The following is a 57,056-nucleotide window of genomic DNA, read 5'->3' on the forward strand; positions in this document are numbered from 1 at the left end:
TAGTGGCTGTGCTTCTTGCGCAGCCCCTGTTCACCATGCTCGCGATAGCTCGCCACCCAACGTCGCACCATCGTCCTGCCCACTCCGTAACGGTGAGCAAGTGTCTTGGTGCCGGCCTCTCCAGCCAGGTACGCCTGAACCACTCGACGCCGAAAACGTTCGTCGTACTTCGTCATGAAAAACACCCCAAAGGTTGGATCTAGTCCAACTTTTGGGGTGCAGTTCAGAACGCGGCCTTTCTCGTTTTACGGCACCTGCCGCATGCGGCGTCACGCCGGCCGCCGCTGCCGCACCTGCTCGAACAGACACACCGCTGCTGCCGCGGCAACGTTCAGCGACTCCATTCCGCCCGGCTGCGGAATCGTCACGCGATGCGTGGCCGCGTCGCGCCAAAAGGCCGACACGCCGGCGCCTTCGTTGCCGAACACCCATGCGACGGGCGCCGACAGGTCGCAGTCGTAGACGGCCTGCGCGCCGTGCGAGTCGGTCAGCGCGACCGGTACGGCGAGGCGTCCGGAGAGCTCGCCGGCGTCGACGTCCTCATGGATCGACAGCAGGAAATGCGCGCCCATGCCCGAGCGCAGCACCTTCGACGACCACGCGTAGGCCGTCCCCGGCGCGCAGAACACGTGACGCACGCCGGCCGCCGCCGCGCTGCGCAGGATCGAGCCGACATTGCCGGCGTCCTGCACGCCGTCGAGCACGACCGACGTCTCCGTCACGCGCGCGGGCAGCGGGTGCGCCGGCCGATCGACCAGCAGCAGGAAGCCGACGCCGTTGACGACGTTCGACAACTGTCCGAACAACGCGTCCGGCAGCGTGACGATCCGCTGCGCGTCGATACGCGCGACGATCGCCTGCGCCTCGGCATGGCCAAGCGCACCTTCGGTCGTGACGCACAGCTCGGGCGTCGCACCCGTGTCGAGATACGCGCTCGCGAGATGGAAACCTTCGAGCAGCGCCTGGCCGCTGCGGCGCTGCTGGGGCGTCGAACCCGCGAGCGCCTTCAGGCGCTTGTACAGCGGGTTGTCGCGGGAAGTGATGCTTTTCATCGAATCAGATCAAGCGCCGCACGAACCGGCGCGAACGAGCGCCGGTGCGCTTCGCACGGGCCATGTTCGCGCAATGCGGCGAGGTGTTTCGCGGTGCCGTAGCCCGCATGCACGTTGAAGCCGTACACCGGGAAGCGTTCGTGCAGGTCGACCAGCATGCGGTCGCGCGTGACTTTCGCGAGGATCGAGGCGGCCGAGATGCTCGGCACGAGCGCGTCGCCGCTGACGATCGCCTCGGCACGCACGCTCAGCGTCGGGCAGCGGTTGCCGTCGATCTGCGCGAGCGTCGGCAGCACCGACAGCCCTTCCACGGCTCGCTTCATCGCGAGCATCGTCGCGTGCAGGATGTTCAGCGTATCGATCTCGTCGACGCTCGCCGACGCGACGCAATACGCGTGCGAACGCGCGACGATCAGGTCGTACAGCAGGTCGCGCTTCTTCGCGGAGAGCACCTTCGAATCGTCGAGCCCGTCGATCGGCCGCGCCGGATCGAGGATCACCGCGGCGGCCACCACCGGCCCCGCGAGCGGGCCGCGGCCCGCTTCGTCGACGCCGCACACGATCTCGTCCGGGCGGCTGAAATCGAAACCGCCCTGCCCGTCGCTCGGCGCGCGGCGGCGCGGTGCACGGACGGCGGTCATGCGCGCCCCTTGCGTTGCTCGAGCACGCGCACGACGGCCTCGGCCGCCTTCGCGGCCGTGTTCTGCCGCAGCGAAAGATGCATTTCGGTAAACACTTCGGTCAGCGTACGGCGATTCGCGTCGTCGCGCAGCTGCGTGAGCGTCGCATCGGCGAGCGCCTCGGGCGTCGCGAAATGCTGCAGCAGCTCGGGCACGACGAAGCGTCCCGCCAGGATGTTCGGCAAGCCGACATACGGCAGGTAGCCCTGCCGGCGCATGATCTGCCCGGTCAGCCAGGGCACCTTGTACGAGATCACCATCGGCTTCTTCAGCAGCGCGGCTTCCAGCGTGACGGTGCCACTCTTCACGAGGATCGCGTCGGCGGCCGTCATCGCGACCTGCGAGCGGCCGTCGGTGATCGTCAATGCGAGTTGCGGATGGGCGTCGACGAGCGGCTGCAGCAGTTCGCGCAGCACGGGCGTCGCCGCCGGCATCACGAACCGCACGCCGGGCTCACGCTGCTGCATCAGCGCCATCGCCGCGAAGAACGTCGGACCGATCAGTGCGATCTCCGAGCGCCGGCTGCCCGGCAGCACCGCGATCACGGGGCCGTCGGCCGGCAGACCCAGCGCGATACGCGCGCCGTGCGTGTCGGGTTCGAGCGGGATGTCGTCGGCCAGCGGGTGGCCGACGTAGGTCGAGGCGACGCCGGCCTTGTCGAGAATCGCCGGTTCGAACGGAAACAGGCACAGCATGTGATCGACGGACTTCGCGATCTTCTTGATCCGGCCGCCGCGCCACGCCCAGATCGACGGGCACACGAAGTGGATCGACGGGATGCCCGCGTCGCGCGCGGCCTGTTCGACGCTGAAGTTGAAATCGGGGGCGTCGACGCCGATGAACGCGTCCGGCCGCTCGGCGAGCAGCTGGCGCTTGAGTTCGCCGCGAATCCGCAGGATCTCGGGAATCTGGGCCAGCGCCTCGACATAGCCGCGCACGGTCAGCTTGTCCATCTGCCAGTGCGAGTCGAAGCCCTGCGCGATCATGCGCTGCCCGCCGATCCCGTAATACTGGGCCGATTCGGGCAGCCGCTCGTGCAGCCCGCCGAGCAGCGACGCCGCGAGCAGGTCGCCCGACGGCTCGCCAGCCACCATCGCGAGCCGGAGCTGATTGGTCGGGAGCGGCATCGCTTAGCGGATGATGCCGCGTTGCGACGCGTCGATGAACTCGACGAGCGCCTTCACCGGTGCATCGCCGTCGCCGCCCGCTCCCGCGAGCTCGCGCAGTTGCACCTTCGCCTCCTCGAGCGACAGGCCGTTCTTGTACAGCACGCGGTACGCGCTGCGCAGCGCCGAGATCGCATCGGCCGAGAAGCCGCGCCGGCGCAGCCCTTCGACGTTGATCCCGTGCGGCTCGGCCTTGTTACCCGCCGCGATCACGAATGGCGGGATGTCCTGCACGAGCGCCGACGCGCCGCCCAGCATCGAATGCGCGCCAATGCGCACGAACTGGTGCACGCCCGACATCCCGCCGATGATCGCGAAGTCGCCGATCTCGACGTGACCGGCCATCTGCGCGTTGCTCGACAGGATCACGTTGTTGCCGACGCGGCAGTCATGGCCGATGTGCACGTAGGCCATGATCCAGTTGTCGTCGCCGAGCGTCGTCACGCCGACGTCCTGCACGGTGCCCGTGTGGATCGTCGTGAATTCGCGGATCGTGTTGCGGTTGCCGATCACGAGCTTCGTCGGCTCGTCCTTGTACTTCATGTCCTGCGGACGGCCGCCGACCGACGCGTAGTGGCCGATGCGGTTGTCCTCGCCGAGCGTCGTATGGCCTTCGATCACGCTGTGCGAGCCGATCGTCGTGCGCGCGCCGATCGTGACGTGCGGGCCGACGATCGCGTACGGGCCGATCTCGACCGATTCGTCGATCTGCGCGCCCGGCTCGACGATCGCGGTAGGATGAATCCTGGTCATGCGCCGTTGCCTCTCGATATGATGTGTCGCGTTGCTCGCGTTACGTTATCCATGCGTGCCGCGTCGCTCAGGGCGCCGCGTCGGCCGTCTTGACCGTGCACATCAGTTCGGCTTCCGCCGCCACCTTGCCGTCCACTTCCGCCACCGCCTTGAACTTCCAGATGCCGCGGATGTAGCGCTCGAACGTCACGTTCAGAATCAGCTGGTCGCCCGGTTCGACCACGCGCTTGAAGCGCGCGCCGTCGATCCCGACGAAGTAATACAGCGTGTTCTCCGGATCCTTCGGCTGCTCTTCCGCGAACGTCAGCAGCGCCGCGGCCTGCGCGAGCGCCTCGAGGATCAGCACGCCCGGCATCACCGGCCGCTTCGGGAAATGCCCCTGGAAGAACGGCTCGTTGATCGACACGTTCTTCAGCGCTTTGATCCCTTTGTGCGGTTCGAGTTCGAGCACGCGATCGACGAGCAGAATCGGGTAGCGATGCGGCAGCAGCGTGAGGATCTTGTGGATGTCGAGGTTGATTTTTTCAGTGCTCATGATGGTTCGTCTCACGCAGAGGCTGCGCGGTGGTGATGCAAAGGCTGAAGCGGGCCGCCGCGCGGCCCAGTCTGGCAAACCGGGCCGGTTGCGCTGGCCGTGCCCGGTTCGTGGTCTCGCATGATGCGCTCAGGCGTGGGTGCCGCCCTGGGCGGCGAGCGCGGCTTCGAGCGCCTTGATGCGCTCGCGCAGCTTGTCGAGGTTGCGCACGAGCGCGGCGCTCTTGTTCCATTCGCCGTGGTCGACGGCCGGGAACGCGCTGGTGTAGATGCCGGCTTTCGGCAGCGACTTCGATACGCCCGACTTCGCGGTGATGATCACGTAGTCGCCGAGCGTCACGTGGCCGGCGATCCCGGCCGCGCCACCGATCATGCAGTGGCGGCCGATCGTCGTGCTGCCCGCGATGCCGGCGCTGCCGGCGATCACCGTATACGCGCCGATCCGGCAGTTGTGGCCGATCTGGACCTGGTTGTCGATCTTCACGCATTCCTCGATGACGGTATCCGCCATCGCACCGCGATCGATCGTCGTGTTCGCGCCGATTTCGACGTCCGGGCCGATCGTCACGCCGCCGACCTGCGGGATCTTGACCCAGCTGCCGGTGCGCGCGTCACCATCGCCGACGAAATCCGGTGCGAAGCCGAAGCCGTCGGAGCCGATCACGGCGCCCGCATGGACGATCGCGCGCGGGCCGATCTTGCAGCCGTGGTACACCGATGCGTTCGGATAGAAATGGGAGCCGGCGCCGATCGTCGTGCCGCGGCCGACGAATACGTTCGCGTCGAGCTGCACGCCGTCTTCGATCACCGCGCCGGCCTCGATCGTCACGTGCGGGCCGATCACCGCGGTCGCGGCGACCGTCGCGGCCGGATCGATCGTCGCGCTCGGATGCACGCCGGCCGCGCGCGGCGGCGTGGCCAGATCGATGAACATCTGCGCGACGCGCGCGAAGTACGCGTACGGATTCGGCGTCACGATGAAATTGCGACCGGCGGCGGCCGCGCCCAGCTTTTCCAGATCCTTCGGTGCGATCAGGACCGCACCGGCACGGGTCGATTCGACCTGCGACAGGTACTTCGGGTTCGCGAGGAACGCGAGCTGTTGAGGGCCCGCCTGGTCGAGCGGTGCGAGCCCGCCCACCTTGCACTGTGCGTCGCCGGCGATCTCGCCGCCGAACCGTTTTACGAGTTCCTCAAGCGTCAATGCCATTCGTCGTCTGCTCCGTTCAGTTCGTCGAGCCGGACGCGAGCGCCTTGAGCACCTTGTCGGTGATGTCGATGCGCGGGCTGACGTACACGGCTTCCTGCACGATCAGGTCGTAATTCTGCTGCTCGGCGATCTGCTTGATGACCTTGTTCGCCTTGTCCAGCACGGCCGCCAATTCTTCGTTGCGACGCTGGTTCAGGTCTTCGCGAAATTCGCGCTGCTTGCGCTGGAAGTCGGTATCGAGCTGCGCCAGATCACGCTGCTTCTGCGCGCGATCGGCCGCCGACAGCGACGTGCCGTTCTTGTCCAGCGAATCGGACATCGACTTCAGGCGTGCCGCCAGGTCCTGCAGATCCTTGTCACGCTTCGCGAACTCGGCTTCGAGCTTCGTCTGCGCCGCCTTCGCGGGTGCCGACTCGCGCAGGATCCGATCCGAATTGACCGCCGCGATGCGGGCGACGTCCTGTGCGTGCACCGTTGCCGCGCCCAGGGCCAGCGCAACGGTCAGCGCGCACATCACTCGTTTCGAAAACTTACCGGTTAGCAAAATTACCCTCTCGTTGCTGTTGTCATGCGTTCGTTCAGAACGCCGTCCCGATCTGGAACTGGAATTTCTGGTACTGGTCGCCTTCGTGCTTCTGCAGCGGGAAGCCGAGGCTCAGCTTCAGCGGGCCGATCGGCGAGATCCACGCGAGACCCACACCGTAGCCGTAGCGCAGGCCGTTGGCGCCCGTACTCGTGCCGCCCGGCGCGTTGCCCCACACGTTACCGCCGTCGAGGAACGTGAACACGCGCAGCGTGCGGTCGTAACCGGTGCCCGGCAGCGGGAACGTCAGCTCGATGTTGCCGACCAGCATCTTCGAACCGCCGATCGGGTCGTTCGTCTTCGTGTCGCGCGGGCCCAGCGAGCTCGGCTCGTAACCCCGCACGGAGCCGATACCACCCGCGTAGTAGTTCTTGAAGATCGGGTACGGGTTGCCGATACCGTTACCGTAGCCGCCTTGCAGGTTCAGGCCCAGGATGAAGCCGCGCGAGAACGAATAGTAGTACTGCGCCTGCAGGTCGGCCTTGTAGTACTGGATCTTGCCGACCGGCACGCCGTATTCGATGTTCGCCTGCGTGAAGTAGCCGCGGCTCGGAATCAGCGCGCTGTCCCGCGCGTCGCGCGACCAAGCCACCGTCAGCGGCACCGTGTTCGACACGCGGCCGAACTCGTTCACGTAGTCCTGGTAGCTCTGCGGCGTGTTCGAATCGACGTCGAGGCGGTTCTGCTCGAAGCCCGCGCCGAAGTACACGGTGTCGACTTCCGAGAACGGAATGCCGAACTTCAGGTTGCCGCCCGCGCTGATGATCCGGAAGCTCGAGCTCGTCGAGTAGTAAAGCGGCTGGTACGTGCGGTAGTAGACGTCCGTGATCCGCTTGATGCCGTCGACCGTGAAGTACGGGTCGACCTGCGTGACGGTCAGCGTGCGGTAGCTCTTCGCGGTGTTGACGTTCACCGACAGGCTCGTGCCCGAACCGAACACGTTGTCCTGCGACACGCCGGCCGACAGCACGACCTTGTCCGTCGACGAGAAACCGGCACCCAGCGTGATCGCGCCGGTCGGCTTTTCGTCGACCTTCACGTTCACGTCGACCTGGTCGTTCGTGCCGTCGACCGGCACCGTCGTCACGTCGACGTTGGTGAAGTAGCCGAGGCGGTTCACGCGGTCCTTCGACAGCGCGAGGCGGTTCGAGTCGAACCACGAGCTTTCGAGCTGGCGCATTTCGCGGCGCACCACTTCGTCGCGCGTGCGCGTGTTGCCGACCACGTTGATGCGGCGCACGTACACGCGGCGGCTCGGATCGACGACGAGGTTCAGGTTGACCTTGTGGTTCGCCTGGTCGATGTCCGGCTGCGCGTTGACGGTCGCGAATGCGTAGCCGTATTCACCGAGCTTGTCGACGATCGACTTGGTGGTCTGCTGCAGCTTTTCGGCCGAGAAACGGTCGCCCGGCTTGATCTTGATCAGCTTGTTGAGTTCGGCCTCGCGATCGAGCAGATTGCCCGACAGCTTGATGCCCGACACCGTGTACGGCTCGCCTTCGTGCAGCGTGACCGTCAGATACATGTCCTTCTTGTCCGGCGAGATCGACACCTGGGTCGACTCGATGTTGAACTCGAGGTAACCGCGGTTCAGGTAGTACGAGCGCACCGCTTCGAGGTCGCCCGTGAGCTTTTCCTTCGAGTACAGGTCGTTCTTCGTGTACCAGGAGAACCAGTTCGGCGTCGACAGCTGCATCTCGTCGCGCAGCGTGCTGGTGCTGAACGCCTTGTTGCCGATGAAGTTGATCTGGCGGATCTTCGCGCTCGGGCCTTCGGCCACCGCGAACAGGATCGACACGCGGTTCGCGTCGACCGGCGTGATCGTCGTCTTGACCTCGGCCGCATAGAAGCCGCGCGTCAGGTACTGGCGCTTGAGCTCCTGCTCCGCCTTGTCGACGAGCGCCTTGTCGTAGTAGCGGCCATCGGCGAGGCCGACCGCGCGCAGCGCCTTCGTCAGGTTGTCCTTGTCGAATTCCTTCGTGCCGGTGAAGTCGATCGACGCGATGGCCGGACGCTCCTGCACCTGCACGATCACGACGTTGCCCTGCGTGGCGATGCGCACGTCGTTGAAAAAGCCCGTCGCGTACAACGCGCGGATTGCTTCGGATGCCTTGTCGTCCGTGAAGGTATCGCCCTGCTTGATCGGCAGATAGGCGAACACCGAACCCGCTTCGACGCGCTGCAGCCCCTCGATCTTGATGTCTTGCACCACGAACGGTGCCGCTGCATGCGCCGCGAGGCCGTGCGCGGCGAGCGCGGCCGCTGCAACTGTCTTAGGTACAAAGCGATGAGGTTTGAACAACATGCATCCCCAATATTTAGCTGCATCAAATCGGGCGGCTGGCCAGCGGCCGCCGCCTGACGCTTCAGAAATGGATTAACCGAGCCAGATCGTTGAACAGCGCGATCGCCGACAATGCGACGATGCAGATCAACCCGGCTCTTTGCAGAATCAGCTGCCAACGCTCCGAGACGGCTTTCCCGGTCGCGGCTTCAACCGCATAATATAACAGATGCCCCCCGTCCAAAACGGGAATCGGCAACAAGTTCAGGACGCCAAGGCTAATGCTGACAAGGGCGAGGAACGACAGGAACGCCGACGGACCGAGCCGCGCGCTCTTGCCTGCGTAGTCGGCGATCGTCACCGGGCCGGACAGGTTCTTCAGCGACGCGTTGCCCGTGATCATCCGCCCGAACATCTTCAGCGAATACACGGAAATGTCCCACGTGCGGTGCGCGCCGAACCGCAGGCTCTCGATCGGCCCGTAGCGCACGTCCACCGACGGCGCGTGCATCGACAGCGCCGCGCCGATGCGGCCGACCTGCTGCCCCGATTCGTCGTCGCGCTGCATCTGCGGCACGATCGCGACCGTCTGCGCGGCGCCGTTGCGTTCGATCTGCAGGTCGAGCGGCTTGCCCGCATGGTGCTTCACCGTGTCGATGAAGCGCGACGCGCCGCCGATCGGCTTGCCGTCGAGCGCGACCAGCTTGTCGCCGACCTTCAGGCCGGCCTGTTCCGCCGCGCTGCCCGGCTGCACCGACGCGACCGACAACGTGCCGCCGCCAGCCTCGAAGCCCAGATGGGCCATGAAGTCGTCGTCGAGCTGGCTGTCGGGTACGTTGCGGAGATCGACGCGGAAATCGAACGTCGCATTGCCGTCGCGCGCGCCGAGCACGACCTCGCGATGGTCGAACGCGGCCGACAGCAGCTTCCAGCGCAGGTCCGACCACGATCGCACCGGTTCGGACTCGCCGCCCTGCGCATTGCGGATCGACACGACCGTCTCGCTGCCGTCGAAGCCCGCGCGGGCCGCCGCAGTGCCGGCAGCCGGCGGCGCGACGATCGCGGTCGGTTCGGTCACGCCGGTGGCGAATACGAGGGAGAACAGCGCGATTGCCAGCAGGAAGTTCGCAATCGGCCCGGCCGCGACGATCGCGATGCGCTTGTAGACCGACTGGCGGTTGAATGCCTGGCCGAGCACCTCGGGCGGAATGCCGGGGCCCGGATCGCGCTCGTCGAGCATTTTCACGTAGCCGCCGAGCGGCAGCGCGGACAGCGTCCACTCGGTGCCCGTCCGGCGGCTGACCCAGCGCGCGACGGGCTGGCCGAAGCCGATCGAGAAACGCAGCACTTTCACGCCGCACCAGCGCGCGACGCGATAATGTCCGTACTCATGCACGACGACCAGTACCCCGATCGCCACCGCAAACGCGACCAGTTCGACCAGCACGTTCATGAGCACCCCATTCAGACAGTACGCTCCACGCGTGGCGCAGGCGCTTTCGCAATGATCGCGGCGGCGAGGCGGCGAGCCTCGGCATCCGCCGCGAGGACGTCGTCGAGCCCGTCGGGCGCGCGGTTCGGCAGCGTGTTGAGCACGGCGTCGACCGTCGCCGCGATCGCCATGAAGCCGATCCGGCGCTCGAGAAATGCTTCGACCGCGACTTCGTTCGCCGCGTTCAATGCGGCGCTCGCGATACCGCCTTCCTCGAGCGCCTTCAGCGCGAGCGCGAGGCACGGGAAGCGCGCGTAATCGGGCTTCTCGAACGACAGCTGGGCGATCTGCGCGAGGTCGAGCTGGTCGACGCCCGCGTCGACGCGCTCGGGAAACGCGAGCGCGTGCGCGATCGGCGTGCGCATGTCGGGGTTGCCGAGCTGCGCGAGCACCGAGCCGTCGCGGTACGACACGAGCGAATGGATCACGCTCTGCGGGTGGATCAGCACGTCGATCCGGTCGCCGGGCAACCCGAAGATCCAGTGCGCCTCGATCACCTCGAGGCCCTTGTTCATCATCGTCGCGGAATCGACCGAGATCTTGCGGCCCATCACCCAGTTCGGGTGCTTGCACGCTTCGTCCGGCGTGACGTCGACCAGCGTGGCCGGTTCGCGCGTACGGAACGGGCCGCCCGACGCGGTCAGGATGATCTTCGAGATCCCGCCGTGCTCGGCCGCGTCGCGCGGCATGCACTGGAAGATCGCGTTGTGTTCGCTGTCGACCGGCAGCAGGATCGCGCCATGGTCGCGTACGGCGTCCATGAAGATCGCGCCCGACATCACGAGCGCTTCCTTGTTCGCGAGCAGGATCCGCTTGCCGGCGCGTGCGGCCGCCAGGCTCGGCGCGAGGCCGGCCGCGCCGACGATCGCCGCGACCACCGTGTCGCAGCCGTCGCTCTTCGACACGTCGACGAGCGCCTGCGGCCCGTGCAGCACGACCGTCTTGCTGCCGGCCGCGCGCAGTTTGGCGTCGACGTGCGCGGCCGTCGCGGCATCGCCGACCACCGCCACTTCAGGCGCGAAGCGCAGACACTGCTCGACGAGCTTGTCGCCGTTGCGGTGCGCGGTCAGCGCATAGACCGAGAAGCGCTCGGGATGGCGCGCGACCACGTCGAGCGTGCTGTCTCCGATCGAGCCCGTGGAACCGAGCAATGTCAGACGTTTTTGCATAACAGGAATAATGGTTTAACCAAGCAGCAGCATCGCGAGCGGCAGCACCGGCAGCAGCGCGTCGACACGATCGAGCACGCCGCCGTGGCCCGGCAGCAGTCCGCTCGAATCCTTCACGCCCGCCTGCCGCTTCAGCAGCGACTCGAACAGGTCGCCGATCACGCTGTACGCGACCAGCAGCGTCAGCGCGGCCCACGCGCCGGGCATCCCGTAGCGCATGGCGAATGCAGAAAACAGGGTCGGTTCGAACGCATGCACGGCCATCGCGACACCGGCGACGACCATCACCGCGAACCAGCCGCCGATCGCACCCTCCCAGCTCTTGCCGGGGCTGATCGTGATGGCCAGTTTACGCTTTCCGAAGGCCTTGCCCGCGAAGTATGCGCCGATATCGGCCAGCCAGACGACCAGAAGCAGCGACAGCACGAACGGCACGCCCTGCGCGCGGGCTGCCACGAGCGCATGCCAGCAGGCGGCGAACACGACGAGGCCGGCGGCCAGCAGGAACGGCCGCCACACGCCGCCCGCGAGTTCGGGCTTGCGCCGCAGCGCGAACGGGCCGACCAGCAGCCAGAACACGCCGGCCGCCATGAAAAGGGGACGGGACGATGCCGCATCGACGCCGAGCGGCGCGGTGGCCGCGAGCGCGAGCGCCGCGACGAGCGCATAGACGACCGGGCCGGCGCCGCCGAGCTTGAGCAGGCGCGCCCACTCCCACGCGGCGAACACGAGCACGACGCCGATCAGCGCACCGAACCCGGCGAGCGGCGCGAACAGCGTCACCGGCAGCAGCACTGCCAGCATCACGATCGCCGTGATCACACGGGTTTTCAGCATGAAAGGGAGTCGGCGTTCTGCGATTGCGGTTCGAGCTGCGCACTCGTGCGCCCGAAACGGCGCTCGCGCTCGGTATACGACGCCATCGCGTCGGCCAGTGCCGCGCCGTCGAAATCCGGCCAGTACTTGTCGGTGAAATAGAATTCGGCGTACGCGAGCTGCCACAGCAGGAAGTTGCTGACGCGCTGCTCGCCACCGGTGCGGATGAAGAGATCCGGCTCCGGCGCATAGGCCATCGCCAGGTGCGGCGCGAATGCATCCTCGGTCACTTCGATCTCGCGACCTTCGCGCACGGCCTGCTCGACGAGCTTCTTCGTCGCCTGCAGGATGTCCCACCGGCCGCCGTAGTTGGCCGCGATGGTGAGCGTCAAACGGGTATTGCGCGCCGTCTTGGTTTCGGCGCGGCGAATCAGTTCGCGGATGCGCGGCTCGAAACGGTCGAGATCGCCGACGACACGCAGGCGGATCCCGTTCGCATGCAGCTTGCCCACTTCGCGCTCGAGCGCGGTGATGAACAGCCGCATCAGGAACGACACTTCGTCGTTCGGCCGGCGCCAGTTTTCCGAACTGAACGCGAACAGCGTCAGGTACTCGACGCCGGCGCGCGCGCAGCCTTCGACCACCGCCCGCACGGCATCGACGCCGCGGGTGTGCCCCGCGACGCGCGGCAAGCGGCGTTCGGTCGCCCAACGGCCGTTGCCGTCCATGATGATCGCGATGTGACGCGGCACGACGCCGACGTCAGGCACGCGAACGGTAGAGCTGGTATAGGTCATGGCCGTTGAGACAGTAATGCGGGAAGAAGGCGGCGCGCGAGGACGGTCGTCAGACCGTCATGATCTCGGCTTCCTTGGTCTGCACGAGCTTGTCGACTTCGGCAACGTGCTTGTCGGTCAGCTTCTGCACGTCGTCGCTCGCACGGCGCTCGTCGTCTTCCGAGATTTCCTTGTCCTTCACGAGCTTCTTCAGCGCTTCGTTCGCGTCGCGGCGCAGGTTGCGGATCGCGACCTTGGCCGTTTCGCCTTCGCTCTTCACGACCTTGGTCAGCTCGCGGCGGCGCTCTTCCGTCAGCGCGGGCATCGGCACGCGGATCAGGTCGCCGGCCGTTGCCGGGTTCAGGCCCAGATCGGCTTCGCGGATGGCCTTCTCGACCTTCGCGACCATGTTCTTTTCCCACGGCTGCACGCCGATCGTGCGCGCGTCGACGAGCGTCAGGTTCGCGACCTGCGAGATCGGCACCATCGAGCCGTAGTAGTCGACCTGCACGTGATCGAGCAGACCGGTGTGCGCACGGCCCGTACGGATCTTGGCCAGATCGTTCTTGAACGCTTCGATCGAGCGCTGCATCTTTTGCTCGACGCCCTTCTTCACATCAGCGACACTCATTTCAACCTCCGAACCTTCAAACCTTCAAAGAACGCGGGCCCCGCCCGGCGCATGTCGCGCGCCGCGGCCGGCAACCCGCGCCGGTCGCCCGCATCCGCGGGAGTTTACACGTGGACGAGCGTACCTTCGTCCTCGCCCAGCACGATGCGCTTGAGCGCGCCCGGCTTGTTGATCGAAAACACGCGAATCGGCAGCTTCTGGTCGCGGCACAGCGCAAACGCCGTCGCGTCCATCACCTGCAGGTTGCGGCTGATCGCCTCGTCGAAGCTGATCGTCGTGTAGCGCGTGGCCGACGGATCCTTCTTCGGATCGGCAGAATATACGCCATCGACCTTGGTCGCCTTCAGCACGACTTCGGCGCCCACTTCCGAGCCGCGCAGCGCGGCGGCGGTATCCGTCGTGAAGAACGGGTTGCCGGTGCCGGCCGCGAAGATCACGACGCGGCCTTCCTCGAGCTGACGGATCGCGCGGGGCCGGATGTACGGCTCGACGACCTGGTCCATGCGCAGCGCGGACTGCACGCGCGCCTCGATGCCCGCGTGGCGCATCGCGTCCTGCAGCGCCAATGCGTTCATCATCGTCGCCAGCATCCCCATGTAGTCGGCCGTCGCGCGGTCCATGCCGGCCGCGCCGCCCGCGACACCACGGAAAATATTACCGCCACCGATCACGACCGCGAGCTGCGTGCCGAGACGCACGACTTCGGCGATATCGGCCACCATCCGTTCGATCGTCGCGCGATTGATGCCGAAGGCATCGTCGCCCATCAGCGCTTCGCCGGAGAGTTTGAGGAGGACGCGTTTATAGGCATTGGACATAGGGGCTTCCGAGCGACGAGAGGATGACAACCACGAACTGTAGGGGCGAAATACTGATTCGGGCAAGCGCCGCCGACCGGACCGGGGTTCCCGGCCGGCCGGCGACGCCGCCGGCCGCGGCGGAGCGGACGCCCGCCGCGGATACTGCCTGACTGCTTACTGCTGCTTTGCTGCTGCGACTTGCGCGGCCACTTCGGCGGCGAAGTCGTCCTGGCGCTTCTCGATGCCTTCGCCGACGACGAACAGCGCGAACTTCTGCACCGCCGCATTCGCTGCCTTCAGCATCTGCTCGATCGTCTGCTTGTCGTTCTTCACGAACGTCTGGTTCAGCAGCGACACTTCCTTCAGGTACTTCTGGACGCTACCGTCGACCATCTTCGCGACGATTTCGGCCGGCTTGCCCGATTCCGCGGCCTTCTGCTCGGCCACGCGGCGTTCCGTCTCGATCAGTTCCGCCGGCACGTCGGCCGACGACAGCGCGACCGGCTTCATCGCCGCGATGTGCATCGCGACGTCCTTGCCGACCTGCTCGTCCGCGCCCGTGTACTCGACGATCACGCCGATACGCGCGCCGTGCAGGTACGTCGCGATCTTGTTGGCGGTTTCGAAACGGACGAAACGGCGGATCGACACGTTCTCGCCGATCTTGCCGATCAGCGCGAGGCGGACTGCGTCGACGGTCGAGCCGTCGAGCGGCAGCGCCGACAGCGCGGCCACGTCGGCCGGGTTCTGCGTCGCGACGAGTTCCGCGACCGTCTTCGAGAATGCGAGGAAGTCGTCGTTCTTCGCGACGAAGTCGGTTTCGCAGTTCAGCTCGACCAGCGCGCCCGCGTTGCCGCCGACGAACGAGGCGACGACGCCTTCAGCCGTCACGCGCGATGCGGCCTTGCTCGCCTTGTTGCCGAGCTTGACGCGCAGCAGTTCTTCAGCCTTGGCCAGATCGCCGTCGGCTTCCGTCAGCGCCTTCTTGCACTCCATCATCGGTGCGTCGGTCTTCGCGCGCAGTTCTGCCACCATGCTTGCGGTAATTGCCGCCATCATTCGCTCCTTGAGTCTGTATTCACAACGCCGCCCGCTTGGACGCGAACGGCCGAGATTCGTTTCCGGACCCGCGCCGATTCGGCGCGATCAGGTCCGGCGCACAAGCTTAAAAAAAGGGGGCCTGTTGAGAGCCCCCTTTTTGCGCCGGCTCGGGGCCAGTTACGCGTTTTCCTCGACGTACTCGTCGTCGCCGCGTGCGGCCTGGACCACTTCGTTGACCGCGTTCGCACGGCCTTCGAGGATCGCGTCGGCCACGCCTTCGGCGTACAGCGCGACTGCCTTGCTCGAGTCGTCGTTACCCGGGATCACGTAATCCACGCCTTCCGGCGAGTGGTTCGTATCGACCACGGCGATGACCGGCACGCCCAGCTTGTTCGCTTCCGTGACGGCGATCTTGTGGTAGCCGACGTCGACGACGAAGATCGCGTCCGGAATGCCGCCCATGTCCTTCACGCCGCCGATCGACTTCTGCAGCTTGGCGATTTCGCGTTCGAACAGCAGCGCTTCCTTCTTGCTCATCTTCTCGAGCTCGCCCGCCTCGACTGCCGCTTCCATGTCCTTCAGGCGCTTGATCGACACCTTCAGCGTCTTGAAGTTGGTCATCATGCCGCCGAGCCAGCGTGCGTTGACGTACGGCATGCCCGCACGTTGCGCTTCCTGGGCGATCGTGTCACGCGACTGGCGCTTCGTGCCGACGAACAGGATCGTGCCGCGGTTCGCTGCCAGCTGGCGCACGTACTTCTGTGCGTCCGTGAACATCGGCAGCGTCTTTTCGAGGTTGATGATGTGAATCTTGTTGCGGTGACCGAAAATGAACGGAGCCATCTTCGGGTTCCAGAAGCGCGTCTGGTGACCGAAGTGGACACCCGCTTCCAGCATTTGGCGCATCGTAACTGCCATGTAAATTCTCCACGAGGGTTGGGTCTTAAGCCGGCTGCCGTACCGCCGCGCGAACCCGCCACGAAGGCGTGAATTCCGCACGGACGGCACCCTGGTTGCGCCGGCTCGCGATTCGGCACGCGCAAAACGCCCGTGCCGTAAGCCTTTCACCGCGATGCCGCCCCAACTTGGGGCAAATTCGGCATTTGGATATCGACTTAGCCAAAGAGTATAGCACGCGGATTTGTCCGCTCTCAAGTCGCTCGGCACTTTCGCTTGCCGCGCGGCAGCGGGCCGGGCAATCCGCGAAAACCCGCATCCGCGCGGCCCGCAGGGGCTGCGAGGCCCGCCATAAGGTGCGATAATCCGTCAATTCACCGCATTCCAGGCATACCTCGATGGCTATTACGCTCAAAAACGAACACGATATCGCGGAGATGCGCGTCGCCTGCCGTCTCGCGAGCGAAGTGCTCGACTTCATCACGCCGCACGTCGTCGCGGGCGTCACGACCGCCGAACTCGACCGCCTCTGCCACGAGTTCATGCTCAACGAGCAAGGCACGATCCCCGCGCCGCTGAACTACCAGCCGCCCGGCTATCCGCCGTACCCGAAGGCCACCTGCATTTCGGTCAACGACGTGATCTGCCACGGCATTCCCGGCGAGAAGGTGCTCAAGAACGGCGACGCGCTGAACATCGACATCACCGTGATCAAGAACGGCTATTTCGGCGACACCAGCCGGATGTTCATCGTCGGCGAGGGCTCGATCCTCGCGAAGCGCCTCGTGCAGACCACCTACGAATGCATGTGGCTCGGCATCGACCAGGTCAAGCCCGGCGCGCATCTCGGCGACATCGGCCATGCGATCCAGAAGCACGCGGAGGCGCAGGGCTACAGCGTCGTGCGCGAATATTGCGGCCACGGCATCGGTACGGTGTTCCACGAGGATCCGCAGGTCGTCCACTACGGCCGTCCGGGCACCGGCATCGAACTGAAGGCCGGGATGATCTTCACGATCGAGCCGATGATCAACGCCGGCAAGCGCGACATCCGCACGATGCCCGACCAGTGGACGGTCAAGACCCGCGACCGCAGCCTGTCCGCGCAGTGGGAGCACACGGTGCTCGTCACCGAAACCGGCTACGAAGTGCTGACCGTGTCTGCCGGCACGCCGGCGCGCCCGGTGTTCGCACAGCCGGCCGCCGCCGTCTGAGCGCCGTCGCGCCCCGCCCGCCCCACTTTCGCACCTGAACGGCCGCCCATGAGCGCTCACGCTGCCCCCTCGCCCGAAGCGCTGTCGCGGCGCGCCGAATTCAAGGCCGCCAAGACGGAGATGCTCGAGCGCTTTCGCCGCGCGGCGAACGTCGCGTCGCTGATGCACGCGCTGTCGAAACTCACCGACGATGCATTGAAACGCGTGTGGGACGACTGCGGACTGCCCGCGACGCTCGCGCTCGTCGCCGTCGGCGGGTACGGGCGCGGCGAGCTCGCACCCTATTCCGACGTCGACATCCTCGTGCTGCTGCCGGATGCGCACGACGCGGCGCTCGACGCACGCATCGAGCGCTTCATCGGCATGGCGTGGGATCTCGGCCTCGAGATCGGCAGCAGCGTGCGCACGGTCGCGCAGTGCATCGAGGAGGCTTCGCAGGACGTCACGGTGCAGACCTCGCTGCTGGAAGCGCGCCGCATCGTCGGCAGCACCGCGCTGTTCGAGCGCTTCACCGTGCGCTACCACGAAGCGCTCGACGCCCGCGCGTTCTTCACCGCGAAGGTGCTGGAGATGCGCCAGCGCCACGCGAAGTGCCAGGACACGCCGTACAGCCTCGAACCGAACGTGAAGGAAAGCCCGGGCGGGCTGCGCGACCTGCAGACGATCCTGTGGATCGCGCGCGCGGCCGGCTTCGGCAGCAGCTGGCGCGAACTCGACACGCGCGGCCTGATCACCGACCGCGAAGCGCGCGAGCTGCGCCGCAACGAAGGGTTCCTGAAGACGCTGCGCGCGCGGCTGCACGTGATCGCCGGGCGTCGCCAGGACATGCTCGTGTTCGACCTGCAGACGCAGGCCGCCGAAAGCTTCGGCTACCAGCCGACGCAGGCCAAGCGGGCGAGCGAGCAGCTGATGCGTCGCTACTACTGGGCCGCGAAAGCGGTCACGCAGCTCGCGACGATCCTGATCCAGAACATCGAGGCGCAGCTGTTCCCCGCGACGAGCGGCATCACGCGCGTGCTGTCGGCCGATCGCTTCGTCGAGAAACAGGGGATGCTCGAGATCGTCGACGACGGCGTGTTCGAGCGCCATCCCGACGCGATCCTCGAAGCCTTCCTGCTGTACGAAACGACGCGTGGCGTGAAAGGCCTGTCCGCCCGCACGCTGCGCGCGCTGTACAACTCGCGCGAGATCATGAACAACGCGTGGCGCCGCGATCCGCGCAACCGCGACACGTTCATGCGGATCCTGCAGCAGCCCGAAGGCATCACGCACGCGTTCCGGCTGATGAACCAGACGAGCGTGCTCGGCCGCTACCTGCTGAATTTCCGCCGCATCGTCGGGCAGATGCAGCACGACCTGTACCACGTGTACACGGTCGACCAGCACATCCTGATGGTGCTGCGCAACATCCGCCGCTTCGCGGTAGCCGAGCATGCGCACGAATACCCGTTCTGCAGCCAACTGATCGGCAACTTCGAGCGCCCTTGGGTGCTGTATGTCGCGGCACTGTTCCATGACATCGCGAAGGGCCGCGGCGGCGACCACTCGACGCTCGGGATGGCCGACGCGCGGCGCTTCTGCCGCGAGCACGGCATCGCCGGCGACGATGCGGCGCTGATCGTGTGGCTCGTCCAGCATCACCTGACGATGAGCCAGGTCGCGCAGAAACAGGACACGAGCGACCCCGAAGTCATCAAGCGCTTCGCCGAGGTCGTCGGCAACGAGCGCTATCTCACCGCGCTCTACCTGCTGACCGTCGCCGATATCCGCGGCACGAGCCCGAAGGTGTGGAACACGTGGAAGGGCAAGCTGCTCGAGGATCTGTACCGCATCACGCTCGCGGTGCTCGGCGGCGCGAACCCCGACGCGCATTCGGAGCTGAAGTCGAGACAGGAGCAGGCGCTCGCGCTGCTGCGCCTGGAAACCGTGCCGGACGATGCGCACCGCGCGTTGTGGGATCAGCTCGACGTCGGCTTCTTCCTGCGTCACGACGCGGCCGACATCGCATGGCAGACGCGTGTGCTGTACCGGCACGTGAACGCCGAAACCGCGATCGTCCGCGCGCGGCCGTCGCCGATCGGCGACGCGCTGCAGGTGCTCGTGTACGTGAAGGACCGCCCCGACCTGTTCGCGGGCATCTGCGCGTATTTCGACCGCAACGGGCTGTCGGTGCTCGATGCGCGCGTCAGCACGACGCGGCACGGGTATGCGCTCGACAACTTCATCGTCACGCAGACCGAGCGCGACGTGCGCTACCGCGACATCGCAAACCTCGTCGAGCAGCAGCTCGCGGCGCGGCTCGCCGAAACCGCCCCGCTGCCGGAACCGTCGAAGGGCCGCCTGTCGAGGCTGTCCCGGACGTTTCCGATCACGCCGCGCGTCGACCTGCGGGCCGACGAGCGCGGTCAGTACTACATCCTGTCCGTGTCGGCCAACGACCGGCCGGGCCTTCTCTATTCGATCGCGCGCGTCCTCGCCGAACATCGGATCGGCGTCCATGCGGCGCGGATCAATACGCTCGGCGAGCGCGTCGAAGACATCTTCCTGCTCGCGGGCGCCGGCCTGTCCGATAACCGCCTGCAGATCCAGCTCGAAACCGAATTGCTGCGTGCGATCGCAGTCTGAATGAATCCCAGCGTTTATGCGCACCAAATTAACCGTCAAGAATCCGAAGCCGGCGTCGCCGACTCGCGCCCCCGTCCGCTCCGGCAGCCTCGTCGCCCGCAAGGCGGTGCGTCCCGCCGCGCCGCCCGCAGGCGACAAGCCGGCCCGCCCGAAGAAGGCGCCCGCGGCAGCCGCCACCGGCGAGCGCTCGTTCAAGCCGCGCGGCGCCGCCGGCGCCGAACGCCCGGGCGCGGATCGCGCGCCGGCCAAGCGCGCGCCGCGTGACGGCGGTGCCGAGCGCGGCACGCGCGCGCCGTACCGCGACAATGCAGCCGGTGAAGGCGCGAAGCGCAGTTTCGGCGACCGTCGCACGTCGTCGGATCGCCCGCCGCGCCGCGATGACGATGCGCGTCCGCGTCGCGCGGGTGGCGACGAAGGCAAGCGCCCGTCCTATCGCGACAACGCATCCGGTGAAGGCGCGAAGCGCGGCTTCGGCGAGCGTCGCACGTCTTCCGATCGACCGCCGCGCCGTGATGACGACGCACGTCCGCGCCGCGCAGCAGGCGCCGACGACAGCAAGCGTCCGTCCTACCGCGACAAGGCCGCCAGCGAAGGCGCGAAGCGCAGCTTCGGCGAGCGTCGCACGACTTCCGATCGACCGCCGCGCCGTGATGACGACGCACGTCCGCGCCGCGCAGCAGGCGGTGACGACAGCAAGCGCCCGTCGTACCGCGACAAAGCCACCGGCGAAGGCGCGAAGCGCAGCTATGGCGACCGCCGTACGTCGTCCGATCGCCCGCCGCGCCGCAGCGACGACGATACGCGTCCGCGCCGTGCAGCGGGTGGTGACGACAGCAAGCGCCCGTCGTACCGCGACAAGGCCGCCGGCGAAGGCGCGAAGCGCGGCTTCGGCGACCGCCGCACGTCGTCCGATCGCCCGCCGCGCCGTGATGACGACGCACGTCCGCGCCGCGCAGCAGGCGCCGACGACAGCAAGCGTCCGTCCTACCGCGACAAGGCCGCCAGCGAAGGCGCGAAGCGCAGCTTCGGCGACCGCCCCGCCCGCCCGGCGCGCGACGGCGACCGCCGTTCGTTCGGCGCGGTGAAGACCGCGCAACCCGTCAAGCGCGCGACGGCCGACGTCGACTACGGCGACGAAACGGGCCTGATGCGCCTGTCGAAGCGGATGTCAGAGCTCGGCATGTGCTCGCGCCGCGAAGCCGACGAATGGATCGAAAAGGGCTGGGTGCTCGTCGACGGCGAACGCATCGACACGCTCGGCACCAAGGTGCGCGCCGACCAGAAGATCGAGATCGACGAGCGTGCGAGCGCCGCGCAGGCCGCGCAAGTGACGATCCTGCTGCACAAGCCGGTGGGCTACGTGTCGGGCCAGGCGGAAGACGGCTACGAGCCGGCGGCCGTGCTGATCACGCGCGCGAACCGCTGGAGCGGCGATCATTCGCCGGTGCGCTTCTCGCCGCAACACCTGCATGCGCTTGCGCCGGCCGGCCGTCTCGACATCGACTCCACCGGCCTGCTGGTGCTGACGCAGAACGGCGTGATCGCGAAGCAACTGATCGGCGAGCAGTCGGACATCGACAAGGAATACCTGGTGCGCGTGCGCTTCGGCGAACGACTGATCGACATCGACCAGCACTTTCCGGCGGAATCGCTCGCGAAGCTGCGCCACGGCCTCGAACTCGACGGCGTCGCGCTGAAGCCCGCGATGGTGAGCTGGCAGAACGGCGAGCAGCTGCGCTTCGTGCTGCGCGAAGGCAAGAAGCGCCAGATCCGCCGCATGTGCGAACTGGTCGGCCTCGACGTGATCGGCCTCAAGCGCGTGCGGATGGGCCGCGTGATGCTCGGCGCGCTGCCGCAGGGCCAATGGCGCTACCTGTCGGCCGACGAGACGTTCTGACCGCAGGCACCCGGTACGCCATCCAATGAAAAAGCCCGCTCGAGCGGGCTTTTTTCTTGTCTGCCGGAAACGGGCCGATCAGTCGTCGTCGGCCGGATCGAGCCCCGGGAACAGCACCTCGGTGAAGCCGAAGCGCGTGAAATCGGTGATCCGCATCGGATACAGCTTGCCGATCAGGTGATCGTATTCGTGCTGGACCACGCGCGCGTGGAACCCCTCGGCGACACGATCGATCTTCTGGCCGAACTGGTCGAAGCCGCTGTAGCGCACCTTCGCGTAGCGGCTGACGACGCCGCGCATCCCCGGCACCGACAGGCAGCCTTCCCAGCCCTCTTCCATGTCCGGCGGCATGTACTCGATCTTCGGGTTGATCAGCACGGTTTCGGGCACCGGCGGCGCATCCGGGTAGCGGTTGTTGTTGCCGAAGCCGAAGATGATGATCTGCAGCCCGATGCCGATCTGCGGCGCGGCCAGCCCGGCGCCGTTCGCGTGGTGCATCGTCTCGAACATGTCCGCGACGATCTCGTGCAGCTCGGGTGTATCGAACCGCTCGACCGGTTGGGCGACTTCGAGCAGGCGCGGATCGCCCATCTTCAGGATCTCGCGAATCATGGCGTATTACCCTCCAGGAGTTGGTGCAGACCGTCTTCGTCCAGCACGGGGATGCCGAGTTCCTCGGCCTTCGCGAGCTTGCTGCCGGCTTCGGCGCCCGCGACCACGTAATCCGTCTTCTTCGATACCGAGCCGGCCACCTTGGCGCCCGCCGCTTCGAGCATTTCCTTCGCCGCATCGCGCGTCAGATTCGGCAGCGTGCCGGTCAGCACGACCGTCTTGCCGGCGAGCACGCCCTGCGGCGCTTTCGGCGCGGGCGGCCCTTCCGGCCACGTGACCTTGCCCGGCGCGCGCAACTGCTCGATCACCGTCCGGTTGTGCTCTTCCGCGAAGAACTGGTGAATCGACTCGGCGACGATCGGTCCGACGTCGTTCACTTCGAGCAGTTCCTCGATCGACGCGTCCATGATCGGCGTCAGAGAGCCGAAATGCTTCGCGAGATCCTTCGCGGTCGATTCGCCGACATGGCGGATGCCGAGCCCGTAGATGAAGCGCGCGAGCGTCGTGTGCTTCGCCTTCTCGAGCGAATCGAGCAGATTCTGCGCGGACTTCTCCGCGAACCGGTCGAGTTCGGCCAGCGTCGCGAACCCGAGATTGAACAGGTCGGCCGGCGTGCGCACCAGATTCAGTTCGACGAGCTGGTCGATGATCTTCTCGCCGAGACCGTCGATGTCGAGCGCGCGGCGTTGCGCGAAATGCCACAGCGCCTGCTTGCGCTGCGCCGGGCAGAACAGCCCGCCGGTGCAGCGCGCGATCGCCTCGTCCGGCAGGCGCTCGATCTTCGAGCCGCACACCGGGCATTCGGTCGGCATCACGAATTCGGCCGCGTCTGCCGGGCGCCGGTCGAGCAGCGCGCCGACCACTTCCGGAATCACGTCGCCCGCGCGGCGCACGATCACGGTGTCGCCGATCCGGATGTCCTTGCGGCGCACTTCGTCCTCGTTGTGCAGCGTCGCGTTGGTCACGGTCGCCCCGCCGACGAACACCGGCTCGAGGCGCGCGACCGGCGTGATCGCGCCGGTGCGGCCGACCTGCACGTCGATCGCGACGAGCTTCGTCAGCGCTTCCTGCGCGGGGAACTTGTGCGCGAGCGCGAAGCGCGGCGCACGCGACACGAAGCCGAGCCGCTCCTGCTCGTCGCGCCGGTTGACCTTGTAGACGACGCCGTCGATGTCGTATGGCAGCGACTCGCGCTTCTCGCCGACCTTGCGGAAGAAGTCGAGCAAACCTTCGGCGCCGTGCACGACCGCGCGCTCGCGGTTCACCGGCAGGCCGAACGCCTCGTACCAGTCGAGCAGCGCGCTGTGCGTGTCGGGCATCGGCATCCCGTCGAGCACGCCGATCCCGTACGCGAAGAACGACAGCGGCCGCTGCGCGGTGATCTTCGAGTCGAGCTGGCGCAGGCTGCCGGCCGCCGCGTTGCGCGGGTTCGCGAATTCGCGCTGCTCGGCCGCGCGCTGGCGTTCGTTCAGGCGTGCGAAATCGCGCTTGAACATCAGCACCTCGCCGCGCACGTCGAGCACGGCCGGCACGTGCTTGCCCTTCAGTTTCAGCGGAATCGAGCGGATCGTGCGCACGTTCTCGGTCACGTCCTCGCCCGTCGTCCCGTCGCCGCGCGTCGAGGCCTGCACGAACACGCCGTGCTCGTAGCGCAGCGAAATCGCCAGGCCGTCGAACTTCAGTTCGCACGCGTATTCCACGGGGTCGGTCACCGAGCCGGCGAGATCGGTCGCCTTGGCGAGCGCATCGGCGACGCGCTTGTCGAACGCGACGATGTCCTCGTCGGCGAAGCCGTTGTTCAGCGACAGCATCGGCGCATCGTGGACGACCGGCGTGAAGCCGCCGGCCGCTTCGCCGCCGACGCGCTGCGTCGGCGAATCGGGCGTCACGAGTTCGGGATGGTCGGTTTCGAGCTGCTGCAGCTCACGGAACAGCCGGTCGTATTCGGCGTCGGGCAAATCCGGCTGATCGAGCACGTAATAGGCGTAGTTCGCCCGCTCGAGTTGGTCGCGCAGCCACGCGGCGCGCGCGTCGGGCTGGCTGGCTGGCGGTTCGGCTTGGGTTCGGGCCATGCTGGCGGCAGAGTCGTTCTGAAAAAAATCGGATGCCCGATTATCTCAGTTTGACGCCGCAGCGGGGCACGCAATGCGGGCCGGATGACGTGCTGCAGCGCACATGAAACGTGCTCGCCGCAGCGACGAACGACGGTGTCGAATACCGCCGTCCGCGCCCCGCGCGTTACTGGCTGAAGAGGCGGCGCGTGACCGGCGAACCGGCCGGGATGCCCGCTTCCTCGAGCTTCGCGTACAGCTTCATCAGTTGCTGCTCGATCGCGAGCAGCGTCGACTCCGGCAGTGGCCGGCGCGAGTCGTCGACGACGCGTGCGCCGATCCGCTCGGACAGCGACTTCGCGTAATCGCACATCAGCCGGAACGGCAGGATGTCCTCTTCGGCCACCGGCACGTCGAGCACCAGCGTGATCATGTTGCCGCCCTTGTACGTCAGGTCGTCGCGCAGGAAGTTCGTATCGCCGAACTGCAGCATGAACACCGGGTTCTGCTTCGCGTCGAGCTTCACGAAGCGCGTGCCGTCGCGCGACAGCAGCAGCCCGTCCTGCGACGCGACCGCCTGCACGTAGTTCGCGGACCACGGCGCACCGTCCGACATCACGTTGATCGACAGTTGCGCGTCGCACTGCGCGGCAAACGCGTCGAGCTCGCGCGCCATCGCGACCGTTTCCATCATGTCCGGGAATTCCGGCGCGCCGTCGATCGCGTCGGCGAACTGCTGGACGCCCGTCACGAATTCGGAGAATTCGAGCTCGTTCAGTGCGCCGCTGCGGTTCGCAAGCTGCGCGGCCGCGCGCAGCTCTTCGTAGCGCACGCCGTTCTGCAGCAGCTCCCACTGGCCGCCTTCCGGCTTGCCTTCGATGTGCACGGGCTTGCTGCCCGCCCGGCGCAGCCGCTGCGCGACCGGCAGGATCTTGTCGCCCGGCAGCGGGCCGGTGAGGCGGATCGGCACGATGCAGTCGATCCGGCGATCGACGATCGCGGGCGGCGCCGACGAGACCGTCGTCGCGGCCGGCATCACCGGTTCGGTCGGCTCGGCCGGTTCGGCCGCCGCGTCATGCGTGGCGGCGGGCACGGCCTCTTCGCCGGCAGCCGGTTCGCTCGATTCGGCCGACGTGTCGACGCCCGTCGCCTCGGCCTGCAGGTCGGCCGGCGTATCGGCCGGCGCGGCCCCGCCGAACGTCGGCTCGACGCGCGCGGTTTCGGCCGCCGCCGTCGCCGCCGCGACCGGCGCCGCGGGCTCGCGGCGCACCGGCTGACGCACCGGCTCGATGAACGGCAACTCTTCGTCGCGCTCGGGGCGGTTCATCGCCTCGGCCGCTTCTTCCGGCATCGGGCGCGGCATCCTGCGCCGCACTTTCGCGCCCTGCCATGCGTTGTAGACCACGACGCCGCCCACCACGACGGCGCCCGCGCCGATCAAACCGAGTGTCAACTCGTCCATGCACGCTCCATCAGCAATTCTTTTTCGTCGGGACCGCGAACGGGCGCCCATGCGCCGCGCGAACGCGGTCCGGTTTCGTCAAACGTCAATTCTGGGCAAAACCCGCGGCGGTTTCCATGTCCACCGCAACGATCCGCGACACGCCCTGTTCCTGCATCGTCACGCCGATCAGTTGCTGCGCCATTTCCATCGCGATCTTGTTGTGCGAGATGAACAGGAACTGCGTCTTGTCGGACATCGCGCGCACGAGATTCGCGAAACGCTCGGTGTTCGCGTCGTCGAGCGGCGCGTCGACCTCGTCGAGCAGACAGAACGGCGCCGGGTTCAGCTGGAACATCGCGAACACCAGCGCGGTCGCGGTCAGCGCCTTTTCGCCGCCCGACAGCAGGTGAATCGTCGCGTTCTTCTTGCCGGGCGGCTGCGCCATCACCTGCACGCCGGCATCGAGGATCTCGTCGCCCGTCATGATCAGCTTCGCCTGGCCGCCGCCGAACAGGCGCGGGAACAGGTCGCTGAAATGACGATTGACCTCGTCGAAGGTACCCTGCAGCAGCGTGCGGGTTTCCTGGTCGATCTTGTGGATCGCATCCTCGAGCGTCGTGATCGCGTCGATCAGGTCGGCCGATTGCGCGTCGAGGAACACCTTGCGCTCGCTCGCGGCCTTCAGCTCGTCGAGCGCGGCCATGTTCACCGGGCCGAGCGCGTTGATCGCGTTGTTCAGGCGCGTGACTTCGCCCTGCAGGTACGACGGCTTCAGATCCGGCGTGAGCTTCGCGGCCAGCGCGGCCTCGTCGACCTCGGCGGTCGCGAGCTGCTCGGCGAACTGCTCGACGGACAGACGCGCGGCCTGCTCCTTCAGTTGCAGCTCGGTGATGCGGTCGCGCAGCGGCTGCAGCGAACGCTCGGCGACGAGCCGCTGCTCGTCCGACGCGCGCAGCTTCGCGGTCAGGTCGTCGAGCTCGATCCGCGCGGCCTGCAGCGCCTCTTCCTTCACCGCGCGAATCTCGAGCGCGTCCTGCAGGCCGGTGTGCGCGGTCTGCTCGTTGATCGTCTCGAGTTCGGCGCGCGCGTCTTCCAGCGACGCGGCGACGCGCTCGCTCTGTTCGTGCGCCACCTGGATCGTGCGCTTGAGCTCGTCGATCCGGGTCACCGCATTGCGGGCGGCGAAGCGCGCGTCGTTCGCGCCGCGCTCCAGGTCGCGCGCTTCCTGACGCGCCTGCGTCAGCGATTCGTCGAGCGACTCGAACGCGAGCTGGTTGTCCTCGAAACGCGCCTGCAGTTCGGCGAGCTCGCCGTCGAAGCGCTCGAAATTCGCTTCCGACTCCGCGCGCAGCGCACGCTGCTCTTCGATCTGCGCGCCGATTTCCTCGAGCTCCTCGCGGATCTGCGTGCTGCGCTGCGTATAGCGTTCATGCGCCTGCGCGAGCTTCAGCACGTCCATCTGCAGCGCATGCACGCGCTGCGTCGCCCGTTCGGCCTGGGCCCGGACGTCGCCGAGCGCCTGCGTGGCCTGCGTGTGCGCGGCTTCCGCCCGCACGGCGGCCGTGCGCGCCTCGTCGGCGAGCAGCGCCTGCGCCCGCACCTGGCGCGCCAGGTTCTCGATTTCCTGCTGGCGGGCCAGCATCCCGGCCTGCTCCGAATCGGCGGCGTACAGCTGCACGCCGACACGCGTGACGATATGGCCGGCCTTGACGACGAACGCGCCGCCTGCCGGCAGCTGCGTGCGCGTCGCGAGCGCCTGCGCGACGTCGTCGGCGACATAGACGTTGCCGAGCCAGTCGTTCAGCACCGCGCGGATGCCCGCGTCGTCGATGCGCACGAGCGACAGCACCGGCCGCAGCCCGGCCACCGCGGCAGGCGGCTCACCGGCCGCGGGCGGCGCGTAGAACGCGAGCTTCGCGGGCGGCGCATCGCTCGCGAAGGCCTTCACCCAGTCGAGATTCGATACTTCGAGCGCGGCGAGACGCTCGCGCAGCACGGCCTCGAGCGCCGCTTCCCAGCCGGCCTCGACGTGCAGCTTCTTCCACAGACGCGGCAGCGCGCCGAGCTCGTGCTTGTCGAGCCACGGCTGCACCTTGCCTTCGGTCTGCACGTTCTCCTGCAGTTGCTTCAGCGCGGCGAGGCGCGCTTCGAGCTGGTGGATCTGCGCGGCTTCAGCCTGCACGCGCTCCTGCGCGGCGCGGCGTTCACCGTCGAGACGCGGCACCGTTTCCTGCGCGTCCGCCAGGCGCGCCTGGGCTTCCGCGAGGATCTCTTCCTGTTCGGCCAGCTGCATGCGCAGCTCTTCGAGTTGCGTCTCGTCCGGCGCGTCGAGCCCGCCCGCTTCGCTCTTCAGGCGCTCGTGGCGCTGCTGAAGCTGCTGGAGCTGCTGGTCGGCGTTGCGCTGATGCGCGGCTTCGAGCTTCAGCGACTGCTCGGTCTGCGCGATCCGCGCGCGCTCGTCGTTGAGCTGCGCCTGCGCGTCGCGCCACTTCGCTTCGAGCGCCGGCAGCGCATCGTGCTTCGCGGCCGCGTTGTCCTCGGCGAGCGCGGCCTTTTCGTCGGCCATCGCGCGCGCCTCTTCGGCTTCCTCGAGCTCGTCCTGCGACTTCTCGGCCTGCGCGCGCCACTGCTCGCGCTGCGCGTTGAGGGCGGCGATCTGCGCCTGCACGCGGTTGCGCGATTCGACGATGAACTTGATCTCGGCTTCGAGGCGGCTCACCTCGGCATTCGCCTCGTAGAGCGCACCCTGCGCGCCCTGCATCGCGTCGCTCGCCGAGTAATGCGCGACGCGCAGCGTCTCGAGCTGCGCCTCGACTTCGCGCAGCTTCGCCGTCTGCGCCTCGAGGTCGATCTGCGCCTGTTCGATCGCGCGCTGCTGCTTCTGCTGCTCGCCGGCCGCCTCGTTCTTGCGCAGCAGCCACAAGAGGCGCTGCTTCTCCTCGCCGTCGGCGACGAGTTCCTTGTACTTGGTCGCGACCACCGCCTGCGCCTCGAGCTTCTCGAGGTTCGCGCCGAGTTCGCGCACGATGTCCTCGACGCGCGTCAGGTTCTCGCGCGTGTCGTGCAGGCGGTTCTCCGTTTCGCGGCGGCGTTCCTTGTACTTCGACACGCCGGCGGCCTCCTCGAGGAACACGCGCAGCTCTTCGGGCTTCGCCTCGATGATCCGCGCGATCATGCCCTGCCCGATGATCGCGTACGCACGCGGGCCGAGGCCGGTGCCGAGGAAGATGTCCTGGATGTCGCGACGGCGCGCCGGCAGGTTGTTGATGTAGTAGCTCGACGTGCCGTCGCGCGTCAGCACGCGCTTGACGGCGATCTCGCCGTACTGGCCCCACTGCCCGGCCGCGCGGCCGTCGGAGTTGTCGAAGATCAGTTCGACGCTGGCCCGGCTGCCGGGCTTGCGGGCGGTCGAACCGTTGAAGATCACGTCCTGCATCGATTCGCCGCGCAGCTCGGACGCGCGCGACTCGCCGAGCACCCAGCGCACGGCATCGATGATGTTGGACTTGCCGCATCCGTTCGGGCCGACCACGCCGACGAGCTGGCCCGGAACCTGGAAATGCGTGGGATCGACGAAGGATTTGAAGCCAGCGAGTTTGATCGAGCTCAGACGCACGGCGGTATCGGATGTGAAGAAGGTGTGAAACGGACGGGGCCGCACGGCGCGGGGCCGGAGAGCCCCTGCGCGCCACGCGCCCCGGAATTCAAAAACGGGGCCGCGCGCATCCCGCGTTGGCCCCGCAAACGGCTTCCATCATACCATCGCGCGTGCGCCGTCCCGACCGTCGCCGGGTTTGCCCGGTGCCGGCGCGGCACGATGGACCCGGCTCGACAGCAGCGTCGCCAGCACGATGCACGCGCCGCCCGCCCACTCGCGCGCGGTCGGCAACTCGTTCGCGAACACCCACGCCGACAGCGCGGTGATCACGATCTCGAACAGCATGATGATCGACGCGCGGTTCGCCGGCACGCGCGCGAGGCCGTACTGGACGAGCAGGTTGTTCGACGCCATCGTCACGCCGATCGCGGCGATGATCAGCGCGGCCACGCCGAGCTGGCCGCTCGCCGGCACGGCCGGCAGCCCTTCGAACAGCGACGCGATCGCGCCGAACACCGCCGCGCCGCCGAACAGCGTCGCGGTGCGCATTTCCGCGCGCATCTCGGGCAGCTCGCGGCTCGCCTTGATCACGAGCACGTTGCTCATCGCGAAGCTCAGCCCGGCGGCGAGACCGGCCCATTCGGCCGGGTTGGCCGGCAGCGGCAAGCCGAGCTTCGGCGACCACAGCATCAGCATCGCGCCGCCGATCGACAGCGCCGCCAGCCCCGCGCCGGCCCAGGTCAGCCGTTCGCGCAGCAGGAAGTGCGCGTAGATCGCGGTCCAGGCCGGGGTCAGGTAGAACAGCAGCATCACCCGCAGCACCTCGCCGTGGATCGTGCCCCATACGAACCCCAGGTTCGTCACGCCGGCCGTCACCGCGATGCCCGGCAGCACCCAGTGCCAGCGCAGCGTCGCGATCGTGCGGTGGCGCGCGACGATCACGAACAGGAACGCGACGAGGCTCGTCAGCGCGCTCGCCAGCGTGCCCGTCACGCCGAGCGACGCGAGGATCCGCAGCGGATACCAGATCAGGCCCCATACCGACGCGCCGATCAGGATGGCCAGCGTCGGCAGACTGCCGCGTACCGCGTTGTTCATTTGGTTCGATACCCTTTATTCGACCGGCCCGGCCGCCGTTCCGGCAGGCCGTGACCGCATTCCGTCACGCTATAATCGTCCGCTGCGACCCGCGCGCCCGACGCGCCCGTTCGCAGCCGCGCGGCGCGCCCGCCGCTTCTTTCGCTCCAACCGGCCGCGATGGCCGCTTCGCCCGTGAACCCTCGACTCGACTCGCTCCAGCCCTATCCCTTCGAAAAGCTGCGCGCCCTGTTCAAGGACGTGACGCCTTCCGGCGACCTCAAACCGATCAGCTTCGGCATCGGCGAGCCCAAACACGCGACGCCGGCGCTGATCCGCGACGCCGTGGTGGCCGCGCTCGACGGCCTCGCGTCGTACCCGGCCACCGCCGGCTCGGACGCGCTGCGCACGTCGATCGCGCACTGGCTCGAGCGCCGCTACGGGCTGCCGGCGGTCGATCCGGCCACGCAGGTGCTGCCGGTGTCGGGCTCCCGCGAGGCGCTGTTCTCGCTCGCGCAGACGGTGATCGACGCGCGCCCGGCCGCGGACGGCAAGAAGGCGATCGTACTCTGTCCGAATCCTTTCTATCAAATTTACGAAGGCGCGGCGCTGCTGGCCGGCGCCGAACCCTATTTCGCGAACAGCGACCCGGCCCGCAACTTCGCGTGCGACTACGCGGCCGTGCCCGATGAAGTCTGGGCGCGCACGCAGCTGCTGTACGTGTGCTCGCCCGGCAACCCGACGGGCGCCGTGCTGACGCTCGACGACTGGCGCGAGCTGTTCGCGCTGTCCGACCGCCACGGTTTCGTGATCGCGTCCGACGAGTGCTATTCGGAAATCTATTTCGATGAAGCGGCGCCGCCGCTCGGCGGCCTCGAGGCCGCGCACCGCCTCGGCCGCGGCTTCGAGCGGCTCGTGATGCTGTCGAGCCTGTCGAAGCGCTCGAACGTGCCGGGCATGCGCTCGGGCTTCGTCGCCGGCGACGCCGCGCTGCTGAAGCAATTCCTGCTGTACCGCACGTACCACGGCGCCGCGCTGTCGCCGGTCTGGCAGCACGCGAGCATCGCCGCGTGGAACGACGAGGCGCACGTGCGCGAGAACCGCGCGCTGTACCTGCAGAAATTCAATACGGTCACACCGATGCTCGCCGACGTGATCGACGTGAAGCTGCCCGACGCCGCGTTCTACCTGTGGGCCAACGTGTCGCGCACCGGCCTGTCGGACACCGAGTTCGCCCGCCGCCTGTACGCCGACTATAATGTGACGGTTCTGCCCGGCTCGTACCTGGCGCGCGATGCGCACGGCACGAACCCGGGCCGCGATTTCATCCGGATCGCGCTCGTCGCGGGCACCCCCGAATGCGTCGAGGGCGCGCAACGCATCGTCGATTTCTGCCGCGCTCTCGCGCGGTAAGACGTCCATCCCGATCAATCCCATCCATCTCCTGCGAAAACGAACATGTCGCAACAACTTCAGCAAATCATCGATACCGCCTGGGAAAACCGCGCCGAGCTGTCGCCGAAGGCCGCGCCCGCCGACGTCCGCGAAGCCGTCGCTCACGCGATCGAGCAACTCGACAAGGGTGCACTGCGCGTCGCCGAGAAAATCGACGGCAACTGGACGGTCCACCAGTGGCTGAAGAAGGCCGTGCTGCTGTCGTTCCGCCTGGAGGACAACGCGCCGATGCCGGCCGGCGGCTACTCGCAGTTCTACGACAAGGTGCCGTCGAAGTTCGCGAACTACACGGCCGAAGACTTCGCCGCGGGCGGCTTCCGCGTCGTCCCGCCGGCCATCGCGCGCCGCGGCTCGTTCATCGCGAAGAACGTCGTGCTGATGCCGTCGTACACCAACATCGGCGCGTACGTCGACGAAGGCACGATGGTCGACACGTGGGCCACGGTCGGTTCGTGCGCGCAGATCGGCAAGAACGTGCACCTGTCGGGCGGCGTCGGCATCGGCGGCGTGCTCGAGCCGCTGCAGGCGAACCCGGTCATCATCGAGGACAACTGCTTCATCGGCGCGCGCTCGGAAGTCGTCGAAGGCGTGATCGTCGAGGAAAACTCGGTGATCTCGATGGGCGTGTACCTCGGCCAGAGCACGAAGATCTACGATCGCGAGACGGGCGAAGTCAGCTACGGCCGCATCCCGGCCGGCTCGGTCGTCGTCGCCGGCAACCTGCCGTCGAAGGACGGCTCGCACAGCCTGTACTGCGCGGTGATCGTCAAGAAGGTCGACGCGAAGACGCGTGCGAAGGTCGGCCTGAACGAGCTGCTGCGAGGCGACTGATGGCGAAGCCGCACACCGTGGTCGTCTACGGCATTCCGAACTGCGACACCGTGAAGAAGGCCCGCGTGTGGCTCGACGATCACGGCGTCGAATTCGAGTTCCACGATTTCAAGAAGCTCGGCGTCAGCGCGCCGCTGATCGAAGACTGGCTGAAGGACGTGTCGCTCGACGCGCTCGTGAACAAGCGCGGCACCACGTGGCGCGGCCTGGACGACGCGATGAAGGCGGCTGCCGAAACGAAGACCGGCGCGGTCGCACTGATGATCCACAAGCCGTCGGTCATCAAGCGCCCCGTGCTCGTCGTCAACGGCCGCGTGAAATCGCTCGGCTTCGTGGCCGATCAATACGCGGCGCTGTTTGCCGCATAGGGTTGCCCGCGCTGCGCCCACGGGCGCCGCCCTGTCGCTGCCGGCCACCGCGCCGGCATTTTTTATCGAAAGTGGTCCGAACCATGTCCGCCACCCTAGCCCTTACCGAACAGCTGATCGCCCGCGCGTCCGTGACGCCCGACGACCAGCACTGCCAGCAGATCATGACCGAGCGCCTCGCCGCGCTCGGCTTCGAATGCGAGACCATCGCGTCGCACGGCGTGACCAACCTGTGGGCCGTCAAGCGCGGCACCGATGGCCGCGACGGCAAGCTGCTCGCGTTCGCGGGCCACACCGACGTCGTGCCGACCGGCCCGCTCGAACAGTGGACCTCGCCGCCGTTCATCCCCGCCCATCGCGACGGCAAGCTGTACGGCCGCGGCGCGGCCGACATGAAGACGTCGCTCGCGGCGTTCGTCGTCGCGTCCGAGGAATTCGTCGCGGCCCATCCCGACCATCGCGGCGCGATCGCGTTCCTGATCACGAGCGACGAGGAAGGCCCGGCCACCGACGGCACCGTGAAGGTCGTCGAACTGCTGCAGGCACGCGGCGAACGCCTCGACTACTGCATCGTCGGCGAGCCGACGTCGACCACCGAGCTCGGCGACGTCGTCAAGAACGGCCGCCGCGGGTCGATGTCCGGCGAACTGGTCGTCAAGGGCGTGCAGGGCCACATCGCGTATCCGCACCTCGCGAAGAACCCGATCCACCTGCTCGCGCCGGCGCTCGCCGAGCTCGCCGCCGAGCAATGGGACGCCGGCAACGAATACTTCCCGCCGACCACCTGGCAGGTGTCGAACCTGCACGCCGGCACCGGCGCGACCAACGTGATCCCCGGCCACGCCGACCTGCTGTTCAACTTCCGCTTCTCGACCGCGAGCACCGTCGAAGGCCTGCAGGCCCGCGTGCACGCGATCCTCGACAAGCACGGCCTCGAATACACGCTGAAGTGGTCGGTGAGCGGCCTGCCGTTCCTCACGCCGCGCGGCGAACTGTCGGGCGCGCTGGAACACGCGATCCGCACCGAAACCGGCATCACGACCGAGCTGTCGACGACGGGCGGTACGTCGGACGGCCGCTTCATCGCGCGCATCTGCCCGCAGGTGATCGAATTCGGCCCGCCGAACGGCAGCATCCACAAGATCGACGAGCACATCGAGGTGCGCTTCGTCGACCCGCTGAAGAACGTGTACCGACGCGTGCTCGAACAACTGATCGCCTGACGGAGCCTCGCATGACGACACCTTTTGCCACAGTCCGCGATCTGCTGCGCTACGCGGTCACGCGCTTCTCGAAAGCGAAGCTCGCGTTCGGCCACGGTTCCGACAACGCGTACGACGAAGCGGCCTACCTCGTGCTGCATACGCTCGATTTGCCGCTCGACACGCTCGAGCCGTTCCTCGACGCGCGCCTGTTGCCCGACGAAATCGCGGCCGTGCTCGCGGTGATCGAACGACGCGCGACCGACCGCGTGCCGGCCGCGTACCTCACGCATGAAGCGTGGATGCACGGCCACCGCTTCTATGTCGACGAACGCGTGATCGTGCCGCGCTCGTTCATCGGTGAACTGCTCGACGACGGACTGCAACCGTATGTCGCCGACCCCGAGCAGGTCGGCGCGGTGCTCGAACTGTGCACCGGCTCCGGCTGCCTCGCGATCCTCGCGGCGAGCGCGTTCCCGAACGCCGAGATCGACGCGGTCGACCTGTCGGACAAGGCGCTCGAAGTCGCGGCAATCAACGTGCGCGACTACGGCCTCGAAGACCGCATCGGGCTGCACCGCGGCGACCTGTACGCACCGTTGCCCGCGTTCCGCACCGACCCCGACTCGCGCTACGACGTGATCCTGACGAACCCGCCGTACGTGAACGCCGCGTCGATGGCCGCGCTGCCGCCCGAATACCGGCACGAGCCGGAGATGGCGCTCGCCGGCGGCGACGACGGGATGGACATCGTGCGACGTATCGTCGCCGAAGCGCACCGCTGGCTGCATGACGACGGCGTGCTCGTCGTCGAGATCGGCAACGAGCGCGAGCACGTCGAAGCGGCATTCGGCGGCCTCGAGCTCACGTGGCTGCCCACCAGCGCGGGCGACGACGCCGTGTTCCTGATCCAGGCGTCGGACCTGCCGCGCAAGGCCTGAGCGTTCCCGGCCCACCCGCCGTGCGGCGCACCACTGCGCTGCACGGTTGGGTAAGATGCGCGTAGGCGGCCGCCCGGCCGCACGACCTGCGGAATCCCCTCGGGAGTCCGCTCGGGAGTCCTTTACGCGCCCATGACCCTCGACTGGCTACATCTCGGCACCCTGATCCTGACCGTCCACGTGCTCGGGATCGTCGCGGCGTGCCACGCAATCATGAACACGCGCACGTCGCAAGGCGCGATCGCGTGGGCCGTCTCGCTCACGGCCATGCCGTACCTGACGCTCGTCCCGTACCTGTTCCTCGGCCGCAGCAAATTCTCCGGCTACGTCGACGCCCGGCGCCACGAGCTGGAAATGTTGCGCACGCACACACCGCGCTCGCCGTGGCGCACCACCGACGCGACCGACGGGCCCGCCGCCGACGCACTCGGCCAGGCTGCCGTACTCGCGCTCACGCGGCTCGGCGGCATGCCGTTCCTCGGCGGCAATTCGGTGCGCACGCTCGTGAACGGCGACGCGACGTTCTCCGCCATCCTGTCGGCGATCGACGCCGCGCGCGACTACGTGCTCGTCCAGTTCTTCATCGTGCGCGACGATGCGCTCGGCCGGATGATGCGCGATGCGCTGCTTGCGCGCGCGGCGGCCGGCGTGCGCTGCTGCCTGCTGTACGACAGCATCGGCAGCTTCGACCTGCCGCACAGCTACGTCGACGCATTGCGCCGGGGCGGCGTCGAGGTCCATCCGTTCGCGACCAACCGGAAATTCGTCAACCGCTTCCAGCTGAACTTCCGCAACCATCGCAAGATCGTCGTCGTCGACGGCAATCGCGCGTTCGTCGGCGGCCACAACGTCGGCGTCGAATATCTCGGCGCGAAGCCGCGCCTGTCGCCATGGCGCGACACCCACATCGAGATACGCGGCCCCGTGGTGGCGAGCATCCAGTACGTGTTCGCCGAAGACTGGCACTGGGCGACGCAGAAGCTGCCGCCCATCGCGCTGCCGCCGCCCGCGCAGCCCGGCGACGGCATGCACTGCCTCGCGGTGCCGATGGGGCCGGCCGACAAGCAGGAAACCGGCTCGCTGTTCTTCGTCGAATCGATCAATGCCGCCCGCGAGCGGGTCTGGATCACCACCCCGTACCTGGTTCCGGACGAAGCCGTGGTTTCCGCGCTGAAGCTCGCCGTGATGCGCGGCGTCGACGTGCGCATCCTGATCCCGAGCCGGCGCGATCACTACGTCGTGTTCGAGGCGTCGAAGCTCTACGCGCGCGACCTCGTCGATGCCGGCGTGAAGGTGTTCCGCTACCGGCCCGGCTTCCTGCACCAGAAAGTCGTGCTGATCGACCGCATCGCGGCGGCGATCGGCAGCGCGAATCTCGACAACCGCTCGTTCCGCCTCAATTTCGAGGTCATGGTCATGACCGTCGACCGCGCGTTCGCCCACGAAGTGGAGGCGATGCTCGATGCCGACTTCGCGCAGGCCTACGAGGTCGATGCGGACGAATACCGGCAGTCGCCCGCCTGGCGGCGCATCGCGATGCACGTCGCGCGGCTGTTCGCGCCGATCCTTTGACGGCCAGCGCGAGCCGCCCCCGCACGATCCGCATCGGCGCGGCGCACGCCGCCCTGCGCCGTCACAGCAGCTTGTCGATGTCCGCGGCGATTTCGTCGGGCTTGGTGGACGGCGCGTAGCGCTTGACGATCCGCCCTTCGCGGTCGATCAGGAATTTCGTGAAATTCCACTTGATCGCCTTGAGGCCGAGAATGCCGGGCGCCGCGTCGGTCAGATAACGATACAGCGGATGCGCATGGTCGCCCTTCACGTCGATCTTCGCGAACATCGGAAACGTGACGCCGTAGTTGCGTTCGCAGAACGCGCCGATCTGCGCGGCGTCCCCCGGCTCCTGCTTGCCGAACTGGTTGCACGGGAAGCCGAGCACGAAGAAACCGCGCGCCGCGTACTGGTCGTACAGCTTCTGCAGACCCGCGTACTGCGGCGTGAAACCGCACTCGCTCGCGGTATTGACGATCAGCAGCACCTTGCCGCGATACGCGTCGAGCGATACCGGCGCACCGGCGAGCGTCTCTGCGCTGAACGAATACAGGGTGGACATCGGGCACTCCTTTTACGAAACCGGATCGACGTGGAGTCTAGGCGAAATTGCGCCGTTGCGGCATCCGCCGGACGGCCGATGCCCGGCGTGACCGGCGCGCAGTCTAGAATAGCGGTTTTGGCCAGCCATTTCCGCCGTGATCCGTTTCAATCAGTTCAGCCTTGCGCGCGGCACGAAGCCGCTGTTCGAGTCGACCTCGTTCGTGCTCAATCCCGGCGAGAAAGCCGGCCTGATCGGCGCGAACGGCGCCGGCAAGTCGACGCTGTTTTCCGTCCTGCGCGGCGAGCTGCACTCGGACGCCGGCGATTTCTCGATGCCGCCGTCGTGGCGGATCGCCCACGTGTCGCAGGAAACGCCCGCGGTCGACCGCTCGGCGCTCGACTACACGCTCGACGGCGATACCGCGCTGCGCGAGATCGAGGCCCGCATCGCCGCCGCATCGGCCGCGCATGACGGCGCCGCCGAAGCCGACGCGCACGCGGCGTTCGCCGATGCCGACGGCTACACCGCGCCGGCCCGCGCCGAAGCGCTGCTGCTCGGCCTCGGCTTCACGCTCGCGCAGACGCGCGAATCCGTCGCGAGCTTCTCCGGCGGCTGGCGCATGCGGCTGAACCTCGCGCAGGCGCTGATGTGCCGCTCCGACCTGCTGCTGCTCGACGAACCGACGAACCACCTCGACCTCGATGCGATCGTCTGGCTCGAAGACTGGCTGCATCGCTACCCCGGCACGCTCGTCGTGATTTCGCACGACCGCGAATTCCTCGATTCGATCTGCAACGTCACGCTGCATCTGGAAAACCGCCAGGTGAAGCGCTACGGCGGCAACTACTCGCAGTTCGAAGTGCTGCGCGCGCAGCAACTGGCGCTGCAGCAAAGCGCGTACGAAAAGCAGCAGAAGACGATCGAGCACCTGCAGAGCTTCGTCGACCGCTTCAAGGCCAAGGCGACCAAGGCCAAGCAGGCGCAAAGCCGGATGAAGGCGCTCGAGAAGATGGAGCTGATCGCGCCCGCGCACATCGCGTCGCCGTTCACGTTCGAATTCCGCACGCCCGATGCCGCGCCGAACCCGATGATGGTGATGGAGGACGTCCGCTGCGGCTACCATGCCGACGACGGAACGGACATCCCGATCGTCGAGCGCGTCGCGCTGTCGATCCAGAACGGCCAGCGCATCGGCCTGTTGGGCGCGAACGGCCAGGGCAAGTCGACGCTGATCAAGACGCTGGCCGGCACGCTCGCACCGCTGTCGGGGCACGTGCGCGACGGCAAGGGGCTGACGATCGGCTATTTCGCGCAGCACCAGCTCGAAACGCTGCGCGAGGACGACTCGCCGCTCGCGCATCTGGCGCGGCTCGCGCCCGACACGCGCGAGCAGGAATTGCGCGACTTCCTCGGCGGCTTCAATTTCTCGGGCGACATGGCGACGAGCCCGGTCGGGCCGTTCTCGGGCGGCGAAAAAGCCCGCCTCGCGCTGGCGCTGATCATCTGGCAGAAGCCGAACCTGCTGCTGCTCGACGAACCGACGAACCACCTCGACCTCGAAACGCGCCACGCGCTGACGATGGCGCTCGCGCAGTTCGAAGGCACGCTGATCCTCGTGTCGCACGATCGCCACCTGCTGCGCGCGACGACCGACCAGTTTATGCTGGTCGCGAAGCACCGGCTGCAGCCGTTCGACGGCGACCTCGACGACTACCGCGACTGGCTGCTGCAGCACGCGGCCGAGCAGCGCGCGGCCGCCAAGGCCGACAGCGCGGCCGCCGCGGGCGCCGATCGGGGCGTCAACCGCAAGGATCAGAAACGCCAGGCGGCCGAGGAACGCCAGCGGCTGTCGCAGTTGAAGAAGCCGCTGCAGAACCGCATCACGAAGCTCGAAAAGGAAATGGAAACGCTGCACGCTCAGAAGGCGCGCCTCGATGCGTTCGTCGCCGATCCGGCCAACTACGAGGCCGCGCGCAAGACGGAGCTGACCGAGGCGATCCGCAAGCTCGGCGAGGTCAACACCCGGCTCGAGACGGTCGAGGCGGACTGGCTCGCCGTGCAGGAAGAACTCGAGCAGATCGGCTGAGCGCGGCCGCCGGCGCGCCATCAGCCGATGATCGCTTCATCGGTGGTGCAGCGCGTCGGGGCGTCACCGCCCCACGAATCCGCCCGGCCGCGCCGCATCCGGAAACGATGAGGCCGGGCGCGCTGGCCCGGCCTCGTTTTCATTGCGTTTGACGTAGTTGCCCGGCCCGTCGGCCGGCCGCGCGAGCCGCTCAGCGGCGCGGCAGCGTGTCGCGCGGCATCTGCTCGTCGTCGCCCATCAGGTGCCGGCGTCCTTTGATCGGCCGGCGGATCGCCGCGGCGACTTCCGCTTCCGTCACATCCTCGGATACGACCTTGCGCGCCAGGCGCCCTTCTTCGTCGATCCATTCGACGATCCGGCATCCGCCGCCCCACGGCTGGCGAATCGGCTCCGACACGCGGCAGCCGCGCAGGTTGTAAAGGCGTCCGCCAGGCGCTTCCCCGTACGATTTCAACATAGGTTCCCTTCGCATTGCGCGGTTCGACAATCCGGCAAAGGATAGGGAAAAGCGATGTCCGGCGGGTTACAGCAGCCTACATATTCTTTACAGCGAATTACGCGACAGATCGCCGGGCGATGTACGGTCCGCGCGCGGACCCGCGCCGCTCATTCAAGATCGCGCACGCGGTCGATCGCCTGCTCGAGCCGCTCGACGGCCATCACGTTCAGCCCTTCGATCGGCTGTTTCGGCGCATTCGCCTTCGGAATCAGCGCGGACGTGAAGCCGAGCTTCGCCGCTTCGCGTAGCCGTTCCTGCCCGCGCGGGGACGGCCGGATCTCGCCCGCCAGCCCCACCTCGCCGAACACGATCAGCCCTTTCGGCAGCGCCTTGTTGCGCATCGACGAGTGAATCGCGAGCAGCACCGCGAGGTCGGCGGCCGGCTCGGTGATCTTCACGCCGCCCACCGCATTGAGGAACACATCCTGATCGAAGGCTGCGATGCCCGCGTGGCGGTGCAGCACCGCGAGCAGCATCGCGAGCCGGTTCTGTTCGAGGCCGACCGCGAGCCGGCGCGGGTTCGGCACGTGCGCGGTATCGACCAGCGCCTGGATTTCGACGAGCAGCGGGCGCGTGCCTTCCTGCGTGACGAGCACGCACGACCCGGGTACGACCTGCTCGTGCTGCGACAGGAACAGCGCGGACGGGTTGGCTACGCCGCGCAGCCCGCGCTCGGTCATCGCGAACACGCCGAGCTCGTTGACCGCGCCGAAGCGGTTCTTGAACGCGCGCACGAGCCGGAACGACGAGTGCGTGTCGCCTTCGAAGTACAGCACCGTGTCGACGATGTGCTCGAGCACGCGCGGGCCGGCCAGGTTGCCCTCCTTCGTCACGTGCCCGACCATGATGATCGCGGTGCCCGACTGTTTCGCGATGCGCGTGAGCTGCGCCGCGCATTCGCGCACCTGCGCGACCGAGCCGGGCGCCGACGTGAGCGCGTCCGAATAGACGGTCTGGATCGAGTCGATGACGGCCACGTCCGGCCGCTCCGTATCGATCGCGGCCTGGATCTTCTCGAGCTGGATCTCGGCGAGCAGCTTCAGTTCGGCAGCCGGTGCGCCGCCGTCGAGCAATGCGAGCCGTTGCGCGCGCAATGCGATCTGCGCGGCCGATTCCTCGCCACTGATATAGAGCGCGCGCCGCTCGCTCGCGATATCCGCGAGCGACTGCAGCAGCAGCGTCGACTTGCCGATGCCCGGATCGCCGCCGATCAGCACGACGCCGCCCGGCACCAGCCCGCCGCCCAGCACGCGGTCGAATTCGCCGATGCCGGTGGAGAAGCGCGGCACGTCGGCGGCCTCGATGTCGGCGAGGCGCTGCACCGGCGCCCGCTTCGCGAGCGACTGGAAGCGATGGGCGGCCGGCGACTCGGCGACCGATTCGACGAGGGTGTTCCAGGCCTGGCACGACGGGCACTGCCCCTGCCACTTCGGGGTCTGTCCGCCGCACTCGCTGCAGACGTAAACGGTTTTCTGTTTGGCCACGCGCGACGCCCTTATTCCGCTCGCACCGGCACGCGGCCGGCGACCGCGCACATCAGCTCGTAGCCGATCGTCCCGCAATGGCGCGCGACGTCGTCGATCGGCAGCGCGTTGCCCCACAGTTCGACCCGCGCGCCGACGCCGGCCTGCGGGCACGGCGTCAGGTCGACGGTGATCATGTCCATCGACACGCGACCGACGATCCGCGTACGGATGCCATCGACGATCACGGGCGTGCCTTCCGGCGCAACGCGCGGATAGCCGTCCGCGTAACCGCACGCGACCACGCCGATCCGCATCGGCGCCTGCGCGGAAAACGTCGAGCCATAGCCGATCGCCTGGCCCTTCGCGATCGTCTGCACCGCGATCAGCTCGGACGCGAGCGTCATCGCCGGCTTCAGCCCGGTATCCGCGATATCGGACGACAGCCCGGACGGCGACGCGCCATACAGGACGATCCCCGGCCGCACCCAGTCGAAGTGCGTATCCGGATGCCACAGCACGGCCGCCGAATTCGCGAGGCTGCGCGCGCCGGCGATGTTTTCCGCGCCGCGCTCGAACGTCGCGAGCTGCTCGGCGACGCCGCGCTCGTTGTCCGCGTCCGAAAAATGGGTCATCAACGTGATCTGGCCGATGCCGGGGCACGCGCGGGCGCGCTCCCACGCGGCGCGGTATTTCTCCGGCACGTAACCGAGCCGGTTCATCCCGCTGTTCATCTTGAGCTGCACGTTGACGGGCTTCGACAGCCGCGCCGTTTCCAGCATCCGCATCTGCTCGTCGTTGTGGACGGTCGTGGTCAGGCTGTAGCGGTCGATCACGTCGATGTCGGTCGAGCGGAAGAAGCCTTCGAGCAGCAGGATCGGGCCGGCCCAGCCGAGCTCGCGCAGCTTCACGGCCTCGTCGAGGTCGAGCAGGCCGAAGCCGTCGGTGCCGCGCAGGCCCGGAAACACGCGGGCGAGACCGTGGCCGTACGCGTTGGCCTTGACGACCGCCCAGACCTTGGACGGGCCGGCAAAGCGGCGGACGACGGAGAGATTGTTCGCGAGAGCGGCGGTGTGGATGGTGGCGGAGATCGGGCGCGGCATGGGAAATTTACGTAAAGACGCTTGCGAATCATCAGCTTACCGCGCCTTTTGAGCACCGAAGCCGACAATTTGCGGAACGATCGGGGAATCTTGCTAGTCCGAATTCGCGTATTTTCATGTTATAAAGCCGTGCGCACAACCCATTTCGAACGGAATAAGCCGATCGCATACCAGGCGGCCTACGCGGCCCTGCCGCAGCGACGAAAGCATCGCATCAGATGAAAAAAGGTTTTTACACCATCATGGCCGCGCAGTTTTTCTCGTCGCTGGCCGACAATGCGCTTCTCATCGCCGCCATCGCCCTGCTGAAAGACCTCCACGCCCCCAACTGGATGACACCGCTGCTGAAGCTGTTCTTCGTGTTGTCGTATGTGGTGTTGGCGGCGTATGTCGGTGCCTTCGCGGATTCGCGCCCGAAGGGCCGCGTGATGTTCATCACCAACTCGATCAAGGTGATCGGCTGCCTGATCATGCTGTTCGGCGCCCACCCGCTGATTGCGTACGGGATCGTCGGGTTCGGCGCGGCGGCCTACTCGCCCGCCAAATACGGAATTCTCACCGAGCTGCTGCCGGCCGACCGGCTGGTCGCCGCGAACGGCTGGATCGAAGGCACGACCGTCAGCTCGATCATCCTCGGCACCGTGCTCGGCGGCGCGCTGATCAGCCCGCACATCGCGTCGCACGTGATCGCGCACACGCCCGCCTGGATCGGCACGCCGGCCGAAGCCGCGATGGCGATCATCATGGCCATCTACGTGGTCGCCGCGCTGTTCAACCTGCGCATTCCCGACACCGGCGCCCGCTACCCGAAGCAGGAACGCGGCCCGGTCAAGCTGCTCACCGATTTCGCCGACTGCTTCATGGTGCTCTGGCGCGACAAGCTCGGCCAGATTTCGCTGGCGGTCACCACGCTGTTCTGGGGCGCGGGTGCGACGCTGCAGTTCATCGTGCTGAAGTGGGCCGAGGTGTCGCTCAACATGTCGCTGTCCGAAGGCGCGATCCTGCAGGCCGTGGTCGCGGTCGGCGTCGCGGCCGGCGCGATCGCCGCGGCCGCCCGGATTCCGCTGAAGAAGTCGCTGACCGTGCTGCCCGTCGGCATCGTCATGGGCATCGCGGTGATGCTGATGGCGTTCTACACGCGCGACCTGTTCCCGTCGCACTGGGCCGTGCACTTCGGCCATCTGCGCCTGCCGTTCTACCTGATCGTCGCCTACATCTTCCTGATCGGCGTCGGCGCGCTGTCCGGCTACTTCGTCGTGCCGATGAACGCGCTGCTGCAGCATCGCGGCCACGTGCTGCTGTCGGCCGGCCACTCGATCGCGGTGCAGAACTTCAACGAGAACCTGTCGGTGCTCGTGATGCTGTGCCTGTATGCGGTGCTCGTGTGGCTCGACGTACCGGTCGGCGTCGTGATCGTGCTGTTCGGCACGTTCGTGTGCCTGACGATGTGGCTCGTGATGCGCCGCCACCAGGCGAACCAGCGTCAGTTCGACTCGGTCGCGCTGATCGGCGAATCGCGGCACTGACGCTACACTGTCCGTTTCCGTCTGCCGGCGCCGGGCCTCGAACCGGCGCGTTGCCCTCATGACGCACCCGATACCCAACATCCTGACGATCGCCGGCTCCGATTCGGGCGGCGGCGCAGGCATTCAGGCCGACCTGAAGACGTTCTCCGCGCTCGGCGCGTACGGCGCGAGCGTGATCACCGCGCTGACCGCGCAGAACACGCGCGGCGTGACGGGCGTGCATGCGCCGGACGCCGCCTTCGTGACCGCGCAGCTCGACGCGGTGTTCGGCGACATCCGCATCGATGCAGTCAAGATCGGGATGCTCGCCAACGCGGCGATCGTGCAGGCGGTGGCCGACGCGCTGCGCCGTTACGCGCCGCGCTTCGTCGTGCTCGACACGGTGATGATCTCGAAGAGCGCGCACGCGCTGCTCGCACCCGATGCCGTCGACGCGCTGCGCGACACGCTGCTGCCGCTCGCGACGGTCGTCACGCCGAACCTGCCCGAAGCGGCCGCGCTGCTGAACGACGCACCCGCCACCACCGAAGACGAGATGGTGCGGCAAGGCCGCGCGTTGCTGCAGACGGGCGCCCGCGCGGTGCTGATGAAGGGCGGCCACCTGCCCGACACATCCGCGAGCCCCGACTGGCTCGTCGAAGCGACGCGCACCGTGCGGCTCGACGGCGCGCGCGTGCCGGTCAGCAATACGCACGGCACCGGCTGCACGCTGTCGTCGGCGATCGCCGCGCTGCTGCCGCAGCAGCCCGACCTCGAAAGCGCGGTACGCGAAGCAAAGACCTACCTGACCGGCGCAATTGCCGCGAGCGGGCACCTCGACGTCGGTCACGGCGTCGGCCCGGTCCATCACTTTCATCGCTGGTGGTGAGCGCCCGCTGACGCGGGGTCAGTGATCCTGCGCCGCGAACGCCTGCGCGCGCACCGGCCAGTCGTCGGGCACGACGAAACCGCGCGCCGTCTCGCGCCACGTGCCGTCACTACCCTTTTCATGGACCGCGATCAGATCAGGCGCCTGGCGCGTCGCCAGCACGGGCGGCAACGCCAGCGCGCGCGCCAGCGGCTCGGGCGCGAAACCCGCGCCGGCGGCAGCCCGCCGCGGCGCCAGCCACGCCAGTCTCGGCAACACGCTCCATGCCGCGCCGTCCCGCTGCGCGGCCGCCCACGCCGGCCACTGCGCGTGCGTCAGCCAGAAACCGCGCGGGTGATCCGGCGCGATTTCGGCGGACACCGGCGGCACCGGCGCACCGTGCGGATGGAACAGCCAGCCCTTGATGAACATCTGCGCATCGGACGGCGCGCCGTAGCCGAGCCGGGCAAAGCCGTCGTGTTCGCCGAGCCGCAACTGATGGTCGAGCAGCCGGCTGCGCTTGCGATCGAACCGGTCGACGAGATTGGGGCCGACGAAATCGGCGAGCGACGCGCCGTCGCGGACCGGCGCGCACAGATAACACTTCACCGCGAGTTCCCAGTGCAGGCGCCGGCCGTCCGGCGCATCGACGAGAAAATCGACTTCGCCGAGCGTGCGGCCGTTGCTGCGCAGTGGCAGATTGGCCGCGACGAGCCGCAGCGACGGCCCGTGCGTCAGGAAGTACTCGAGCAGGCATTCGGCGTAGCGGCCCAGCCGGGTGGGCCGAAATCCGTCGAGCGCGCGATGCAGCGGCCCCGGCTGCGCATCGAGCGCGGCGAGCCACGCCTCGACGGCCGCTTGGCCCGCCGCATCCGGCCATGGGCACGCGAGCGGCGCGCCCGGTACCGCGGTGAGCAGGCTCGGGCTGGCCAGCAGCCAGCCCAGATCGCGCACCGCGACGTCATGCAGCGTGTCGACGAATGCGAACGCCGCGTCGCTCGTCATTGCCCGGCCGGGCCGTTCGCGTCGGCGCCTTCCGCACGCCGGAACGTATTGCGCGCGAGGCACAGGTCGGCCCACGCCTTCGACTTGTCCTGCAGGCTGCGCAACAGATAGGCCGGGTGGTAAGTGACGATCACCGGCACGCCTTCGTACGCATGCACGCGGCCGCGCAGCGACGCGATGCTCGCGTCCGTCTTCAGCAGCGTCTGCGCCGCGAAACGGCCGAGCGCGACGATCAGCTTCGGCTTCACGAGCGCGACCTGGCGCTGCAGATACGGCTCGCAACTCGCGACTTCGTCCGGCTCCGGGTTGCGGTTGCCGGGCGGCCGGCACTTGATCACGTTCGCGATGTAGACGTTGTCGCCGCGCTTGAGCGACAGCGACTGCAGCATGTTGTCGAGCAGCTTGCCGGCCTGGCCGACGAACGGCTCGCCCTGCTTGTCCTCGTTCTCGCCCGGCGCTTCGCCGATCAGCATCCAGTCCGCTTCGCGATCGCCGACGCCGAACACGGTGTTGGTCCGCTTCTCGCACAGACGGCACAGCGTGCAATCGGCCACGCGCGCGGCCAGCGCATCCCAGTCGAGTGCGGCTACCGGCGTGCCGGCGGGGCGCGATTCGGTGGCCGGCACGGGCACGGATTCGCCCGGCGGCGCCGCGTCGAACCACGCGAAATCGTCGTCTGCCGCCGGCGGCGCATCGCCCGTCGGCGGCATCGTATCGGTCGATGCGGGCGATGCAGCCTGCGCGCGCGGACGATCGCCGTCGACGACACCGTGCGCCGGCGCCCGCGACTCGCGCGCCGGCAAGCCCTCGGCAGCGCCACGCGGGACCGCCGTCGGCGCATCGCCCTGCACCGGCGCATGCGCTGCACGCACCGGCCGCTCGACCGCGACGGCCGAACCGTCGTCGGCCGCCGCGGTTGGTGCGACGGCAGGCGCTTCGGCTGCCGCGCCTTCATCCGCGCGCTGCCCGCGCCGCACCCAGATCTGCGCGAGGCCCAGTTCCTCGAGCGCCGCTTCAGCCCATGCCATGCGCGTCCCCCTCGTCCTTGTTCAGCGTCAGACGCATCACGATCGCGTCCTCCCGGCTGCGATGCTTCGCCGGATAGTAGTTCTTGCGCCGGCCGATCGTCACGAAGCCGAAGCGCTCGTACAGATGAATCGCGCGCGGATTGGACGGCCGCACTTCGAGCAGCACGCCATCGAGCCCCTCCGCGCGCGAAATGCGCACGGCCTCGCGCAGCAGCGCGAGGCCCGCGCCCGCATGCTGCGCGGCCGGTGCGACGCACAGGTTCAGCAGATGCATCTCGTCGATCACGGGCATCAGCACGCAATAGCCGACGAGCGACCCCGTCACGTGCCGCAGGCATACGCCCAGATAGCCGTTGCGCAACGAATCCTCGAAGTTGCCGCGGCTCCACGGGAACTCGTACGCGACGTGCTCGATCGCGACGACCTCGTCGAGATCGGCGTCCGTCATCGGCGCCAGATAGCGGTCGCTCAGCAGGACGCCCGTCATCCCTTCGCTCCGCCCGTTTGCGCGGCCCGTGCCGCGATGCGCTCGGCAGTCGTCTGCGCGACCTTGTCGCGCACGTACTCGGGCGCGGCCTGGTCGGCCGGCACCGCACGTCCGGCACGGAACGCGCGCAGCGCCGCATGCGCGACCGCCAGTGCGTGCGGCATCGCGTCACCGTCGATCGCGGCCGCCCGCGCGGCGGCCGGCAACTGCGCGCCGAACGCGGCAGCCGCATTGCCGGCGAGCGTGAACGGCACGTCGGGTACGCCGACGGCGCCCGGTGCGTCGAGCGACGCCGGCTGCAGCGTGCGCCAGTCGCCGATGCCGTCGTCCCACGCGAAATCCGCCCAGTACGCTTCATCCATCCGCGCGTCGAGCGCGGCGAGCACGCGGGTCGTGCCGGGTGCGCGCAGGCGCGCATGCTCGGCGCACGCGAGCAGCGTGCCGATCGGCACGACCGGCAGCCCGGCCCCGAATGCGAGGCCCTGGGTAATGCCCGTCGCGGTCCGCAGACCGGTGAACGAGCCGGGGCCCGCGCCGAACGCGATCGCGTCGCAATCGGCGAGCGTCAGCCCGGATTCGGCGAAGAGTTCCTGGATCGCCGGCAGCACGCGCGTGCTCGACACGGCGCCCGTCGGCTCGTGGCGGACCCAGGTTTGCGGGGTGGAAACGGCGTCATCGGCGTAGGCCGAGCGCAGCAGCGCGACCGAGCAGTATTCGGTCGACGTATCGATGGCGAGGAGCACTGTTTGCGTCATGGCCGACATTGTAATGCGCCGCCCCGCTCCCACGGGCGATCGGGCCCGATCTGTGCGCACGGGCGGCGCCGGCGGCGGTTTGGAAGGATCGCTCGACCCCGCGCGACGGTCCGCTTGTTAAGATCGGCCGATCTGAAACCCTTACGGAGACACCCGATGAGCGAACTCACCGCCCAATTCGACCAGGCCCAGATCGACGTCAAGCAACTGACGGAACGGCCGGGCAACCTGACCCTGCTGCGCCTGTACGCGCTCTTCAAGCAGGCGACCGACGGCGACGCGCACGGCGACAAGCCGGGTTTCACCGACATCGTGGGCAAATACAAGTACGATGCCTGGGAAGCGCTGAAGGGCACATCGCAGGATGCGGCGAAGCAGCAGTACATCGAACTCGTCGAATCGCTGAAAAACGGCACGGCGTCCTGACGGAATCGACGCCGCCGCAATCGGCAATCAAATCAGTGGCGCAGCGCAGCAAATTTCTTTATAATGCGGCCTGCGTCACCTCCCGCGCTCGGCTCGCAAGCCGTTCCGGCCCGACGCCTCGTAGCGTTAAGCTCCAATCCGGTTTAGAACCTGTCCCCTCCTGCTTCGACCCTTGCGGTCGTCAACTAGGCTGGCGGCCCCGCTCCTGAAGCGCGCCGCACCCAAAACAGCTTCTAATGCCTCATCCGCCGACGGTTCGGCGGATTGCACCCGTTTCCCGATTTGCTCGCTGAATCCGACGACTTGGGTATGCGCGATTGGCGCCGACGTTTCACCCACTGTGTTTCAAGGATTGTTATGACTTCGAGCATCAACTCCAGCCCGCTCAACGCGATCGCCGACCAGGCGCTCGGTCTCGACGACGCCGCCGCACCGGCCGCGGTCGAACCGGCGTCGGACGAGCCGAGCTTCGCGTCGCTCGGGTTGTCGCCGGAGATCGTCTCCGCGCTGCAGGCCGCCGGCTACGTGAAGCCGACGCCGGTCCAGCAGCGCGCGATTCCGGCCGGCATCGCCGGCCGCGACCTGCTGGTGTCGAGCCCGACCGGTTCGGGCAAGACCGCCGCATTCATGCTGCCCGCGATCGAACGTTTCGCGCAGCTCCAGAAGACGCAGGCGCAGCAACCGCGCGCGCCGCGTGAACCGAACCAGGGCGACCGCCGCGCGCGCCGCCCGCAACCCGTCGCGCGCCCGGGCCTGCTCGTGCTGACGCCGACCCGCGAACTCGCGATGCAGGTCACGACGGCCGCCTCGACGTACGGCAAGCACCTGAAGCGCCTGCGCACGGTCAGCATCCTCGGCGGCGTCGCGTACGGCCAGCAGCTGATGCTGCTCGCGAAGAACCCGGAAATCCTGGTTGCCACGCCGGGCCGCCTGCTCGATCACCTCGAGCGCGGCCGCATCGACCTGTCCGAACTGAAGATGCTCGTGCTCGACGAAGCCGACCGCATGCTCGACATGGGCTTCATCGAAGACATCGAAACGATCGTCGACGCCACGCCGGACACGCGCCAGACGATGCTGTTCTCGGCCACGCTCGACGGCAAGATCGGTTCGCTGACGAGCCGCCTGCTGAAGGACCCCGAGCGCATCGAGATCCAGCAGCGCCTGGAATCGCGCGCGAACATCGCGCAGACCGTCCATTACGTCGACGACCGCGATCACAAGGATCGCCTGCTCGATCACCTGCTGCGCGACGACGCGCTCGACCAGGCGATCATCTTCACGGCGACCAAGATCGATGCCGACCAGCTCGCCGGCCGTCTTGCCGACGCAGGTTTCGAATCGGCCGCGCTGCACGGCGACCTGCCGCAGGGCGCGCGTAACCGCACGATCCGTGCGCTGCGCGAGCGCCGCGTGCGCGTGCTGGTGGCCACCGACGTCGCGGCACGCGGCATCGACATCCCGGGCATCACGCACGTGTTCAACTACGACCTGCCGAAGTTCGCGGAAGACTACGTGCACCGTATTGGCCGTACCGGCCGCGCGGGCCGTTCGGGTATCGCGGTGAGCCTCGTGCACCACGCCGAGCAAGGCGCGCTCAAGCGCATCGAGCGCTTCGTGCGCTCGCCGCTGCCGGTCAACGTGATCGAAGGTTTCGAGCCGCGCAAGGCGCCCCCGCGTAACGGCGGCAACGGCGGCCGCGGCCGTCCGGGCGGCGGTAACGGCGGTCGTCGTTTCGGCGGCAAGCCGGGCGGCGGTTATGGCGGCAACGGCAACGGCCGCAGCTACGGCGGCGGCAATGGCGGCGGCTGGAGCGGCAAGCCGGGCGGCAGCCGTGACGGCGGCCCGCGTCGCGACGGTCAACGCAGCGGCGGCCCGCGCCGCAGCAATTCGGCATCGTAAGCACACCCGGGCGGCCCCGCGGCCGCCCCGCGGATCGGCGCCCTGCCCATCCAGCCAACCGGCGCATCCGCGCCGGTTTTTTTTCGCCTTGTCGAAATTTCACGATGCGGGAAATTTTTTTGTGTCGTAAAAAATCATGCTGCACGGCACAACCCGTGTGATTGCGGGATAGGAAAATGCATTTCTTATCTCGAAATGATGCAAGCAACCCATTGATTCAAAACAACTAAAAAAATCGACACTTCCCGCGATAGCCCCTGTTTCGCTCCCGACGATTTGCCTAGACTCTTATACAAGACCTCGCGGAACGGAACGCCTCGCTTCCCTCGCGAACAGCATCACCCCGTCGGATTCGGACCGTCACGCATACCTCGCATCAAGGAGCTCATCATGTCGCGTCAGCAACAGGCACAGGAACTGCAGCAGCAATGGGAAACCGATCCGCGCTGGAAGGGCATCAAGCGCGGCTACTTGGCTGAGGACGTGGTCCGCCTGCGCGGCTCGATCCCGATCGAGCACACGCTGGCCAAGCGCGGCGCGGAAAAACTGTGGAACCTCATCAACAACGAGCCGTTCGTCAACGCACTCGGCGCGCTGACCGGCAACCAGGCGATGCAGCAGGTCAAGGCCGGCCTGAAGGCCATCTACCTGTCCGGCTGGCAAGTCGCCGGCGACGCGAACGTCGCGGGCGAAATGTACCCGGACCAGTCGCTGTACCCGGCGAACTCGGTGCCGCTCGTCGTCAAGCGCATCAACAACACGCTCACGCGCGCCGACCAGATCCAGTGGTCGGAAGGCAAGAATCCGGGCGACGAAGGCTACGTCGATTTCTTCGCGCCGATCGTCGCCGATGCGGAAGCCGGTTTCGGCGGCGTGCTCAACGCGTTCGAACTGATGAAGGCGATGATCGAGGCCGGTGCGTCGGGCGTTCACTTCGAGGACCAGCTCGCGTCGGTGAAGAAGTGCGGCCACATGGGCGGCAAGGTGCTCGTGCCGACGCGCGAAGCCGTCGCGAAGCTGTCGGCCGCGCGTCTCGCGGCTGACGTGATGGGTACGCCGACCGTGCTGGTGGCCCGCACCGACGCGGAAGCCGCCGACCTGATCACATCCGACGTCGACGACAACGACAAGCCGTTCCTGACCGGCGAGCGCACGGTCGAAGGCTTCTTCCGCACGAAGCCGGGCCTCGAACAGGCGATCTCGCGCGGCCTCGCGTACGCACCGTACGCCGACCTGATCTGGTGCGAAACCGGCAAGCCGGATCTCGAGTACGCGAAGAAGTTCGCGGAAGCGATTCACAAGCAGTTCCCGGGCAAGCTGCTGTCGTACAACTGCTCGCCGTCGTTCAACTGGAAGAAGAACCTCGACGACGCGACGATCGCGAAGTTCCAGAAGGAGCTCGGCGCGATGGGCTACAAGTTCCAGTTCATCACGCTGGCCGGCTTCCATGCGCTGAACTACTCGATGTTCAACCTCGCGCACGGCTATGCCCGCACGCAGATGAGCGCATTCGTCGAACTGCAGCAGGCCGAGTTCGCGGCCGCCGACAAGGGCTTCACGGCCGTCAAGCACCAGCGCGAGGTCGGCACGGGCTACTTCGACGCGGTCACGCAGACGGTCGAGCGCGAAGCGTCGACGACCGCGCTGCACGGGTCGACCGAGGACGAACAGTTCTTCGACGGCAAGAAGGTCGCGTAACACGCCCAGGCGTGACGCCGATGCCTGCCGCGTCTCGCGCCGCCGCGGCATCGGCCACCGGAACAACAATCAGGGAGGAGACGGCAGGCGCGCGACACCGATCGCGCGACCGGCCGCGCGGCCTGCGGGCCGCCAGCAACGATGCGCGCCGGCTTCGTCCGGCGCGCCCTTTTTCTACGGTACAGCCCGCCTGGCCACGGCCGGCGCTGCCCTACCGATAGACGATCACCGGAATTTTCGTATGGGTCAGCACGCGCTGCGTCTCGCTGCCGATCAACAGGCTGCCGAGCCCGCGGCGTCCGTGGGACGCCATGAAGATCACGTCGCACCCCCCGCGTTCGGCCGCCTCGATGATGCCGAGATACGGCGACGGGTGCACGCTCGTCCACGTGTCGCACTCGACCCCGGCCGCCTGCGCGGCCGCTTCCACCTCGTCGAGATGCGCACGCGCCTCGCGCTCGCTGCGCGCGCGGAAATCGGCGGGCGGCTCGATGATCACTTCGGAAAACGGCGAGTACGGATATTGCGGCAGGCACGCGTAGGCCGTCACGCGCGCGCTGACCGCACGAGCCAGGTCGATCGCACCGTCGATCGCCTTCTGCGACAGTTCGGAACCGTCGGTTGGAACGAGGATGTGCCGGAACATCGCGCCCTCCTTCGTCAATCGCACGCCGCGCGCCGCGGCTCCAGCCGAGCCCGCCGCGACACGACGCGCATGCCTCTTACGATTGTAGTGTGCGAAATCGCGCCAGCCGCACCGCCAGCGGGTTCGCCCTCATATCGGAAACACGCGGGCGCGCGTCGCCCCCGCCTATTCGCCCCAATAACCGGGCCGCTCGTACGTGTGCTTCAGGTAATCGAGAAACAGGCGCACCCGCAGCGGCAGATGCCGGCGCTGCGGAAACACCGCGTGGATGCCGATCGGCGGCGCGGCGAACGCGTCGAGCACGCTGACGAGCCGCCCGGCCGCGATGTCCTCGCCGACTTCCCACCACGAGCGCCACGCGAGGCCATGGCCTGCGAGGCACCACTCGTGCAGCACCGCGCCGTCCGAGCATTCCATCGTGCCGTTCACGCGGATCGACACGACCTTGTCGTCCTCCTGGAACGCCCAGCCGCGCTGCTGGTTCGCGTTCGCCGCCAGGGCCAGGCAGTTGTGCCGCGCCAGTTCCGCGAGCGTGACCGGCGTGCCGCGCCGCGCGAGATATGCGGGAGACGCGACGCACACGCGGCGATTCTCGCCGAGCTTCAGCGACACCAGCGACGAGTCGGGCAGCTCGCCGAGCCGCACCGCGCAATCGAACCCTTCGTTGACGAGATCGACCATCCGGTCGGACAGGTCGAGCGTGACCGACACGTCCGGGTGCCCGACGCTGAATTCGGGCACGAGCGGTGCGACGTGCCGGCGGCCGAAGCCGGCCGGCGCGGAAATCCGCAGGTGGCCGCTCGCCTTGACGCCGCCGGCGGACACGCTCGCTTCCGCGTTCTGCATGTCGTTGATGATGCGCTGGCAATCCTCGAGGAATGCCGAGCCCTCGAACGTCAGCGTGAGCTTGCGCGTCGTGCGCACCAGCAGCTTGACGCCGAGCCGCTCCTCGAGCGCGTCGAGGCGGCGCCCGATGATCGCCGGCGCGACGCCTTCCGCATGCGCCGCCGCCGACAGGCTGCCTTTCGCCGCGACCGCGGCGAACGTTTCGATCTGTTTGAACCGGTCCATGACTCTCGGCGACGGCATCGCCGCCCTTCAAATAGCGTGAGCCGCTCAAGATTAGGTATATGAAAGTAAAAGATCAAGTGATGATTAGCGTCTTTTTTAGCACCTTCGATCACGAATAGAATCGACCCGACCTCTGAAACTGGAGCGCAAGGCTATGTCGGCCACAACGACACTCTCCTCTCCCGACGCCATTCTCTTCGACGCTTTCGGCACGTTGTTCGACGTGCGTGCCGTGCTGGCCGCGGCAGAGCAGATGTTTCCCGGTCACGGGGAACGGTTGTCGCAGCTGTGGCGACGCAAGCAGATCGAATACTCGCAGTTGCGCACGCTCGCCGATCCGGCCGGCGCCCGCTACCGCCCGTTCCGGGACATCACGCTCGATGCGCTGCGGTTCGCCGCGCGCCGGCTCGGGCTCGCGCTGAACAGCGCGGCCGAGAAGCGCTTGATGGACGAATACGCGTGCCTGTCGACCTATCCCGACACGGTGCCCGCGTTGCGCAAGCTGCGCGCGCTCGAACCGCGCCCGCCGCTCGCGATCCTGTCCAACGGCACCCCGCAGATGCTCGACATCGCGATCAAGAGCGCCGGCATGTCCGGGCTGTTCGATCGCGTGCTGTCGGCCGACACCGTGCGCGCGTACAAGCCGAGCCCGGCCGCCTACGCGCTCGGCACCGCCGCGTTCGGGGCGAACCGGCGCGGCATCGTGTTCGTGTCGTCGAACGCGTGGGACGTCGCTGGCGCCACCTGGTTCGGCTACACGACGTTCTGGCTCAACCGCACGGGCGCGCCCGCCGAGGAACTCGGCGCGCCGCCCGACGGCACGGGCACCGGCATGGCCGACCTGCTCGCCTTCCTCGCCACCCCGGCTCCGTCCGGCAAACCTGCGAACCGCACGCGCCCCGGCCCGGGTGCATGACGCTCGCAGCTGCCGCCTTCCCCCTTCACCGAAACCGCAACTGACCGACCAAGGAGATGAGACTCATGAGCACCCCGATCACGCTGCCGCAAGGCATGACGATCACCGGCGAAATCAAGCCGGGTTACGAAGCCATCCTGACGCCCGACGCGCTGGCACTCGTCGCGGCGCTGCACCGCACGTTCGAGCCGCGCCGCCAGGCGCTGCTGCAGGCGCGCGTCGAGCGGACGAAACGCCTCGACGCAGGCGAGCGCCCCGACTTCCTGGCCGAGACGAAGGCGATTCGCGAAGGCGACTGGAAGGTCGCGCCGCTGCCGGCGGACCTGCAATGCCGCCGGGTCGAGATCACGGGCCCCGTCGAGCGCAAGATGATCATCAACGCGCTGAACTCGGGCGCCGATTCGTACATGACGGACTTCGAGGATTCGAACGCGCCGAGCTGGACGAACCAGATCGACGGCCAGATCAACCTGAAGGACGCGGTCCGCCGCACGATCTCGCTCGAACAGAACGGCAAGTCGTACAAGCTGAACGACAAGGTCGCGACGCTGATCGTGCGTCCGCGCGGCTGGCACCTCGACGAAAAGCACGTGACGGTCGACGGCCAGCGCGTGTCCGGTGGCATCTTCGATTTCGCGCTGTTCCTGTTCCACAACGCGAAGGAACTGCTCGCGCGCGGGTCGGGCCCGTACTTCTACCTGCCGAAGATGGAAAGCCATCTCGAGGCGCGCCTGTGGAACGACATCTTCGTCGCCGCGCAGGAAGCGGTCGGCGTGCCGCGCGGCACGATCCGCGCGACGGTGCTGATCGAGACGATCCTCGCCGCGTTCGAGATGGACGAGATCCTGTACGAACTGCGCGAACACAGCTCGGGCCTGAACGCCGGCCGCTGGGACTACATCTTCTCGGCGATCAAGAAGTTCAAGAACGACCGCGACTTCTGCCTGGCCGACCGCTCGAAGATCACGATGACGGTGCCGTTCATGCGGGCGTACGCGCTGCTGCTGCTGAAGACCTGCCACAAGCGCAACGCGCCGGCGATCGGCGGGATGAGCGCGCTGATCCCGATCAAGAACGATCCGGAAGCGAACGACAAGGCGATGGGCGGCGTGCGCTCGGACAAGCAGCGCGACGCGACCGACGGCTACGACGGCGGCTGGGTCGCGCACCCGGGCCTCGTGCCGATCGCGATGGAAGAGTTCGTCAAGGTGCTCGGCGACAAGCCGAACCAGATCGCGAAGCAGCGCGACGACGTGCAGGTCGAAGGCAAGAACCTGCTCGACTTCCAGCCGGAAGCGCCGATCACCGAAGCCGGCCTGCGCAACAACATCAACGTCGGGATTCACTACCTCGGCGCGTGGCTCGACGGCAACGGCTGCGTGCCGATCCACAACCTGATGGAAGATGCGGCGACGGCCGAGATTTCCCGCTCGCAGGTGTGGCAGTGGATCCGCTCGCCGAAGGGCGTGCTCGACGACGGCCGCAAGGTCACGGCCGAACTCGTGCGCGAATTCGCGAAGATCGAGCTCGACAACGTGAAGCGCGCGGTCGGCGGCAACACGCAGCCGTACGAACGCGCCGCGGCGATCTTCGAGCAGATGTCGACGTCGGAAGGCTTCACCGAATTCCTGACGCTGCCGCTGTACGAGGAAATCTGACGCGCCTGTCCGATGCGCTCGACGGCCGGCCCACGCTGTGCCGCCGCTCGCATGCGGTGACGGCATGAAAAAAGCGCCCCGCGGGGCGCTTTTTTTCTTGTGTGGCGAATTCAACCGCCGCCGGCAGGCGCGCTCAGGCGGCTTCCTGCTCGCGCCGGTGCTGAACCCAGTCGCCCGACGCGATGCGCGGACGCCCGGCTGCCGCATGTGCGGCGACCGGATAATACAGGCAGGCATATTGCCGGCCGCCGAGCTCGACGATCACCTCTTCCGGCTTGAACAGCGAGTCGACGCCCGGATACACGCGCTCGATCTCGTCGAGCACCGGGACGAGCTGCTCGTCGACCTCGTAGACGTCGCCCCACACCAGTGACTTGCCGGCCGGCCCGGCGATCATGCCCGGATACGTGCCGAAATCGTACAGTTCGCCCGGCAGCGCGGCCGCGCCCAGCAGCGTCGGCGCGGCGATGCCGTGGCGGGCGGCCGCATGGCCGATGTCGTTGGCCTGTCCGGCTCTCAAGGTGCCATAGACGAATACGTGGCGCATCGTGGTTCTCCTCTTCGATTCGTGTGTTGCCGTATTTGCGTGCGATCGGCGCGCGATGGGCCCGACATGGCGCACGCATCGATAGACCCCGATACCGGC

At 67.6% G+C, this 57,056-nt stretch carries 50 protein-coding genes; 17 read left to right on the forward strand and 33 right to left on the reverse strand.

Annotated elements, in window-relative coordinates; translation table 11 throughout:
* The 17 genes from H0X91_RS03740 to rpsB form a co-directional block, all read right to left on the reverse strand.
* Positions 1 to 176, reverse strand: a 176-nt coding sequence (locus H0X91_RS03740) for a helix-turn-helix domain-containing protein (RefSeq protein WP_196432814.1), incomplete at its 3' end; no start/stop codon positions are given.
* Positions 177 to 269: 93 nt separating this feature from the next.
* Positions 270 to 1,052 (reverse strand): TrmH family RNA methyltransferase, encoded by a 783-nt coding sequence (locus H0X91_RS03745; protein ID WP_006495561.1) that lies wholly within the window; start codon positions 1,050 to 1,052, stop codon positions 270 to 272.
* Positions 1,049 to 1,693, reverse strand: a complete 645-nt coding sequence (rnhB, locus tag H0X91_RS03750; RefSeq protein ID WP_006483830.1) for a ribonuclease HII — start codon at positions 1,691 to 1,693, stop codon at positions 1,049 to 1,051. Before rnhB ends, H0X91_RS03745 begins: the two co-directional genes overlap by 4 nt.
* On the reverse strand, positions 1,690 to 2,859 hold the full coding sequence (gene lpxB, locus H0X91_RS03755; protein WP_196432815.1) for a lipid-A-disaccharide synthase: 1,170 nt from the start codon (positions 2,857 to 2,859) through the stop codon (positions 1,690 to 1,692). Before lpxB ends, rnhB begins: the two co-directional genes overlap by 4 nt.
* A 3-nt stretch (positions 2,860 to 2,862) precedes the next feature.
* On the reverse strand, positions 2,863 to 3,651 hold the full coding sequence (gene lpxA, locus H0X91_RS03760; RefSeq protein ID WP_006483825.1) for an acyl-ACP--UDP-N-acetylglucosamine O-acyltransferase: 789 nt from the start codon (positions 3,649 to 3,651) through the stop codon (positions 2,863 to 2,865).
* A gap of 67 nt (positions 3,652 to 3,718) precedes the next feature.
* Complete coding sequence (fabZ, locus tag H0X91_RS03765) at positions 3,719 to 4,186, reverse strand: 3-hydroxyacyl-ACP dehydratase FabZ (protein WP_006495559.1); 468 nt, start codon at positions 4,184 to 4,186, stop codon at positions 3,719 to 3,721.
* A 129-nt stretch (positions 4,187 to 4,315) separates the two neighbouring features.
* Complete coding sequence (gene lpxD, locus H0X91_RS03770; RefSeq protein ID WP_006483817.1) at positions 4,316 to 5,395, reverse strand: UDP-3-O-(3-hydroxymyristoyl)glucosamine N-acyltransferase; 1,080 nt, start codon at positions 5,393 to 5,395, stop codon at positions 4,316 to 4,318.
* 16 nt (positions 5,396 to 5,411) lie between these two features.
* The gene (locus H0X91_RS03775) at positions 5,412 to 5,909 is read right to left on the reverse strand and encodes an OmpH family outer membrane protein (protein WP_006495557.1); all 498 of its coding nucleotides are present in this window, start codon (positions 5,907 to 5,909) and stop codon (positions 5,412 to 5,414) included.
* A 64-nt stretch (positions 5,910 to 5,973) separates the two neighbouring features.
* On the reverse strand, positions 5,974 to 8,283 hold the full coding sequence (gene bamA, locus H0X91_RS03780; RefSeq protein WP_006493237.1) for an outer membrane protein assembly factor BamA: 2,310 nt from the start codon (positions 8,281 to 8,283) through the stop codon (positions 5,974 to 5,976).
* Positions 8,284 to 8,344: 61 nt separating this feature from the next.
* Positions 8,345 to 9,715, reverse strand: a complete 1,371-nt coding sequence (gene rseP / locus H0X91_RS03785) for an RIP metalloprotease RseP (RefSeq protein ID WP_196432816.1) — start codon at positions 9,713 to 9,715, stop codon at positions 8,345 to 8,347.
* 11 nt (positions 9,716 to 9,726) lie between these two features.
* Complete coding sequence (locus H0X91_RS03790) at positions 9,727 to 10,923, reverse strand: 1-deoxy-D-xylulose-5-phosphate reductoisomerase (RefSeq protein ID WP_006483824.1); 1,197 nt, start codon at positions 10,921 to 10,923, stop codon at positions 9,727 to 9,729.
* A gap of 15 nt (positions 10,924 to 10,938) precedes the next feature.
* A complete protein-coding gene (locus tag H0X91_RS03795; protein WP_006483814.1) occupies positions 10,939 to 11,760 on the reverse strand; it encodes a phosphatidate cytidylyltransferase in 822 nt (273 codons plus the stop codon).
* Positions 11,754 to 12,536, reverse strand: coding sequence for a polyprenyl diphosphate synthase (gene uppS, locus H0X91_RS03800; RefSeq protein WP_034201584.1), 783 nt, complete (start codon positions 12,534 to 12,536; stop codon positions 11,754 to 11,756). The genes H0X91_RS03795 and uppS overlap by 7 nt, the downstream gene beginning before the upstream one ends.
* Positions 12,537 to 12,585: 49 nt before the next feature.
* The gene (gene frr, locus H0X91_RS03805) at positions 12,586 to 13,146 is read right to left on the reverse strand and encodes a ribosome recycling factor (RefSeq protein WP_006483822.1); all 561 of its coding nucleotides are present in this window, start codon (positions 13,144 to 13,146) and stop codon (positions 12,586 to 12,588) included.
* 104 nt (positions 13,147 to 13,250) lie between these two features.
* On the reverse strand, positions 13,251 to 13,964 hold the full coding sequence (gene pyrH, locus H0X91_RS03810) for a UMP kinase (protein ID WP_006402648.1): 714 nt from the start codon (positions 13,962 to 13,964) through the stop codon (positions 13,251 to 13,253).
* Between the two features lie 156 nt (positions 13,965 to 14,120).
* Positions 14,121 to 15,002, reverse strand: a complete 882-nt coding sequence (gene tsf, locus H0X91_RS03815) for a translation elongation factor Ts (RefSeq protein WP_006483826.1) — start codon at positions 15,000 to 15,002, stop codon at positions 14,121 to 14,123.
* Between the two features lie 162 nt (positions 15,003 to 15,164).
* Complete coding sequence (gene rpsB / locus H0X91_RS03820) at positions 15,165 to 15,905, reverse strand: 30S ribosomal protein S2 (RefSeq protein ID WP_006483818.1); 741 nt, start codon at positions 15,903 to 15,905, stop codon at positions 15,165 to 15,167.
* Between the two features lie 377 nt (positions 15,906 to 16,282).
* On the opposite strand from rpsB, the gene map reads away from it, so the two are divergent.
* The 3 genes from map to H0X91_RS03835 are packed head-to-tail and all read left to right on the forward strand — an operon-like array spanning position 16,283 to position 21,620.
* Positions 16,283 to 17,098, forward strand: a complete 816-nt coding sequence (gene map / locus H0X91_RS03825) for a type I methionyl aminopeptidase (protein ID WP_006483813.1) — start codon at positions 16,283 to 16,285, stop codon at positions 17,096 to 17,098.
* A gap of 48 nt (positions 17,099 to 17,146) precedes the next feature.
* Positions 17,147 to 19,723, forward strand: a complete 2,577-nt coding sequence (locus tag H0X91_RS03830; protein WP_080331618.1) for a [protein-PII] uridylyltransferase — start codon at positions 17,147 to 17,149, stop codon at positions 19,721 to 19,723.
* Between the two features lie 16 nt (positions 19,724 to 19,739).
* Entirely contained in the window at positions 19,740 to 21,620 is a 1,881-nt protein-coding gene (locus tag H0X91_RS03835; RefSeq protein WP_196432817.1) for a pseudouridine synthase, read from the forward strand.
* Between the two features lie 78 nt (positions 21,621 to 21,698).
* Here the strand turns inward: H0X91_RS03835 and def are convergent, their stop codons facing one another.
* The 5 genes from def to H0X91_RS03860 all read right to left on the reverse strand — a co-directional run bounded on the left by def (position 21,699) and on the right by H0X91_RS03860 (position 30,423).
* Positions 21,699 to 22,232 carry a peptide deformylase gene (gene def / locus H0X91_RS03840; RefSeq protein WP_006484650.1) on the reverse strand — a complete coding sequence of 178 codons (534 nt, stop codon included), beginning with the start codon at positions 22,230 to 22,232 and terminating at the stop codon, positions 21,699 to 21,701.
* Complete coding sequence (gene ligA / locus H0X91_RS03845; RefSeq protein ID WP_080323792.1) at positions 22,229 to 24,304, reverse strand: NAD-dependent DNA ligase LigA; 2,076 nt, start codon at positions 24,302 to 24,304, stop codon at positions 22,229 to 22,231. Before ligA ends, def begins: the two co-directional genes overlap by 4 nt.
* A gap of 166 nt (positions 24,305 to 24,470) precedes the next feature.
* Positions 24,471 to 25,745 carry a cell division protein ZipA C-terminal FtsZ-binding domain-containing protein gene (locus H0X91_RS03850; RefSeq protein WP_006498677.1) on the reverse strand — a complete coding sequence of 425 codons (1,275 nt, stop codon included), beginning with the start codon at positions 25,743 to 25,745 and terminating at the stop codon, positions 24,471 to 24,473.
* Between the two features lie 85 nt (positions 25,746 to 25,830).
* Entirely contained in the window at positions 25,831 to 29,343 is a 3,513-nt protein-coding gene (smc, locus tag H0X91_RS03855; protein WP_006488233.1) for a chromosome segregation protein SMC, read from the reverse strand.
* A gap of 138 nt (positions 29,344 to 29,481) precedes the next feature.
* Positions 29,482 to 30,423, reverse strand: a complete 942-nt coding sequence (locus tag H0X91_RS03860; protein ID WP_006488241.1) for a DMT family transporter — start codon at positions 30,421 to 30,423, stop codon at positions 29,482 to 29,484.
* 159 nt (positions 30,424 to 30,582) lie between these two features.
* On the opposite strand from H0X91_RS03860, the gene dapC reads away from it, so the two are divergent.
* The 6 genes from dapC (at position 30,583) to cls (ending at position 36,771) form a co-directional block, all read left to right on the forward strand.
* Positions 30,583 to 31,815, forward strand: a complete 1,233-nt coding sequence (dapC, locus tag H0X91_RS03865; RefSeq protein ID WP_006488235.1) for a succinyldiaminopimelate transaminase — start codon at positions 30,583 to 30,585, stop codon at positions 31,813 to 31,815.
* A gap of 45 nt (positions 31,816 to 31,860) precedes the next feature.
* Positions 31,861 to 32,688, forward strand: coding sequence for a 2,3,4,5-tetrahydropyridine-2,6-dicarboxylate N-succinyltransferase (gene dapD, locus H0X91_RS03870; protein WP_006478479.1), 828 nt, complete (start codon positions 31,861 to 31,863; stop codon positions 32,686 to 32,688).
* A complete protein-coding gene (locus H0X91_RS03875; protein WP_006478478.1) occupies positions 32,688 to 33,056 on the forward strand; it encodes an ArsC family reductase in 369 nt (122 codons plus the stop codon). The genes dapD and H0X91_RS03875 overlap by 1 nt, the downstream gene beginning before the upstream one ends.
* Positions 33,057 to 33,139: 83 nt before the next feature.
* Positions 33,140 to 34,279 (forward strand): succinyl-diaminopimelate desuccinylase, encoded by a 1,140-nt coding sequence (gene dapE / locus H0X91_RS03880; RefSeq protein WP_006493370.1) that lies wholly within the window; start codon positions 33,140 to 33,142, stop codon positions 34,277 to 34,279.
* Positions 34,280 to 34,290: 11 nt separating this feature from the next.
* On the forward strand, positions 34,291 to 35,199 hold the full coding sequence (prmB, locus tag H0X91_RS03885) for a 50S ribosomal protein L3 N(5)-glutamine methyltransferase (RefSeq protein ID WP_006488226.1): 909 nt from the start codon (positions 34,291 to 34,293) through the stop codon (positions 35,197 to 35,199).
* A gap of 132 nt (positions 35,200 to 35,331) precedes the next feature.
* Positions 35,332 to 36,771 (forward strand): cardiolipin synthase, encoded by a 1,440-nt coding sequence (gene cls / locus H0X91_RS03890; protein ID WP_034201582.1) that lies wholly within the window; start codon positions 35,332 to 35,334, stop codon positions 36,769 to 36,771.
* A 61-nt stretch (positions 36,772 to 36,832) separates the two neighbouring features.
* Here the strand turns inward: cls and H0X91_RS03895 are convergent, their stop codons facing one another.
* Complete coding sequence (locus H0X91_RS03895) at positions 36,833 to 37,312, reverse strand: glutathione peroxidase (protein ID WP_006498673.1); 480 nt, start codon at positions 37,310 to 37,312, stop codon at positions 36,833 to 36,835.
* Positions 37,313 to 37,448: 136 nt separating this feature from the next.
* On the opposite strand from H0X91_RS03895, the gene H0X91_RS03900 reads away from it, so the two are divergent.
* Complete coding sequence (locus tag H0X91_RS03900; protein ID WP_196432818.1) at positions 37,449 to 39,380, forward strand: ATP-binding cassette domain-containing protein; 1,932 nt, start codon at positions 37,449 to 37,451, stop codon at positions 39,378 to 39,380.
* 190 nt (positions 39,381 to 39,570) lie between these two features.
* Here the strand turns inward: H0X91_RS03900 and H0X91_RS03905 are convergent, their stop codons facing one another.
* The 3 genes from H0X91_RS03905 to alr all read right to left on the reverse strand — a co-directional run bounded on the left by H0X91_RS03905 (position 39,571) and on the right by alr (position 42,445).
* Positions 39,571 to 39,837, reverse strand: coding sequence for a DUF2866 domain-containing protein (locus tag H0X91_RS03905; RefSeq protein ID WP_006488228.1), 267 nt, complete (start codon positions 39,835 to 39,837; stop codon positions 39,571 to 39,573).
* A 149-nt stretch (positions 39,838 to 39,986) separates the two neighbouring features.
* Entirely contained in the window at positions 39,987 to 41,363 is a 1,377-nt protein-coding gene (radA, locus tag H0X91_RS03910) for a DNA repair protein RadA (RefSeq protein ID WP_006488230.1), read from the reverse strand.
* Positions 41,364 to 41,374: 11 nt separating this feature from the next.
* A complete protein-coding gene (alr, locus tag H0X91_RS03915; RefSeq protein ID WP_006488243.1) occupies positions 41,375 to 42,445 on the reverse strand; it encodes an alanine racemase in 1,071 nt (356 codons plus the stop codon).
* A gap of 218 nt (positions 42,446 to 42,663) precedes the next feature.
* Between alr and lplT the strand changes: the two genes are divergently transcribed.
* Together lplT and thiD are read left to right on the forward strand one after the other, a co-directional pair.
* Positions 42,664 to 43,971 carry a lysophospholipid transporter LplT gene (gene lplT, locus H0X91_RS03920; RefSeq protein WP_006488251.1) on the forward strand — a complete coding sequence of 436 codons (1,308 nt, stop codon included), beginning with the start codon at positions 42,664 to 42,666 and terminating at the stop codon, positions 43,969 to 43,971.
* A 58-nt stretch (positions 43,972 to 44,029) separates the two neighbouring features.
* Complete coding sequence (gene thiD / locus H0X91_RS03925; RefSeq protein WP_196432819.1) at positions 44,030 to 44,839, forward strand: bifunctional hydroxymethylpyrimidine kinase/phosphomethylpyrimidine kinase; 810 nt, start codon at positions 44,030 to 44,032, stop codon at positions 44,837 to 44,839.
* Between the two features lie 18 nt (positions 44,840 to 44,857).
* On the opposite strand, the gene H0X91_RS03930 is transcribed toward thiD, so the two are convergent.
* The 4 genes from H0X91_RS03930 to tsaB are packed head-to-tail and all read right to left on the reverse strand — an operon-like array spanning position 44,858 to position 48,102.
* Positions 44,858 to 45,823: a DUF1853 family protein gene (locus H0X91_RS03930; protein WP_062884458.1), complete on the reverse strand. Its 966-nt coding sequence runs from the start codon at positions 45,821 to 45,823 to the stop codon at positions 44,858 to 44,860.
* Positions 45,820 to 46,851, reverse strand: a complete 1,032-nt coding sequence (locus H0X91_RS03935; protein ID WP_196432820.1) for a uracil-DNA glycosylase — start codon at positions 46,849 to 46,851, stop codon at positions 45,820 to 45,822. Before H0X91_RS03935 ends, H0X91_RS03930 begins: the two co-directional genes overlap by 4 nt.
* The gene (gene rimI / locus H0X91_RS03940; RefSeq protein ID WP_006486170.1) at positions 46,838 to 47,338 is read right to left on the reverse strand and encodes a ribosomal protein S18-alanine N-acetyltransferase; all 501 of its coding nucleotides are present in this window, start codon (positions 47,336 to 47,338) and stop codon (positions 46,838 to 46,840) included. Before rimI ends, H0X91_RS03935 begins: the two co-directional genes overlap by 14 nt.
* A complete protein-coding gene (gene tsaB / locus H0X91_RS03945) occupies positions 47,335 to 48,102 on the reverse strand; it encodes a tRNA (adenosine(37)-N6)-threonylcarbamoyltransferase complex dimerization subunit type 1 TsaB (protein ID WP_196432821.1) in 768 nt (255 codons plus the stop codon). The genes rimI and tsaB overlap by 4 nt, the downstream gene beginning before the upstream one ends.
* A gap of 147 nt (positions 48,103 to 48,249) precedes the next feature.
* Here tsaB and H0X91_RS03950 point away from each other — a divergent pair, with 147 nt between their 5' ends.
* The 3 genes from H0X91_RS03950 to aceA all read left to right on the forward strand — a co-directional run bounded on the left by H0X91_RS03950 (position 48,250) and on the right by aceA (position 52,119).
* Complete coding sequence (locus H0X91_RS03950) at positions 48,250 to 48,519, forward strand: acyl-CoA-binding protein (protein WP_006478462.1); 270 nt, start codon at positions 48,250 to 48,252, stop codon at positions 48,517 to 48,519.
* Positions 48,520 to 48,876: 357 nt separating this feature from the next.
* Complete coding sequence (locus tag H0X91_RS03955; RefSeq protein ID WP_006498667.1) at positions 48,877 to 50,421, forward strand: DEAD/DEAH box helicase; 1,545 nt, start codon at positions 48,877 to 48,879, stop codon at positions 50,419 to 50,421.
* 390 nt (positions 50,422 to 50,811) lie between these two features.
* Positions 50,812 to 52,119 (forward strand): isocitrate lyase, encoded by a 1,308-nt coding sequence (gene aceA / locus H0X91_RS03960; protein WP_006498666.1) that lies wholly within the window; start codon positions 50,812 to 50,814, stop codon positions 52,117 to 52,119.
* Between the two features lie 211 nt (positions 52,120 to 52,330).
* On the opposite strand, the gene H0X91_RS03965 is transcribed toward aceA, so the two are convergent.
* A complete protein-coding gene (locus tag H0X91_RS03965; protein WP_006481942.1) occupies positions 52,331 to 52,765 on the reverse strand; it encodes a universal stress protein in 435 nt (144 codons plus the stop codon).
* 165 nt (positions 52,766 to 52,930) lie between these two features.
* The gene (locus H0X91_RS03970) at positions 52,931 to 53,836 is read right to left on the reverse strand and encodes a LysR family transcriptional regulator (RefSeq protein ID WP_006481938.1); all 906 of its coding nucleotides are present in this window, start codon (positions 53,834 to 53,836) and stop codon (positions 52,931 to 52,933) included.
* A gap of 154 nt (positions 53,837 to 53,990) precedes the next feature.
* On the opposite strand from H0X91_RS03970, the gene H0X91_RS03975 reads away from it, so the two are divergent.
* Entirely contained in the window at positions 53,991 to 54,752 is a 762-nt protein-coding gene (locus tag H0X91_RS03975) for a haloacid dehalogenase type II (RefSeq protein WP_006498665.1), read from the forward strand.
* A 65-nt stretch (positions 54,753 to 54,817) separates the two neighbouring features.
* Positions 54,818 to 56,410: a malate synthase A gene (gene aceB / locus H0X91_RS03980; RefSeq protein WP_006481940.1), complete on the forward strand. Its 1,593-nt coding sequence runs from the start codon at positions 54,818 to 54,820 to the stop codon at positions 56,408 to 56,410.
* A gap of 133 nt (positions 56,411 to 56,543) precedes the next feature.
* On the opposite strand, the gene H0X91_RS03985 is transcribed toward aceB, so the two are convergent.
* Positions 56,544 to 56,957: a gamma-glutamylcyclotransferase family protein gene (locus H0X91_RS03985; RefSeq protein WP_006481949.1), complete on the reverse strand. Its 414-nt coding sequence runs from the start codon at positions 56,955 to 56,957 to the stop codon at positions 56,544 to 56,546.
* Between the last annotated feature and the right edge of the window lie 99 nt (positions 56,958 to 57,056).

Source organism: Burkholderia sp. 9777_1386 (assembly GCF_015712265.1).
Lineage (GTDB): Bacteria > Pseudomonadota > Gammaproteobacteria > Burkholderiales > Burkholderiaceae > Burkholderia > Burkholderia cenocepacia.

Excerpts from the sequence above, each read along its gene's own strand:
- dapE (WP_006493370.1), top strand. The coding sequence starts at position 33,140 with ATGTCCGCCACCCTAGCCCTTACCGAACAGCTGATCGCCCGCGCGTCC.
- H0X91_RS03875 (WP_006478478.1), top strand. The coding sequence starts at position 32,688 with ATGGCGAAGCCGCACACCGTGGTCGTCTACGGCATTCCGAACTGCGAC.
- tsaB (WP_196432821.1), bottom strand. The coding sequence starts at position 48,102 with ATGTCGGCCATGACGCAAACAGTGCTCCTCGCCATCGATACGTCGACC.
- thiD (WP_196432819.1), top strand. The coding sequence starts at position 44,030 with ATGACGCACCCGATACCCAACATCCTGACGATCGCCGGCTCCGATTCG.
- rnhB (WP_006483830.1), bottom strand. The coding sequence starts at position 1,693 with ATGACCGCCGTCCGTGCACCGCGCCGCCGCGCGCCGAGCGACGGGCAG.
- aceA (WP_006498666.1), top strand. The coding sequence starts at position 50,812 with ATGTCGCGTCAGCAACAGGCACAGGAACTGCAGCAGCAATGGGAAACC.
- H0X91_RS03795 (WP_006483814.1), bottom strand. The coding sequence starts at position 11,760 with ATGCTGAAAACCCGTGTGATCACGGCGATCGTGATGCTGGCAGTGCTG.
- uppS (WP_034201584.1), bottom strand. The coding sequence starts at position 12,536 with ATGACCTATACCAGCTCTACCGTTCGCGTGCCTGACGTCGGCGTCGTG.
- aceB (WP_006481940.1), top strand. The coding sequence starts at position 54,818 with ATGAGCACCCCGATCACGCTGCCGCAAGGCATGACGATCACCGGCGAA.
- H0X91_RS03745 (WP_006495561.1), bottom strand. The coding sequence starts at position 1,052 with ATGAAAAGCATCACTTCCCGCGACAACCCGCTGTACAAGCGCCTGAAG.
- lpxB (WP_196432815.1), bottom strand. The coding sequence starts at position 2,859 with ATGCCGCTCCCGACCAATCAGCTCCGGCTCGCGATGGTGGCTGGCGAG.
- prmB (WP_006488226.1), top strand. The coding sequence starts at position 34,291 with ATGACGACACCTTTTGCCACAGTCCGCGATCTGCTGCGCTACGCGGTC.
- cls (WP_034201582.1), top strand. The coding sequence starts at position 35,332 with ATGACCCTCGACTGGCTACATCTCGGCACCCTGATCCTGACCGTCCAC.
- rimI (WP_006486170.1), bottom strand. The coding sequence starts at position 47,338 with ATGACGGGCGTCCTGCTGAGCGACCGCTATCTGGCGCCGATGACGGAC.
- H0X91_RS03905 (WP_006488228.1), bottom strand. The coding sequence starts at position 39,837 with ATGTTGAAATCGTACGGGGAAGCGCCTGGCGGACGCCTTTACAACCTG.
- ligA (WP_080323792.1), bottom strand. The coding sequence starts at position 24,304 with ATGGCCCGAACCCAAGCCGAACCGCCAGCCAGCCAGCCCGACGCGCGC.
- H0X91_RS03860 (WP_006488241.1), bottom strand. The coding sequence starts at position 30,423 with ATGAACAACGCGGTACGCGGCAGTCTGCCGACGCTGGCCATCCTGATC.
- H0X91_RS03965 (WP_006481942.1), bottom strand. The coding sequence starts at position 52,765 with ATGTTCCGGCACATCCTCGTTCCAACCGACGGTTCCGAACTGTCGCAG.
- lplT (WP_006488251.1), top strand. The coding sequence starts at position 42,664 with ATGAAAAAAGGTTTTTACACCATCATGGCCGCGCAGTTTTTCTCGTCG.
- alr (WP_006488243.1), bottom strand. The coding sequence starts at position 42,445 with ATGCCGCGCCCGATCTCCGCCACCATCCACACCGCCGCTCTCGCGAAC.
- H0X91_RS03895 (WP_006498673.1), bottom strand. The coding sequence starts at position 37,312 with ATGTCCACCCTGTATTCGTTCAGCGCAGAGACGCTCGCCGGTGCGCCG.
- H0X91_RS03790 (WP_006483824.1), bottom strand. The coding sequence starts at position 10,923 with ATGCAAAAACGTCTGACATTGCTCGGTTCCACGGGCTCGATCGGAGAC.
- rpsB (WP_006483818.1), bottom strand. The coding sequence starts at position 15,905 with ATGGCAGTTACGATGCGCCAAATGCTGGAAGCGGGTGTCCACTTCGGT.
- fabZ (WP_006495559.1), bottom strand. The coding sequence starts at position 4,186 with ATGAGCACTGAAAAAATCAACCTCGACATCCACAAGATCCTCACGCTG.
- H0X91_RS03950 (WP_006478462.1), top strand. The coding sequence starts at position 48,250 with ATGAGCGAACTCACCGCCCAATTCGACCAGGCCCAGATCGACGTCAAG.
- H0X91_RS03930 (WP_062884458.1), bottom strand. The coding sequence starts at position 45,823 with ATGACGAGCGACGCGGCGTTCGCATTCGTCGACACGCTGCATGACGTC.
- H0X91_RS03850 (WP_006498677.1), bottom strand. The coding sequence starts at position 25,745 with ATGGACGAGTTGACACTCGGTTTGATCGGCGCGGGCGCCGTCGTGGTG.
- lpxA (WP_006483825.1), bottom strand. The coding sequence starts at position 3,651 with ATGACCAGGATTCATCCTACCGCGATCGTCGAGCCGGGCGCGCAGATC.
- H0X91_RS03985 (WP_006481949.1), bottom strand. The coding sequence starts at position 56,957 with ATGCGCCACGTATTCGTCTATGGCACCTTGAGAGCCGGACAGGCCAAC.
- frr (WP_006483822.1), bottom strand. The coding sequence starts at position 13,146 with ATGAGTGTCGCTGATGTGAAGAAGGGCGTCGAGCAAAAGATGCAGCGC.
- dapD (WP_006478479.1), top strand. The coding sequence starts at position 31,861 with ATGTCGCAACAACTTCAGCAAATCATCGATACCGCCTGGGAAAACCGC.
- map (WP_006483813.1), top strand. The coding sequence starts at position 16,283 with ATGGCTATTACGCTCAAAAACGAACACGATATCGCGGAGATGCGCGTC.
- H0X91_RS03970 (WP_006481938.1), bottom strand. The coding sequence starts at position 53,836 with ATGGACCGGTTCAAACAGATCGAAACGTTCGCCGCGGTCGCGGCGAAA.
- H0X91_RS03955 (WP_006498667.1), top strand. The coding sequence starts at position 48,877 with ATGACTTCGAGCATCAACTCCAGCCCGCTCAACGCGATCGCCGACCAG.
- def (WP_006484650.1), bottom strand. The coding sequence starts at position 22,232 with ATGATTCGCGAGATCCTGAAGATGGGCGATCCGCGCCTGCTCGAAGTC.
- H0X91_RS03835 (WP_196432817.1), top strand. The coding sequence starts at position 19,740 with ATGCGCACCAAATTAACCGTCAAGAATCCGAAGCCGGCGTCGCCGACT.
- H0X91_RS03830 (WP_080331618.1), top strand. The coding sequence starts at position 17,147 with ATGAGCGCTCACGCTGCCCCCTCGCCCGAAGCGCTGTCGCGGCGCGCC.
- H0X91_RS03935 (WP_196432820.1), bottom strand. The coding sequence starts at position 46,851 with ATGGCATGGGCTGAAGCGGCGCTCGAGGAACTGGGCCTCGCGCAGATC.
- H0X91_RS03775 (WP_006495557.1), bottom strand. The coding sequence starts at position 5,909 with ATGTGCGCGCTGACCGTTGCGCTGGCCCTGGGCGCGGCAACGGTGCAC.
- pyrH (WP_006402648.1), bottom strand. The coding sequence starts at position 13,964 with ATGTCCAATGCCTATAAACGCGTCCTCCTCAAACTCTCCGGCGAAGCG.
- tsf (WP_006483826.1), bottom strand. The coding sequence starts at position 15,002 with ATGGCGGCAATTACCGCAAGCATGGTGGCAGAACTGCGCGCGAAGACC.
- bamA (WP_006493237.1), bottom strand. The coding sequence starts at position 8,283 with ATGTTGTTCAAACCTCATCGCTTTGTACCTAAGACAGTTGCAGCGGCC.
- dapC (WP_006488235.1), top strand. The coding sequence starts at position 30,583 with ATGGCCGCTTCGCCCGTGAACCCTCGACTCGACTCGCTCCAGCCCTAT.
- rseP (WP_196432816.1), bottom strand. The coding sequence starts at position 9,715 with ATGAACGTGCTGGTCGAACTGGTCGCGTTTGCGGTGGCGATCGGGGTA.
- H0X91_RS03975 (WP_006498665.1), top strand. The coding sequence starts at position 53,991 with ATGTCGGCCACAACGACACTCTCCTCTCCCGACGCCATTCTCTTCGAC.
- lpxD (WP_006483817.1), bottom strand. The coding sequence starts at position 5,395 with ATGGCATTGACGCTTGAGGAACTCGTAAAACGGTTCGGCGGCGAGATC.